Below are 57671 nucleotides of genomic sequence, written 5' to 3'. Positions count from 1 at the left end.
CTATTTTCTCCAGTAAATTCTGAGGTTCATAGTTGATCTTTGTCGCCAAAATCAATTTAGAAACGTCTTCGATATAATCTTCAGGATAATTTTCATTGATGAGAAAATTTTTCATAATCTCTACTCCCTTCTCTTCATGATCCTGAGCACATTCAATATATCCTGCATCATGAAACCACAGAGCTAATATCACTTTCTCCTGGTCTTCTTTGGAGACAGGAGTATTTTTCATTATTTCTTCGGCCTTGTTAACCGTATATGTGGTATGAATAAAATTATGATAGAAATATACAGAAGATAACTTATCTTTGAATAAGTTTTCAACATAATTTTTAGCTTTTTGTAAAATATCCATTACTGAATTTTTGTTAATGTAAATTTATGAATTTATCCTTTAAAACTCATCTAAAAATAATTTCAGTCCCATTTAGGTTCTTATTGGTATCAGGACTCTTATATTCTTGTGCTACCTATAACGTAAAAAAGGGAAAAAACTTACAGGAAATTAAAAATTCTGCTATAAATTCTGAAAACGACTTTAAAATTTTCCTGGTTGGGGATGCGGGCAACGCAGATGAGCCACAGGCGAAGCAAACATTAGATATTCTTAAGGGTAAACTGGACTCAGCCGACAAAAATTCGATGCTGATCTTTTTGGGTGATAATATCTATCCTTCAGGAATGCCTAAAAAGAAAGATAAAGAGTATCCTCTGGCTAAAGAAAAAATGGAAAATCAGCTTTCCATTACAAAAAATTTCAAGGGAAGAACCCTCGTCATTCCCGGAAATCACGATTGGTATCATGGTTTAGACGGATTAAAAGCACAGGAAGATTTTGTGAAGGATTATCTGAATGATAAAAAGGCTTTTTTACCTAAAAATGCTTGTCCTATTGATGATATAAGCCTGACCAGTGATATCAAGTTAATCGTTATCGATAGTGAGTGGGTTATAGCCAACTGGGACAAATATCCGGGAATGAATAAAAACTGCAATATCAAAACCCGGGACGATCTTTTTTATGAATTCCAGGATCTGATTACTAAAAATCAGGGAAAAAGGATTATTGTCGCTTTACACCACCCTGTTATCAGCAGTGGAACTCATGCGGGATATAATTCTGCTAGGTCTCACCTTTTTCCATTTAAAGGAAATATTCCGGCTCCCGGCATGGCAACAATTATTAACATTCTGAGAAATACCTCCGGTGCCAGCATGGAGGATATCAACAACCAGCATTATGCCGACCTTGCCAACAGGTTAAAGAGTATCGTCCAGGATAAAGAAAATGTAATCTTTGTTTCGGGACATGACCATAACCTTCAATACCACACCGACAGGAATATCAAACAGATCATCAGCGGCGGAGGCTCCAAAGTAGATCCTGCAACCATCGCTGAACAGACCGATTTTTCCTACGGAGGAAGTGGTTTCGCTGTTTTAAACATCCGCAAAGATCAAAGCTGTGATGTTGAGTACTTTTCCACTAAAAATAGCAAGGTTAAAACATTGGCCCATATCGACGTAATATCCAAACCTGAAACCTTTGTCAACAACTACCCTAATTCCTTTCCGGCTACCATCACCTCAACGGTGTATCCGGAAAACTTAACGGAAAAAAGGAAGTTCTACAGATGGTTATGGGGTGACCATTACAGAAAATATTATGGAATTCCTATTGAAGCTAAAACTGCCAATATTTCAGAATTAGACGGTGGATATATCCCTTTCAGGGAAGGAGGTGGAAACCAGTCCAACAGCCTGAGATTAAAAGCTAAAGATGGTCAGGAATTCGTCATGAGAGGCATTAAAAAAAAGTGCCGTACGTTTTCTGAATAACATGGCCTTTAAAAAAAGTACCTTCGGAGAGGAACTGTATGACACTTTTCCGGACAAATTCCTGCTTGACTTCTATACAACCAGTCATCCGTTCACTCCATTTATTGTTGGAAATCTGGCGGAAAAAGTAAATATTACGCACAGTAATCCAAGATTATTCTATATTCCAAAACAACAGGCCCTTGGAGATTACAATGAACATTACGGTGACGAAATGTACATGATCGAAGAACGCTTTTCTTCAGATCCTAAAACGCTTGAATCCCTGGACAATGCAAGAGATATTCTTTCAACCGACGATGTCCTGAAAAACCTATCCAAAAATTATAAATACTCTGTCGACAAAGAATCGTACATCAGAGCCAGAATTTTTGATATGCTTTTAGGAGATTGGGACAGACATTCCGATCAATGGAAATGGGCAGAATATAAAGACGGTGATAAAATCATCTACAAGCCGATTCCAAGAGACCGTGACCAGGCTTTCAGCAAGTATGACGGTGCTGCATTTAAACTGATCATGAACGTTCCGGCTATCCGCCATATGAAAACGTTCAAGGAAGACATTCAAAGTGTAAAACTCCTGGCTACAGAACCTTATCCTATTGATCTTGTTTTCTTAAAAGGTTCAACACAGGAAGAATGGATTGCACAGGCAAAATATATTCAGGAGCACCTTACTGATGCTGATATCAATAAAGCATTCGATCATTTGCCGAAAGAGGTTAGAGATGAAACCAGTGAGGATATTCAGAGAAAATTAAAATTAAGAAAAGAAAAACTACAGGACTATGCTGTCCAGTATTATGATGTTTTACAGGAAAAAGTTCCGTTAGCAGGAACTGTAAACCAGGATAAATTTGTAATCGTTAAAAATGCAAATTCCGTTGATGTTAAACAGTATAAACTTGACGATAAAGGTGAAAACCCTGAATTGGTATTTGAAAAAACATATTACGACAATAAAACCAAAGAGCTTTGGATCTACGGTCTTGAAGATGATGATGTTTACGACGTGTCAGGAAACGGCAAACCTAAAATGAATATCAGATTGGTGGGAGGAGATAATCACGATGTATATAATGTTTCCAACGGAAGAAAGATCAGCATCTATGATTTTAAATCCCAAAAGAATACCTATAACGCAGGTTCAGCGGCCAAACATATTTCCGATGATTATGATGTCAACACCTATAATTACAAGCATCCAAAGTATAACTTCTTTGCCGGCTATCCCAATGCAGATTACAACCCGGATGACGGATTGATTATCGGTGTTTTAGCCAATTATACAGTAAACAACTTCGTTCGTGATCCATTTACACAGAAACATAGTTTAAAAGCCAATTTTTACACCAATACAGCAGGTTTCAGCCTTGCTTACAAAGGTATCTTTAAGAAAGCAATTTCAGGATGGGATTTCAATCTTGATGCAGCCTATACTACTCCCCGTTTTTCCGAAAACTTCTTTGGATTATCCAATGAAAGTGAATATGACCGTGAGGATACTAAAGCAAAGTACAACAGGGCCAGGATCTCAAAATTTAATTTTGCCCCTTCCATTTCAAAGAAGAGCTGGCTTAATTTAAGCCATCAGTTTCAGCTTACCTTTGAAGACAATAAGGTACAGAGAAAGGGTGACCGCTTTGTGGATCAATCTCCTGATGTAAATCCTGGTGTTTTCAAAAGTCAGCAATTCGGAGGAGCCAATTATACCTTTAGTTTCAAAAACCTAGATAATAACGCTTTTCCTACCTTAGGCCTGGAATTTGTCGCGATCGTAAACTGGAAAACCAATCTCTCGGACTTCGACAGAAACTTTTTATTTGTAAACGGATCATTAAATATTCATCACAGGATCGATAAAAAAGCAAATTTTGTTTTTTCGAATTCCAATAATGTAATGTGGATCAACAACAATAATTTTGAGTTTTATCAGGCAGCAAGTATCGGGGGTAACAATGGCTTGAGGGCATTCAGAAATGACCGGTTTTCCGGAAAATCGTACTTTACTAACAACTCCGAGATCCGTTGGGACTTTGGAAGGATCAAAAACAATATTATTCCGGCTAATCTGGGTATATTGGTTGGATATGATCTGGGACGGGTTTGGAATGATAACGAGAATTCCAGAAAATGGCATCAGGCTGCAGGAGTTGGTTTATGGTTAAGCCTTGTCGAAATGTTTTCCGCAAGATTAAACTATTTCTATGGATCTGACGGGGGAAGAATTTCTGCAGGCGTAGGAATGAATTTCTAAAACGGCACTATCCATTTTTATTGTTAAAAATTTTACATTTTTCAATACAAAAAAGCTTTAGAATACGTTATTAAAATAATAAAAAGTCGCACAGAAATTTCTGCGCGACTTTTTTATATTATATTCGAAAGATCAATTTAAAAGGAAGTGCTGATTCACACGTCCGCTTAACTGAAAATTATCTCTAAGGTTTTAATGTAAAAAGATAAACATTACCTCCATCCTTCTTATCCTTTTCATCAGCAATTAAAAGATTTTTATCATCCACAAAAGTAACCGCTTCTTTCTGCGAATTATGGTGTAATGAAATTTTTTGAACTTTAATTTTCGAAAAGTCATCAGGAGTAAAGCCTGTAACGATACGCACATTTTTATGATTCAGCAATACGATCTGATCCCCTTTACTATTGATTGACGCTGCTGTGATAGCTGCATCGGCATACTTTCCATCCAGCTTGAATTTACCCATTAGCTTTGCTTCAAAATCACCTGCTTTATTGGGTACACGGAAAATCAGAAAACTCCCGTCAAAACCTTTGCTTCTGTTTTTAGTAAAAAGATAAAAATTTCCGTTCATCTCAACAAAAGCTTCACAGTCATATAAAAGGTTTGACTTTTTAGGCGGAAACTCTGTTTGTCCTTCATAATGAAAGCTGGTCTTCTGGGTAACTTTTGTCGTTGTCTGAGAGGCATCTTTTAAATCAATTTTCAAAATAGAAAGATTGCGTCTGTCATTATCATTGTTCCCGAAATCACCAATATAGATATTTCCGTCACGGTCGCTGGTAATTTCTTCCCAATCATTATTTTCAGCATTCTCCACCAACACATCCGAAACAAATGCTCCCTTTGTGTCCAGTCCGTACACCCGGTTTTTATTTCCCTGGTCTTCTATAGCCCATATTGTCTTTTTATCCGGAGACAAGGTAATACCGGAAACTTCTTTTAATTTTTTAGGTAATGAAAACTCTACTTTTAAAGTATCTTCTTTAGTTTGTTCTGAATTTTTAGGATTACATCCCATTAATAAAAGAGAGGTTACCATACAAAAGATATACATTTTCATTAATTTTTATTTAATATTTTAACTTCATCCCAAAGCAAATCCATCTCTTCCAGGGACATTTCTCCTAAATTCAGATTTCTTTCCGACGCCATCTCTTCCATCTTCTGAAATCTTGAGATAAATTTTAAATTAGTTTTCTCCAGGGCAGAATCAGGATTAATTCCGGTGATCCGTGCGTAATTAATCAGGGAGAAAAATACATCTCCCAGTTCCTGCTCTTTTTTCTCAAGATCCGTTTCAGCATGAAATTCTTCAAGTTCCTCATCTACTTTCTTCCATGCATCCTCCGCATCATGAAATTCAAATCCAATTCCTTTCACTTTATCCTGAACCCGGTAAGCTTTTACCATACTAGGAAGACTTTTGGGTACCCCTCCTAAAATGGATTTATTCCCTTCTTTCAGTTTTAGTTTTTCCCAATTCTGCTTTACTTCTTCTTCATCTTTCACCTCTGTATCTCCATAAATGTGGGGATGACGGAAAATAAGCTTTTCATTAAGGGAATTGATGACATCTGCAATATCAAAACTTTCTTTTTCAGAACCTATTTTAGCATAGAAAACCAAGTGAAGCAATACATCTCCCAATTCTTTTTTGATCTCCTGCAGGTCTTCCTGTAAGATAGCATCAGAGAGTTCATAGGTTTCTTCAAGTGTAAGATGACGCAGAGATTGTAAGGTCTGCTTCTGATCCCACGGGCACTTTTCACGAAGGTCGTCCATAATGTCCAATAATCTTCCGAAAGCGTCTAATTTTTCTTGTCTGGTATTCATAGGTCAATTGGGAATTCAATCTTATACAAATGTAAGGGTTATTTTAACTTGGGTACAAAACTTCGTGGGGAAAGTTAGATGTTAGATGTTAGATGTTAGATGTTAGATGTTAGATGTTAGATGTTAGATGTTAGATGTTAGATGTTAGATGTTAGATGCAAAATTAAGGAGAAGCCTTTGAATAGATTTTTTTTGGCTTTAAAAATTTTATCCGGTACTTTTTTTTTATTAAAAAAGCCTTGTTAAGAAAATTCTCAACAAGGCTTTATTTTAAATCAGGGCAAAGGGATTATCCCATTTTTCTGTGTGTACTTTTAGTAGCAGCTTTTGCTCCTGTTGAAGCTTTTGCTTTTGGAGTAGCAGGTTTTTCTGCTTTTGGAGCTGCTTTTTTAGGGGCTGCTTTCTCAGTAACAGCAACTTCATCCTGTGCCGGGTCTAAAGTTTCAGGCTCAGCTTTAACAAAGCTTTCAGGTGTAATATATCCTGCCTTGTGAAGGATATTATACCACTGTGCTAGTTTTTTGATGTCAGAAGCATATACTCTCTCCGTATCATAATTAGGAAGAGAAGCTGCCATAAATTCTTTCAACTCAGCGTCAGAAGATTTATGAGAAATTGTTTCTTTGTAATCCTGGTTTTTAGCAATATTTTCAAAAACCTCAAACAAAGGAACCTCCTTATCAAATGTAAACATAGCAATGTTATCCAACAAGCTCACCTGGCTTGAGTTTCCTATACTTACTTTCTTCTTTGTAGATACATCTTCAATAATAAATCCGTTTCTTAATTGAGAAACTAATTTAAAAAGTCCTGGCTTTCCAGAGATTGAAATTATTTTTTCTAACAACATAATTTTATTTTTTTAATTTTTAGTAATCAGTAGAAACCTTTTACTGTCTATTATTTTTTGTTTATAATTAAATACACCTGTTACTTCGGAAATCTCATTTTGTAGTTGATGCTTACATCCCCCTGAGATATTTTTGTTAATTTACCTTTTACCAGCTTTTTCTTTAAGGCACTAAGGTGATCGGTAAATAATGTCCCTTCAATATGATCATATTCATGTTGAATTACGCGGGCTCTAATATCGGAAAAAGTTTCTGTATGCTTCACAAAATTTTCGTCATAATATTCGATCAGGATTGTGCTCTTTCTTTTTACATCTTCTCTCACATCCGGAATCGAAAGGCAGCCTTCGTTAAACTTCCACTCTTCCCCGGATTCTTCCAGAATTTTAGCGTTGATGAAAACTTTTTTGAAGCTTTTCAATTCTTCTTTGATATCTTCATAATCCTCATCATCAGCCAAAGGAGTTACATCTATTACGAATAAACGAATATCTAGGCCAATCTGCGGAGCTGCAAGGCCAATTCCGTTCGCACTATTCATAGTTTCGAACATATTATCAATCAGTTCTTGTAAATCGGGATAATTTTTGTCTATATCTTTGCCTACTTTTCTTAAAATAGGATCCCCAAAGGCTCTTATTGGTAGAATCATCTTGTTCTTTGTTCTAAAAAATTCTGCAATATGATGGTTGCACTTATTTTATCTATTAAACCCTTTTCCTCTCTCTTTTTTTTACTTTTCCCACTCTGGGAAATAAAAAATGATGCCATTTTGGAAGTAAACCTTTCATCAAAACGGTAAACGGAAATAGTTGGAAATTCTTTTTTAAATTCATCAATGAATTGTAAAATATCTGTTTCCACCTCGGATACGTTTCCTTTTAAATCTATCGGAAGTCCTATTACCACATCATCTACCTTATTTTCGCTGAAATATTTTTTCAGAAAAGGCAGTATATGTTTTGTTTCTACAGTATCAAGGCTGCTCGCTATAATCTGCATGTCATCCGTTGTTGCAATGCCACAACGGGCCTTTCCATAGTCTATTGCAAGGATTTGTCCCATAGGTTTGCAAATTTAGTAAATTTTAATGATTTTATTCACAACGTAGTTTTTTTTTATAAATCATGTTTCATTCCATATTTTTTTTTTATAATTTTAATCTTCCAAAAAACGAAATTATGAAGAAACTCATTCTTGTGAGACATGCAAAGAGCGACTGGCCGGAAGAAACTGAAGATTTTGACAGACCTTTGGCAGACAAGGGTTTGGAGGACGCAATGAACATGTCCAGATTCTTAAAAAACAATAGCATTTCTATAGATTATTTAGTGTCGAGCCCAGCGGTTCGTGCATTGAATACCTGTAAGATTTTCAATCAGACATACCAGTTGAATTATATGACTGATGAAAAGCTATACAACCCTTCAGAAAGGAATTTTGAATCTGTAATTTACAACCTGGATGACCATCATAATTCGGTAGCATTTTTTTCACACAACAACGGAATTTCCAATTTTGCCAACTCTATATCAGAGGATATTTTTCATTTTCCTACCTGCGGAGTTGCCGGTTTTGAAATAAACTGTGATTCATGGTCGGAATTTGATGGAGCAACGAAAAAGCTTTTATTTTTTTACGAACCTGGAAAAATCTAAAATTATTTTAAAAATTTATTGTTTTATTTTTTTTACAATCTCCTTTCTTATGCATAATGCATGAGAAAATTTTTATAAATATCATATCTCCAGTTCCGCTTTTATACATAACAGTTTCTAATATATGGGCAAATATCATGTTGCCCTTTTTGTCATTGTATTCAGAATAAAATATTTTTGTTTTATTAATATTTATTCTAAATAAAAATAATAATGCAAAAACAATTCTATTTCTTACTGTTGATCCTGTTGCTTACAGGGAACACAATTTACGCACAGGTTTCGGCCAGTTCATTTATTACCAATCTGAATACACCCAACCCCATGATCATTGAAGACAATGAAATGTATATCGGCATTTATGCCTTGGATAAAGTGGTAAAGATAAACCTCGATAATCCTGGCGCCACGCCAGTGGATGTGGTTACAGGAGTAAACAGACCTTATGGTCTGGCATTAAAAGATAAATATCTATATATCTCTGAATTTGGAGGAAATAAAATTTCAAGGATCAATCTCAGTATTTCCAATCCGGTGCCTGAAGTTATCCTGACGAATGTAAACAGTCCTCTAGGGCTTGAATTCGTTGGAAATGACCTGTATATGGCTCTTGAGGGAGATAATAAGATTGCCAAAATAGATGTAAGCCAACCGATCCCACAATTAGTGGATATTACATCCGCAGCATCTCCATTTGAATTGGAAATAATCGGAGATGAAATTTTCTACACTGAACGGTTTGAAGGAAGAGTTTCAAAATTTAAACTTAATAGTTCTACTTCCCCAATAACAATAGCTCAGGGATTAAGTTATCCCTCCGGTTTAACCTCTCATGGAAATCAATTATATATTTCTGAAGCAGGAGCCTCTAAAATTTCCCAATTAAATTTCACCCTGGCTAATCCAATAGTTTCCGATGGTATTGTCTCCAGTGAATTCAGCTACCCATCAGGATTAGCCGTAAAAAATAACACGATTTTTATTACGGATTTCTTCGGAGGCTCATTATTAAAAGCTGATCTGGGTGCTTTGTCTGTTTCTGAACAACAGTACAAAAATAAAACACAGATTTATCCCAATCCTGCTAAGGATTTCATAACAGTTATGAACCCTCCATCAAAAGAATATAAAATATATGACATGGTAGGGAAACTTATATTGTCCGGAAAACTCGAAAGAAATAATATCGATATAAGTCAACTGATAAAGGGAGCCTATACCATTCAGACCGGAGATCTGATTAAAAAATTCATTAAAGAATAGTTTATATTAATAATCCGGGCTCTAACAAATATTAGAGCCCGGATTATTATTGTATTTATATTACAGAATTCTTTTTAAATCCAGATCATCAAAATCAAAACTGAAGTCCGTCACATCGGAAATAGCTTTTAGCCTTGCGGATTCAGCCTTCCCGCTTTCATCATAATTAAAGATAATATGCGCATCTGCATCATAACTTCTATCATCCCATTTGATAATGAAAGAATTGTTGGAATAAGGAAGCAATTCTCCCTTTAATCTCGGAGAATTTTCACATGTGATTCTGTAAGCATTTCCCTGCTGGGTAATTTCTACATCCCCAAACCAGATATCATTATATTTTCCAACAAACTGTTCTGCTTTTGGCTGTAGGTTTTTATTCTTTTTAAATGTTTCGGATTTTTCAAAAGCTTCCTTCTTTTGTTTATCGTATTCAGCATTCATTTTAGCCATTCTGTCCCCGTATGTTTTGAGCCAATTCCGGTCTGCAATTCCCAGATAAGAATCCTTTAAAGTATTGGTCACGGTATTAAAAGCTGCTCCGGACTGCTGATTGGTTAAAACGACAATCCCTAATTTCATATCCGGAATCAATGTAAACTGGGTTACGGTGCCGATCAGCCCTCCTGTGTGCTGAATTTGTTTATGTCCTTTAACATCACTCAGGAACCATCCCATTCCATATCCGTAAAAGCTTGTATCATAAGGATTTTTAGGGGCTACCCCACTAGGTATCTGCAGACTCCATAACTGTTGTACCTGTTTATCAGAAACCAGTTTCTTTCCATCTTTCGTTGTGAAATTATTTAATAAGAACTGGGCCCAGGTCGTCATATCTTTGATATTACTCATAATCCCTCCGGCTGCATTTCCTGTTTCATTCCAGTCGTGGGGAACAGCAATTGCTTTTCCATCTACCGGAGCATGGGCATCAATTTTATTGGTTACCCCTTTTGCCCTGTTATAGCTTCCAAAACTGGAGTTCATACCGACAGGTTTCATAATTCTTTGCTCAATAAAATCTGCCCAGCTTAAGCCGGAAATCCTGTGAATAACCTCCCCTGCAACAATGAACATGATATTATTATAATCTAACGTTGTTCTGAAAGGATTTTCAGGTTTCAGATATCTTACATTATGGACGATATCATTTACCGTAAGACTTCCTCCTTCCGGAAAAAACATCAGATCTCCCTGTCCTAATCCCAATCCTGCCCTGTGAGTTACCAGATCCTTTATGGTTACATTTTGAGAAACGTACGGATCATACATCTGGAATTCAGGAAGGTATTTTGAAACCTTATCATCCCATTTCAGTTTTCCTTCGTCTGCCAGAATTGCCAGTGCCGTACAGGTAAATCCCTTAGAATTTGAAGCAATTCCTACAAGAGTATTTTCGTCCATGGGTTGTTTTGAAGCCAAAGAACGAACTCCGAATCCTTTCGAATAGATCAATTGTCCATCTTTAATCACTCCAACGGACATTCCCGGAACATCAAAGGTTTTTAAGGTATTTTGAATGAGCTCATCCAGTTTTTTTTCTTCAACCTGTGCATTCATCAAGCCGACTGTCAAAAGAAAAATGAAAAAGGAAATTTTCTGTTTCATTATTTTTTAAATTTTCTCAAAGTTAATCAATTCGACATTTATTAAGTAAATTTGAACTTTATTTTAAACACGAAGAATATCCCTGAAAGAAAATGTAAGATAATGACTAAAATCCTTCTTCTTTCCGACTCTCATTCCTATATTGATGACAGGATCTTGGAATATGCCAAAGACGCTGATGAAATCTGGCACTGTGGTGATTTCGGTAGTCTTGAAGTGATCGAACAACTTGAGAAAATCGGTCCACTAAAAGGCGTTTACGGAAACATTGATAATGCAAAAATCCGGTCCGAATTTCCGGAGGTAAACAGGTTTTTCTGTGAGAATCTGGAAGTTCTTATGATCCATATCGGAGGTTATCCCGGAAAATATACCGCAATAGCTAAAAAAAGAAATTGGAGAAAAAGCTCCTAAGCTATTTATTTCAGGACATTCTCATATTCTGAAAGCGATGTTTGATGCAAAAAATAATTTACTTCACCTTAATCCGGGGGCATGCGGAAAACAGGGGTGGCACAAAGTGAGAACAATGATGCGTTTTGTGGTCGATGGTGAAGAAGTAAAAGATCTGGAAATTATTGAATTAGGTCCAAAATAGAAATACATATGAAGATTGGAGATCAGGTTTCTGTGGTAGATGAAGATTTAAGCGGGGTTGTAACTTCCGTAAAAGGAAATATTGTTGTTCTTAAAGATGAATATGGTTTTACCCATCAGTATCCAAAGGAAAAGCTGGTTCCGAAAAATGCTTCCATATATGATAATATAAAAGTGGTAAAAAAAGGCTGAACCCAAAAAAATCACTTCAAAGAAACATCAGAAAAATCATATGGTTCTCGACCTGCATTTTCATAATCTCGTTAAAAACCCAAATGATTATGACGGATTCGAGAGACTTTTCCTCCAAAAGGAAAAATTAATCGATACATTGAGCTTCTGCCGGAAAAATCATCTTAAACGGTTGGAAATTGTTCATGGCATTGGAGACGGTGTTCTGCAAAGGATGGTTTTAGATGTTTTAGAAAGCCAGACCGATCTGGATTTTTACAATAAGGAAATACTTCATCATCAATCAGGTGCGGTAATGGTAGAATTTCACTAAATTTGCAGCAATAGAAATATGAACGTACTTAATTTACTTTTTACAAAAGACGGATTAATCTACCAAATTGCGAGGAATAAAAGCATTTTGGAAGAGAAATCTTATTTCGTTAATGAAGAGTCTCCTAAAAATTTTATCGCTGAGAAACTGGATGAAGTTTTAATAAAGCAAAGGTTCGATGAGATTTCTGTCATTTCAGCCTTGAACCATTTTACCCTTATGCCTGAAGGATTTTCAGAACATGAGGCAGGATATGATCTTATTGCATTCAATGCTCCTGTGGATAAGGACAATGAAGAGCTGATGCTGTCCCTTAATAAAAAGTTCAGGATTCAGTTCTATTATACTTTTCCTAAAAACTTTTATAAAAAGATAAAGGAGCTGGCCGTTCCCGTTCACTTTAATTTTTCAGGAGAAAAATTCCTGAATTCAATCAGCCATAAAAACAATAAAGAAATCCACATTAACCTTTATCATAACCAATGTGAATTTTTTGCCCTGGATAATAAAAAACTGATCTTATACAATAATCTGGATGTCAATTCTGAGGTTGATTTTCTTTATTTTGTAATGTTCACATTAAGTAAAATAGGATTTGGAATCAATGAAACCAATTTCTATGCTTATGGAGAAACCACTGAAAATGAAACATTCATTTCTGAATTACAAAAATTCGTAAAGAACCTGAAAATTGTATATGATAACGTTCCTAATAAGAATTTTATACTTAATTAGGTCACAGGTTGCAGACGCCAGGTCTTACCTTACATTGCATCCATTACCAACAATCTAACATCTAAACAACATGTACAGAATAATTTCCGGCCGATGGAAAGCCAAAAAAATTGCCGCCCCAAAAAACTTTGATGTAAGGCCAACTACTGACTTTGCAAAGGAAGCTCTGTTCAGTATTCTGGAAAATAAATATGATATGCAATCGATCTCTGTTCTTGATCTTTTTGCAGGAATAGGCTCTATTTCATTAGAATTTGCCTCCAGAGGCTGTCAGGATGTAACTTCTGTAGAGATGAACCCCAAACATACAAGCTTCATTAATTCTACGGCATCCGAACTGGACATGTCGTTACAGGTTAATGTGCAAAGAGGGGACGTGGTGGACTGGCTCAAGAAATTCAGAAATAAAAAATCTTTTGAAATTGTTTTTGCCGATGCTCCTTTTGAAACTGAAGAGAAGAAATACTATGAAATCATCTCTTTGGTATTAAACAATAAATACCTAAAAGAAAACGGAGTTCTTATTATAGAGCATCAGAGTCGCTTAAAATTTGAACACCCGAATCTTATAGATACCAGAAAATATGGAAACGTAAGTTTCAGCTTTTTTGAACCAACTCAATCAGATACAGAAAACCAGGAACTCTAATTCCTGGTTATTTTTTTGGAATTGGCGATCGCTTCGTCTCCCCATCTTGTAATTTCATTCAAAACAGGAAGAAGCGTCTTTCCAAAATCAGTTAAGGCATACTCCACTACTAATGGTGGTTTTTCCGTATAAACCTTTCTACTGATAATACCGTCTTCCTCCAATTGTTTTAATTGAAGGCTTAATGTTCTTTCCGTAATGGTAGGAATATCTTTCCTGATCTCATTATATCTTTTTGCACCCTCAATAAGATGGTATAAAATCACTGCCTTCCATTTCCCACCAATAAATTTCATGGTGATACTTGTACAACACGGGTACGTTTTATTATCTATTGTATACATTTTACTACTATCCTTTTTGACCGTTCTTGCAAATTTATTAAACTTAAATTAGTTTTGCAACTATAAAAAATATAGTACAAAATTATGAATTTTTTAAACAAAATGAAAACCAGGTATACTGTGAAAAAGTATAATCCACAAGGTAAAGTAAGCGAAGAACAAATTCTTGAATTAAAGGAAATCCTCAACCTGAGCCCTTCTTCTATCAACAGCCAGCCATGGAATTTTATTTTTGTAAATAATCAGAAAATAAAAGAACAATTGGCTGAAGCTTCTTATTTTAATAAGGAGAAAGTATTGGACAGCAGTCAACTCATTGTCTTCCAGGTTCTGAAAAACGTTGAAGATTTTGAAAAGCAAATTCAGGAAAATTTACCTGAAGGATCGATTAATTACTATAAAACGATGGTAAAACCTAAAGGTGACATTGCAATACGGGCCTGGTTAGCCCATCAGGTATATCTCTCTCTTGGTGTATTGCTTGCTGCATGCGCCGAAATGGGAATAGATTCCACTCCTATGGAAGGAATTGAAACGGACAAGTACGATAATATCCTGAAGAATGATCTTTATGAAACTCTATTTGCTGTCACTATCGGAGAAAGATCCGGAACGGACACTAATCAACCGACAATCACCTCTAAGAAAAGACTGAAATCAGAAAAAATAATAGTAGAACTATAACTTTTTAAATGTTGATTAAAATAAAAGCTGCTACATTCCTTGTAACAGCTTTTTATATTATAATACTTTCAATTCCAGGTCTATACTTTTACCAAAGAACTTTTTGGATATCTTTTCGAAATTCTTCGTCAGATCCGAAAGATAAAAGTGATAATTTGGCTTGGCATTAAGATCGTTTAAAAGATTGTATTTATCCAGAATAATTTTCAAATGGCTTGCCACGATATTCGGGGAATCGATAACACGAACACGGTTTCCGTAATATTGTTTGATCTCATCAATTAATAAAGGATAATGAGTGCATCCTAATATCAATGTTTCAATATTTTTTAGCTTGTTATTGCTTAAATAATTGTAAATGATCGCATGTGTAATCGGATGGTTTTTAAATCCTTCCTCAATGGCAGGAACCAGCAACGGAGTTGCCAGCTCATCCACTTTGATCCATTTATTATGCTTTCTTATACTTTTTTTGTACAGCCCTGAATTCACAGTTGCTTTTGTAGCAATCACGCCAACATTGGTGTGGATCTCATAAGATACCTTCTCTGCAACCGGATTAATAACATCAATAACAGGAACTCTTCCGGCAACTGTCTGCATCACTTCATTAAGAGCATTTGCTGTTGCTGTATTACAGGCGATAACAATTGCTTTACAATTCTGCTCCAATAAAAAATTTGTGATTTTGGTAGAGTATTCTATAATAGCTTCACGAGACTTTTCTCCGTAAGGAAGGTGCTTGGTATCACCAAAGTAAATAAGATCTTCATGAGGAAGAAGCCTTTTAATTTCTTTAGCAACGGTTAAACCTCCTACACCACTATCAAAAATTCCGATAGGTTGTTTAGCCGAAAGATGCGAATAGTCTTGTTTCTTAGTTTTCAAAAGAGTTGAAATTTTATACAAAAATAATGAATTTCACCAGTATTACATCAAACTTTTACAATCAAATCAGGAACAGATCTGAAGCAATTCCATCCGCCATAAACCAGTGCTTTTCCGGTATTTTCAAATGATTATTTTCAATAACAAGTATGCCGTCAGCTATCTTTTCTTTAATCTCCTGATCAAATTTCTCAACTATTTCAGGAGAAAACTTATTCTTCAGTTTATCCAGGTCCACTCCCCATATCGTCCGTAATCCGATCATGATCATCTCATTAAACTGGTCTTCCTGCGATAGAATTTCAGTTTCTTTAGCCAAAGAATTTGAATTCAGCTTCTTTACATAAAGCTGATTATTTGCGACATTCCAACTTCTCACGTCAGCTCCGTTATATGAATGGGCTGAGGGTCCTAGTCCCAAATATTCTTTATACTTCCAATAAGACGAGTTGTGCCTTGAATAAAATCCTGGTTTAGCAAAATTAGATACCTCATAATGATCAAAACCATTATCTTTTAAAAAGTCTGACAAATAATAAAACTCTCTATTTTGCTCTTCTTCTTTTGGTGTAGCCACTTTCCCTTTCAAAATCCAGTCGTTCAATGCCGTCTTAGGCTCTACGGTCAGTGCATAAGAAGAGATATGAGGAACATCCAGGGCAATTGTTTTATTCAGATTTTCTTTCCAGATTTCCAAATTAGAAGTGGGAGATCCATAGATCAGATCAATACTCAGGTTTTCAAAACCGAAATCCTGTGCTCTCTTAATAGAATCCTCTGCCTGTGAAGCATTATGAGCACGGTTCATCAACCTAAGGTCATCATCAAAAAAGCTTTGCGTTCCGATTGACAATCGGTTAACCGGTGATTTTGAGAGATCTCTCAGGAAGGTCTTATCCAGATCATCCGGATTGGCTTCCAAAGTAATTTCTACATCCTTTTCAAAACTATAATACTTCAATACCTCATCAACAATTGAATTGATCTCATCTCCTGATAGGATTGAAGGTGTTCCGCCACCAAAGTACAACGACTGTAGTGTTGTATTATGTAATTCATCTTTCCTTAAAAAAAGTTCTTTCTTAATAGCAGAAAGCACCTCATCTTTAGACTGTAAAGATGTTGAAAAATGAAAATTACAATAACTACACTTTTGTTTACAAAAAGGAATGTGAATATAAATCATAAAAAAAGCTCTGAAAAATTCAGAGCTCAAATTTATTTAAATTAAATTGATTAATATCTATATCCTCTATGATTAATAAAGTTATCGAAGTTATAACCTAATCCGATCATAAAGCTGTTTCCTCCATAAGTCTGAATATCAGACAAACCTAAATTATAAGTTGCTCCGATCATAAACTTATTGAATCTTACTTTTACTAGTGGTGAAATACTTAATTGCTGGTTATCAAATCTGTTCTGAACTGATCTGTAACTTACCCCAAAAGAGAATGAATTGATATCATTAAAGAATGTGGCCATCAAGTTATAATCAATTGTTCTTGTAGAATTCGTATTCAAATTGATTAATGCAGATGGTGTAACGTACATATTATCTGCGAAATGCCAGTCATATCCTAAGTTTAAGAAGAACTTGATAGGAGAAGGCTCACGACCATTCACAATAGATTCGTCATTCGTCAAAGCAATATCATTAACCGATACTCCGGCAAAGATATTTCTAAAAGTCGCGGCTAAACCAAAGTTGGCATATGCCATGAAAATATTACTCTCCGTACCCTGCAATAAAGGATCATACCCATCTTCAGTATTGATTTTAGTATAATCAAAATTCATATTGTAAAAACTAACACTGGTACCGAATGAGAACTGATCTTTTCTCTCTCCTTCACTACTAAGCGGAATAAAATAAGAAGCACCCGCTGTAATACCTCCTGCTGAAATAGGACCATTACTATCTCTAAAAACAGATATCCCTGCACCAACTCTATCAAAAATGTTAGCATTGATCCCTACTGACTGCACATTAGGAGACTCATTAAATTTTGAAAATTGCTGTTGATAATTGAGGTTGAGCTGAACATAATCTGTTTTACCGTATTGTGCCGGGTTGAACAGGAACTCACCATCCAAAAGATATTGTTGATAATATGGTAGTGTTTCTTGTGCTTTGTATGCATTTGACAAAAGAGCCAAACACACTATAGCATATAGTTTTCTCATAACAAATCTTGATTTCAATTCAACAAATATAAAAAAAATCTCAATATATTTTTAGTTTTCCAAATAATTTCTCCATTTTTTTACAGCATCCGCCATATCTTGAGGCATTGGGCTTTCAAAATACAATTCCTGTTTAGTGGTAGGATGTATAAAACCTAAGGTATGGGCATGAAGTGCATGTCTTGGCAGGATTTCGAAAACATTTTTAATAAAATGCTTATATTTAGGTAAATTCACTCCTCTTAAAGGCGTATGACCTTCATATCTTTCATCATTGAAAAGGGTATGGCCAATATGTTTAAAATGAGCCCTGATCTGATGGGTTCTTCCCGTTTCCAGTTTACATTCTACCCAGGTCATATATCTGAATCTTTCCAAAACCTTATAATGCGTAACCGCATGCTTCCCGTGGCTTCCATCCTCGTAAACCGACATCTGCATCCTGTTCTTAGGGTGACGCCCTATATGCCCCCGAATAGTACCTTCATCATCCTGTACATTCCCCCATACAAAAGCCCAATATAATCTTTTCGTCTTTCTGTCAAAAAATTGTTTGGCAAGGAAGCTTAATGCATATTCATTCTTGGCGATAACCAGTAGACCCGAGGTATCTTTATCAATCCTGTGAACAAGGCCTACTCTATCCAGATCAGATTTCTCACCATTTTTGGCAAAATGAAATGCAAGAGCATTTACCAAAGTACCATCCCAGTTTCCAAATCCAGGATGCACAACCATTCCGGGTTCTTTATCTACAACAACAAGATCATCATCCTCATAAACAATATTAATCGGAATATCCTGAGGGATAATTACATTTTCTCTTGGAGGATGGGCCAGTAGAACAGAAATCTGATCTCCCGGCTTTACACGGTAATTCTGTTTTACAGGAGTTCCGTTTACGACAACGTTACCTGCTCTGCACGTTTGCGAAATTTTATTTCTTGAAGAATTCTGCCTGAAAATCAGTAAAAACTTATCTATTCTTAAAGGCTCCTGGTTTTTATCGACAGTAATATTGAAATGCTCATACAGTCCTTTATTTTCCTCATCAATATCAATATTGTTGGAATCCAATAATTCTTCATCAAAAAAATCCTCGTTATCTTCTGTCATGATTTTTATTTTTTACACAAAAGGCCTCAACATGATAAGTTGAAGCCTGTATTTTTAATAATAAATGGTAACTACTCTACTACAACTTTCTTAGCCTTTGGCTTTTGAGCTGGCTGTTGTGTACCATTTGTTGCTGTTTTATTATTTCCAGCATTATTATTTCCCGCAGGAGTATTGGTTGTTGTACTCTTAGGTTTACTTTCGGTTGTTGTTTTCGGCTTCGTATCAGCAGTCGCAGGTTTTGAAACCGGAGTTTTAGAAACTTCCGTTTTAGCAGGTTCAATTTTTTTTATGAACCACTGGTGGTACAGGAACTGGTTCGTAAACAGGCTGCTGATGAACAGGAACTTCTTCATATTGTATAGGTGGCAACGAAGTATCTACCTTCATACGGTATACGGAGTTCAGCTCTTCTATTTTAGAACGCAATTCTGCCGGAGTCTTTTTACTTGCCCAGAGGTCCATCTGCATTCCCTGATCTCTTACATCTCCTGCAGCAGGATCCTGATAATAGATAATATCAGATTCATCTTTACCTCCATCTTCATGTTCTACCAGTCCTACTTCAAACATACTTCTTGTAATTAATGCTCTGGCCTCTTTTACCGTTAAGCCAACTACATTAGGAATAGATATATTTCTCATGGGTCCTGAACCAACTACTACATCTATCGTTGAGAACCTAGGAATCAGCGATCCTGGTTTCATAGGGTTTCCTTTAAATAAAATTCTAAGTACTGCATCTTTCTGGATGCTAGGCTCGAAGATAGTATCTCCCACTTTCAGACCTACCTGATCTATCCTTTGGAAAGCCAGACCTGAATATTTGTTAATAACATCAGGAATTGCAACCGGAGCCCAGCTTCTCGGGTTTACGATCAGATAAATAGCTCTTCCATCCTTTACATGGGAACCAGGAGTAGGAGACATCTTTAAAACCTGGAAAGGTTTGTATTTTGGATCATAAGCAGCACTATCTACTTCATAGCCCAGACCGGCATCATCTAATATTTTTACCGCCTCATGAACGGATTTGTTTACAACATTGGGAACCGGAATTTCCTGACCATGATTCGTATGGTATTCTAACCAACGAAATGTAAGCCATACCAACCCTATAAAAACACCGATGGCTATTAACAAATTCAGTAAAACTTTCCAGTTGAAAAGTGATTTAAGCATACTTAAAAATACTTTAATTATAATGGCAAATATAGCTAATAATTTTAGAATGTACTTTTTATTTATCACATTTCATATTTGGTTTCAAAATTTCGGATTTTCACCTGTTGCATTACATAAAATGATTAAATTTGCCTTAATTGATACTATTTGGTTATGAGCAAAAAAAGTGTTGCCGTAGTTATGGGCGGATATTCTGATGAATACGTAGTTTCCCTGAAAAGCGGTCAATTAATTTATGATTCGTTGGACAGGAATCTGTATGATGTATATAAAGTAGTTGTTTTAAAGGATAAGTGGTATTTTCTGGATCAGAACGAAAAGGAATATCCGATCAATAAAGGAGACTTCTCTGTAACATTGGAAAATAATGAGCAATTGAAGTTTGATGTATGCTTTAATATCATTCACGGAACACCTGGTGAGAACGGCATACTTCAGGCCTACTGGGATGCTATAGGGCAAACTTATACGGGTTGTGATTTTTATCAGAGTGCCTTAACTTTTAATAAAAAGGACACTTTAGCAGTTCTGTCCAAATATGGTATCCCATCAGCAAAAAGTATTTATCTGAGAAAGGGTGAAAATATTAATGTTGATGAAATAGTAGACTATCTTGGTCTTCCCCTATTTGTAAAGCCTAACCAATCCGGTTCATCATTAGGAATTACTAAAGTAAAAGAAAAGTCCGAATTACTTCCGGCGACAGAAGTTGCATTTAAGGAAGATCATGAAATTTTAATAGAAAGCTTCCTGGATGGAATGGAAGTATCTGTAGGGGTAATTGATTTTAAAGGAGAGACAATTGTTTTGGGGATTACGGAAATTGTTCCTACCAATGAATTCTTCGATTATGAAGCCAAGTACGAAGGTGCTTCAGAAGAAATAACCCCTGCAAGAATTGACGAAGAAACAACAAAAAGAGTTGAAGAAATTTCAAAAAAGGCCTATGACTCTTTAGGAATGAGTGGTTTTTCACGCAGTGAATATATATTGATGGACGGCATTCCTTATATGCTCGAAATGAATACAAACCCGGGATTTTCTCCGGCAAGTATTCTTCCACAGCAGGCAAAACATTACGGTATATCCATAATGGATCTTTGTGGAAATGAAGTTGAAAAAGCATTAGCGAAAAAACCAAACTAATTATGAAAATTGCTGTTTTTCCGGGATCATTCGATCCTATTACTCTAGGTCACTATGACATTATAGAAAGAGCCGCTCCCCTTTTTGATAAATTAATTATTGCCATCGGACAGAATTCCCAAAAGAAATACATGTTCCCGCTTGAAAAAAGAATGGAATTTATCCAGAATTCTGTTGCAGAATTTCCCAACGTAGAGGTTGACTATTTTGAAGGCCTTACTGTTGATTATTGTTTTGAAAAAAATGCACAATACATAATCCGCGGATTAAGAAATCCTGCAGACTTTGAATTTGAAAAAGCAATTGCCCATACCAACAGAACTTTGGCCCATAAGAAGCTTGAAACTGTATTTTTATTAACTTCATCAGGAAAATCTTTTATCAGCAGCAGCATTGTAAGGGAAATCATCAACCACAACGGAGAGTATGAACTTCTGGTTCCTGAAGCGGTAAGAGTAGAGAAGACAAAAAAATAAATAACGGTTGATCAGTGATAAATGGTAAAGGATTTGCTTATGGAAGAACCATCAATCTATTATCAGATATCATTCAAAATATATGCACGAACAGTTCAATTTTGCCATAGAAGTATTGGGGACAATTTCCTTCTCGATGTCGGGAAGCTTTGCTGCTATGCAAAAACGACTTGATCCTTTTGGAGTTCTCATTATAGCTTTCGTAACTTCAGTGGGAGGAGGAACTGTTAGGGATCTGCTTCTGGATATTCCGGTATTCTGGATGCATGATTTACTGACCTGCGCTGTTATTATTATGACGAGCATATTTACGATGGTCTTTAAATCTTTTGAAAAAAACTTTCAGGTTACCTTATTTATTTTTGATAGCCTGGGACTCGGCTTATTTACCATTATAGGTATCCAGAAAGGTTTAAATGCAGACATCCATCCTTTGATATGCATCGGACTCGGAACTATTACAGGTTGTTTCGGAGGGATTATCCGGGATATTTTACTCAACAGGATACCTCTGATCTTCAGAAAAGAAATTTATGCTACAGCCTGTATTTTTGGCGGAGCTGCTTTCTTACTGATGACAAAATATTCTAACCTTTCCTACACTTTTATCCAGATTTTTACGATCCTTCTGATAGTGGTGATCCGTACACTGGCGGTAAAATACCACTGGCAGATGCCTAAGTTCTACGGATATGACCACAATTCGGAAATGTAGATCATACAAAACAATATAAAAAGGCAGAAAGTAAACTTTCTGCCTTTATTTTTTATGGTAAGGAATCGATTATCTTATTTTCCCTCCTCTTTGTCTCATATTAGGGTTATGCATATGTTTCTGCATTGTCGGCATCTTCAACTGATCTTTCATCATTTTGATCTGATCTGTCATCATTCCTGCACTATCCAATCTTTTAGCTTCTTCCAATAATTTCTGTCCTTCCTGTTTTCTTCCTTTAGAAATGGCAGAAGCAGCAAGATTTAAAGTAGCCATTGCTCTGTCATGTTTCATATTTAAACCGTACTCAAGTGCTTTCCTCATTAAAGGCTCAACTTTGGTAGGATGTTCCTGAGCCAGAGTTAATCCCTGCAGATAATGGAAATAACCATATTGAGATTTATGAAGCTGTGTCTGATAGTTCCTGATATGGTCTAAATAAGTTACAGCTTTTTCCATATTCTGTTTTCTCAATTGCCAGAAAGCCAAAAGGATATATTCATTTTTAAAGAAAAGAAAGATCGGCAAAGCTGAAAGAAGAAAGATTACAATTCCCCAACCTAAATTTCTTGTGAAAATCATCATGGCAAGTCCACCCAATATAAGAAGAGCTGCGATTACAATTTTTATGTATTTATTCATTATTCAATTTTAGAAGTGCAAAGATAAAAAATTTAGAGGTTAGAAGCTAGAACTTAGCCGTCAGAATTCTACTCCTGTTTACTTTTAATCCTCTCAAACGTTTGAAAACAGAAATCATACGGGTTCTTTTCATCCTTTTCATGGCAAATTTCATTTGTTTTTGCCCAGATTTTACCATCTATTTTTGGAAAAAAGGTATCCGCTTCAAGATCTGCTTTTACTAAAGTTACTTCAAGCTTGTCCACAACATCCATCGTCTGTTCATATATGTTTCCTCCGCCTATTATAAAGATCTCCTCATCAATTTTCTTGGCAAATTTTACAGCCTCCTTGATACTGCCCACGATCAGGATTCCTTCTTCAAACCAATCTTTTTTTCTTGAAATAACAATATTGGTACGGTTAGGAAGTGGCTTCCCGATGCTTTCATAGGTTTTTCTTCCCATGATTACCGGATGTCCGGAAGTTATATCTTTAAAATGTTTTAGATCTTTCGGAAGATGCCAGAGTAACTGATTATTAAAACCAATTTCATTTTTCTCCCCCATTGCTACCACAATTGTTGTCATTCAAATAATTTTCCACAAAATTAGCACATAATTTGTATATTTGATTAGCACAAAAAATTTAAAAAAATAAACTATGAAAAATAAAGGCTGTTTGAGCGCCGGAACTATTGGCATTGCTCTCCTTATCATTGTTGCCGTAATCTTCTTCTGGGGAAAAAGCGGATATAATAATTTCGTAACAAAAGAACAGAATGTTGACAGCAAATGGTCTAATGTAGAGACTGTTTATCAGAAAAGAGCCAACCTGATTCCTAACCTCGAAAGAACGGTAAAATCATATTCTAAATTTGAACAGGAAACTTTAACCAAAGTAATAGAAGCCCGTTCGAAAGCGACCTCTATAAATATTGATCCTACCAATATGACAGAAGCTGACCTTGCGAAGTTTCAGGCTGCACAGGGAGAATTATCAGGAGCTTTAAGCAGATTAATGGCTGTGGTAGAATCATATCCTAATTTAAAGGCTGATCAGCAGTACATCAATTTCCAAAGAGAATACACCGCAATTGAAAACAGTATCAGATCTGAAACGGTTTATTTCAATGATGCTGCGAAAGATTATAACACTACGATAAAAACTTTCCCAAATAATATTTTGGCGAATTTTACAAACTTTAAAGAAAAACCTTATTTCAAAGCAGAAGCCGGAGCTAATAAAGCACCAGAAGTTTTCTCTGAATAATGAGCAATTTCCTGACAAATCAACAAATAGCTTCCCTGGTGGAAGCTATTCAGTCTGCGGAAGAGAATTCTACAGGTGAGATCAGAGTGCATATAGATTCCCATACGGAAACCCAGCATGCCCAAACAGCGCTGGAAGTTTTTAAAAAGCTTGGTATGCACAAAACCACGCATAGAAATGCAGTACTTTTCCATGTTAATTTTGAACAAAAATACCTTACCATTATTGGTGATACGGGAATTCATGAAAAAGTACATCAGTATTTCTGGGACCACCTGCATGACTATATAACTTCTGAATTTGCCAAGGGAAATTATTACAAAGCTTTGAAGAGTGCCATTCTTGAGACTGGTATTGAATTAAAAAAATATTTTCCTGTAGAAGGAGAAAATCCCAATGAACTCCCCAATGAAATTACGTTCTCTTAAATCAGTATTTTCATTTCTATTGATCTGCTTTTACACTTTTGTATCAGCACAATATACCATTCCTAAAAAACCAGCTGTTTTATATCCTGTATATGATGAAGCTAACCTGCTTTCACAACAGGAAAAAGATGATCTTAATAATAAGCTGATCAAATTCGCAGATTCGACATCTACAGAAATTGAGGTGATTATTATTCCAAGTACAAAAGGAGAAGATGTCAATTTTCTGGCAACAATGTTTGGTGAAAAATGGGGAATCGGAAAGAAAGGGGTAGATAATGGAATTGTTTTTCTTATAGCAACTCAGGACAGGACGATGTCTATACAGCAGGGAAGAGCAGTAGAACAATATCTTACCGCCTCAGTTTCCGGACAAATACTGGATTATATTGTAACTCCTAACTTCAGGCAAGGATTGTGGTATGAAGGGATAAACCGCGGTACTTCAGCCATTATGGAAGCTGTTCAGGGGAAATTTAAGCCTGTAAATGAACCGGCAACAGGGGAAGGAAATGGAAAGGCATTGAGAGTTCTTATCATTGCTTTCGTCATATTTATTATTCTGGCTATTCTCTTCGGAAACCGAGGAGGTGGTGGCGGAAATAATGATGATGACGATGTAATCCTGAACAGAAGAGGACGCAGAAATTACCCTGGTGGGTTCTTCCCTTTCCCGGGCAGCTTCGGCGGTGGAGGCTTTGGTGGCGGAAGTTCCGGAGGAGGTGGATTTGGCGGCTTCGGAGGAGGTGGAAGTTTTGGCGGAGGAGGTGCATCCGGAGGGTGGTAACATACACATTAACAAAATATAAAATCAGCCATATAATGACTGATTTTTTTTTTATTTAAAACACTAAAATAAGAACATTTTATTGCTTTATTTTAATAAAAAATTTAAGTTTTTGTATTAATAAATTAACAAAACCTCTTAAAAACTATCGTTTTTCTATTAATTTTTTAATATATTTACTGAAAACAGGATTATGAAAAAGACATTGGTGGTTTTTGCACATCCTTATCTGGAACATTCAAACTCGAATGTAGAGCTTATCAATTTCTATGTTCGTCATCAGCATTTCACGCTTCGTGATCTTTATGAAGATTATCCGGATTTTCACATTGCTGCCTTTAGAGAAAGAAAACGACTGAAAAATTATGACCGTTTTATTTTTCAGTTTCCGATTATCTGGTTTGGAATGCCTCCTTTGTTGAGATTATGGATTGATGAGGTTTTTGATCGAGACTGGCTTAAAGAAGGGGAATATAATCCCCTTGAAGGCAAAGAGGTATACATTCTGGTCACAACAGGAGGGAAAGAACGGTCTTTTACCAAAACAGGAACATATCAATACACGATTGACGAGCTGATCAGTGGATTAATTGTTTCTTTAAATGTTTTTAAAGCCAATATCAAAAATATTAAAATCGTTTATGAAGCCAATAAGCTTACTAAAAAGGAAATTATTCTTCATAAAAAAGAGTTTATGGAACTATTGAATCAATGAAATAATATATGGAATCTTCTTTAGCAATTAACACGTTACTTTTTCTGGGTGTAGCCATTATTATGGTTCCACTTGCCAGGAAATTTGGGTTAAGCTCCGTCATTGGATATATTGCAGGAGGAATCATTATTGGTCCTTACGTACTTAAGCTCACAGGCAAGAATGTCAATGACATCATGCATGCGAGTGAGTTTGGCGTAATCATGCTTTTATTTTTAGTAGGATTAGAACTGGAACCCAGGAAGTTCTGGGAAATGCGGAAAAAGATTATAGGATTGGGATTAACCCAAATGGTTCTCACCATCTCCCTGCTCATTCTGGTTTTCATCAGTGTTGGATGGAGAGCAGACCAGGCTACTGCTGTAGCAATGTGTTTCGCTTTGTCATCTACCGCTATTGTATTGCAGACCTTACAGGAAAAGAACAACCTCAAAACTACAGCAGGAGAAGCCTCTTTCTCCACTTTATTATTTCAGGATATTGCTGTAATTCCCATTCTTGCCATACTGCCTGTAATAGCACATTATAAACCAAGAAACCATAACAATGAAATACAGGTGATTATTCAGAAACTTCCTGAGTGGCTACAGGCTGCAACGGTACTTTTTGGAGTAGCAATCCTTATTCTGTTGGGAAGGTATGTATTTGTTCCTTTCTTAAGATATGTTTCGAAATCCGGAATGACCGAATTGTTAACAGCCTCTTCCCTATTTCTTGTTATTGGAGTTGCCGAACTTATGGTTGCCATTGGTCTGTCTCCGGCATTGGGTGCTTTCCTTGCAGGTGTCATGCTTGCAAACAGTGAATTCAGACATGAACTGGAAGCACAGATCGACCCTTTTAAAGGTTTATTGCTCGCGGTTTTCTTTGTCAGTGTAGGATCAACGATGAATTTCAATATCATCCAGGATGATCCTTTATTTATATTCAGTACTGTTTTTGCAGTTTTGATCGTAAAGTTTATAGTTCTCTATGCTATCGGAAAATTCTTTAAAATAGACACCCCTCAAAGTCTGTTTTATGCGTTTGCCCTTTCCCAGGTCGGAGAGTTTGCTTTTGTCCTTATAAATTACGCATCTGATCTTTACCTACTCGGTCCTGAATTAAATGACCAACTTATGGCAGTAACAGCCATTACAATGTGTATTACTCCTTTTCTTCTGATTGTAAATGACAAATTTTTCACACCTAAATTTATCAAAGAAGAACCGGATACTGATCACGATTTTAATATTCTGGGGAGCGATGTTGCACAAAAGAAAATTATTATTGTTGGGTTCGGCCACTTTGGAAGTACGGTAGGACGGCTTTTAAAAGCCAATAAGATTTCAGCGACTGTTTTGGACAGAGATTCTGATCGGGTAAAATTGTTGCGTAGCTATGGTTTTAAGGTCTATTATGGTGATGCAACCCGTATTCCGATTTTACGTGCAGCAGGAATTGAAGATGCCGAGATACTGGTCCTTTGTCTTGATGATCCTAATGATAATATGTTTATTGCTGATCTTGTCCGTGAGCATTATCCCGATGTGAAAATTTTTGTAAGAGCTAAAAACAGAATTGATGCATACAGCTATCTCAATAAAGGTGTTGATAAAATTTACAGAGAAACATTGGGCACAGCTGTAGACATGGCTATAGACGTTCTTCATGAAACAGGCATGAGAAAATATGCTGCCAGACGTCTCGGAAAGAGATTTATGGCCATAGATAAAGCATCTATCAGAAGGCTGGCAAAAATAAAAGAAGAAGATGAACTGCTCCTGTTTACGACAAAAGAACTCCTCCAAAGAGAGGAGGAGCTATTGGCATTTGATAATCTTAGTTTCGATAATAAAGATTGGGAAGGTGCCTCATCCGTTGAAGAAGAAGAGGATACTGAAGATTAATACCTAGTGTATATTAACGCTTCCTCCACTACTCTCTTCTTTATTTACAGAAGTTACATTTCCTTTTTTGTGAACATCGATACTTCCGCCTGAAGATGCATTAGCATCTATTTTGGATGTAGCGCTTATCTCTACGCTTGCTCCGCTGGAAGCTTCTGCTTTTACATTTTCTGCAAGAACCTGCTCTGCAGATACGCTACTTCCTGAAGAGGATGTAATATTTGCATTTTTAGATTTCCCCGTTAATGAGATGCTTGCAGCTGAAGAAGCATCAATTTCTAAGTCAACAGCCCAGATTTTTCCTTCAAAACTACTGCTGCTACCCGCTGAAATTTCAAAATTATTCGCTTCCAGATCTCCGGTAACACTTCCCGCGCTGGAAATTTCTATATCCGTTTTCTCCTGGGTAAATTTATCTTTAACTGTGATTTTTCCGGCAGAATTTGCGTCAAGCTTGGTAAAATCCTTGGCATAAATTTTAGCGGTAACATTATTTTGATTCATCACTCTGATTCCCGGTTTATAATGGATATGAAGTTTCCCACCCGTATTATCTACAAGGATTTCATCAATAAGATTCTCTGGTGCAGAGATCACTACTCTTTCAGTTTCAGATTTTATAATCTCAGCATCAATAGCCTGAGAAACCTCAATTTCATCGAACTCGCCTTTAAATTCTTTCTCTCTGATAGGGCCGCTTCCTTTGTCCACTACCTTTGAAACCCAATCACTTTTTTCCTTGTTTTTCCTGTCATATTTTTCATTACATGCAGACACTGCTATTAAAGTTGAAAAAATAAAAAGAGTCGTCGTTTTCATATGTATTAATTTTTTAATTTAAGTTTTAGTATTCTTTTATATTAATAACAACTAAAGTATAAAAAATATTACAACTGTTTAGTTAATTACATTCCTAAAACTGATCAAAGGTAAAATCTTATATTTTTGATTTAAATTCTGCGACCATGTTATTTTCAGGAAAGACTTTACCGGAAAGCGGCTATTATAGTTTAGTTTTTAATATCTTTATGCTTCAATAATAAGTAATTTTATGAAAAATATTTCATCGGTATTATTAATTTCTGCCTTGGCATTTAACTACTCTTGTACTACAATGAAAAAAACCGATACTCAACAGGAAGTTCCTGTACCAGATTCTTCTCTTTCTTCAAATCCATTTATGAAAAAAAGTAAGCTTCAGTACGAAGCTCCGGAATTTGATAAGATTAAGAATGAAGATTTTAAACCTGCTTTTGATTTTGGATTAAAACAGCATGATGCTGAAATTGTTAAAATTGCAAACAATCCGGCAACGCCTACTTTTGAAAATACAATTGTCGCTTTGGAGAAAAGCGGGGAGGTATTAAAAAGAGCCCTGATTGTATTTTCGAATTTAACAAGCGCAAATACTAATCCCACATTACAATCACTGGATGAAGAATACGCCCCGGTTTTTGCAGCACACTCTGATAAAATGTATCTTAATGACAATCTTTACAAAAGAATACAATCTATTAAAGAGGATGGTTTAGATTCTGAAAGTAAGAGATTATTACAATATTATAAGCAGAATTTTGAGATCGCTGGTGCTAATCTTTCTGCGGCGGATAAAGAAAAATTAAAACAGGTAAACCAGGAACTGGCCTCGCTTTCCACTCAATACTCCAATAAATTACTGGAAGCAAGAAAGCAGGGAGGTGTTTTCTTCTCGGACGCAAAGGAACTTGATGGCCTTTCTGCTGATGAAATTGAAGCAGCAGCAGCGGATGCAAAAACAGCAGGACAACCCGGCAAGTATTTATTAGCATTACAAAATACAACACAACAGCCGCTATTACAGAATCTTAAAAACAGAGCTACCCGTGAAAAACTATTCAAGGCTTCATGGTTTAGAGCTGAAAAAGGAGATGCCAATGACACAAGGGAAACTATCGAAAAACTAGCTAAACTAAGACTTAAAAAAGCCCAGATCCTTGGTAAAAAAAAGCTTTGCAGAATGGAAACTCCAGGATCAGATGGCTAAAACGCCGGAAGCAGCTACTAAACTGATGAATCAGATTGCAACTCCAGCAGTAGAAACTGCAAGACGTGAAGCAAAAGATATCCAGGACCTTATCGATCAGCAAAAAGGAGGCTTTAAAGTAGAGCCTTGGGATTGGAATTTCTATGCAGAACAGGTAAGAAAAGCAAAATTTGATCTGGATGAAAATCAAATCAAACCTTATTTTGAAGTAACCACAGTTTTAGAAAAAGGAGTTTTTTATGCTGCCGAAAAGTTCTATGGGCTTACGTTCAAAAAAAGAACTGACCTTCCAACCTATCATCCTGATGTGGTAACATATGAGGTTTTTGACCACGACGGAAAATCAATTGCTATTTATTATCTTGATTTTTACACAAGAGATTCTAAAAACGGAGGTGCATGGATGAGTAACTTTGTTGAACAATCTTACCTTTTAGGAACAAAACCTGTGATTGTAAATTGCTACAATTACCAGAAACCGGCACCCGGTAAACCTTCATTGATCAGTTATGATGATGTTTCTACCATGTTCCATGAATTCGGACATTCAATACACGGAATGTTTGCAAGCCAGAAGTATCCTTCTCTTTCCGGGACTAATGTCCCTAGAGATTTTGTAGAATTCCCTTCACAGATTAATGAACATTGGGCTCTGGATCCTGTTATTCTGAAAAACTATGCCCTTCATTATGAAACTAAGCAACCTATCCCACAAGCATTGGTTGATAAGATCAAAAAAGCGGGAACTTTTAATCAGGGGTACATGACTACCGAATTGGTTTCGGCAGCAGAACTGGATATGGATTGGCACACAGTAACAAATGAAAGTCAGCTTATTCCTGTTCTGGAGTTTGAAAAACAATCCCTTGCCAAGCATGGATTTAATCTGGCTACTGTTCCACCGAGATATCATACACCTTATTTTGCGCACATCTGGGGCGGTGGATATTCAGCGGGATATTATGCTTATTTATGGTCTGAAACATTAGATAATGATGCCTGGGAATGGATCAAAAATAATGGCGGCTTAACAAGAGAAAATGGAGACCGTTTCAGGAAATACATTCTTTCTGTAGGAAACTCTGTAGACCTGAACCAGGCATTCAGAGATTTTACAGGACATGATCCGGATATAAAACCTTTATTGAGAAACAGAGGGTTTATTAAATAATAATTGAAAAGCATTCATTAATTTGAATGCTTTTTATTTGTAAAATACATAATGTGAAATTTGTGGTATTATGATAAAAAATCATGATTTTTGTATTTTAAAAAATTGAAAAATGAATTGTCCATGTTGTTCGGGTAAATTATACGCTGAATGTTGCAAACCCTATCACACCGGAGAGAAGCATGCTCCAACTGCCGAAGCATTAATGCGCTCCAGATTTTCGGCTTTTGCAATCCCAAATGGTGAATATCTTATGGAAACTACTCTACCCGGAAAACGTAAATACCACAATAAAAAAGATCTGCAGGAATGGGGAGAGATTAATGAATGGGTACAACTTGAAATTATCCGGACACCTGCTTTGAACCATGTGGAATTTAAAGCCCACTACATTGATCAGGATGGAAATCCACAAGTTCATCATGAATTTTCTGTTTTCCAGAAAATGCACGATCGATGGTACTATGTTTCCGGAGAATTTTTAGATTAAAATACTTAGCTGAACTGATTATAAAAAAAAATGTCCGAAAAATCGGACATTTTTATTTTTTAGTGAACATCTGTTCCGTCGATCCCATGAGAATGGCCATGTGATAACTCTTCTTCCGTAGCTGGACGTGTATTTAAAATTTCCACTTGAAAATCTAATACTTTTCCAGCCATAGGGTGGTTAAGATCTGCAATTACAACATCTGGAGTAACTTCTACTACCAATGCCTGAAAATTATTCCCTTGATTATCGGACAAAGGTAAAATAGCTCCTACAGGAGGTACACCGGATTCTTTAAACATGTCAATCGGTAATTGTGCAATGGCATCCGGTTGTCTTTCACCATAAGCTTCTTCAGGAAGAATAGTAAAGGATACTTTATCACCAGCTTTCAAACCAAGGATATTTTGTTCAAATTTTGGAATCATCATTCCTACACCATGTAAAAATGTAAGTGGGTTTTCTGCTGTTGTTTCTTCTACAAGAATTTTACTTCCGTCTTCTTCGATAGTGTGAAGTATATAACTTACAGCTACAACATGATTGTTTTCGATTGTCATATTTTTATCTTTTTTTCGTGAGTCCTTTCACGATTAACAGCACAAATATACTACTTTTGATTTACAGAAAAAGTACTGAGAAAATCTTCAATCCATATTGAGTTTTTCTAGTTTTTATTCCTTGTCTGATCCTTTTTTTTCTGCCTCAATACAAAGAGATACAGACTTTCAACTTTAGCCCTTGCCCAGTCCGTTTTTCTTAAAAACTTCAGAGAAGAGCTGATACTCGGATTATCCGTAAAACATTTGATGTTAATTTGTTCTCCAAGCTTCTCAAATCCGTTATAATATTCCACAAGTTCTTCCAGAATTGTATCCAGTCTTTTTCCGTGTAGCGGGTCTTTGGATTGTTCCATCTTTTTTTTTTACAAAAGTACTAATAATACTGTGAGATTTTGAAAGAGGATTCCTGACCTACCTTTTGAATCATTAATTCGGGGACATAATTTACAATAGAAATAATTTTGTAATCAGCCCCCCTCTACTAAAAAAGCAAGATCAACCTGTTCAAATTATAGAATTCCTCTCTAAATTTCTCTTTCCCTTTTTTGTTTCTTACATTTGAGATATGAAAATTCTGCATACTGCCGACTGGCATTTAGGAAAACGTCTGGATCGGTTTTCACGTCTGGAAGAACAAGTTCAGGTAATGGATGAGATTGTTCAGATAGCTGATGCCCAAAAAGTAGATCTCATAATTGTTGCCGGAGATCTTTTTGACAATTTTAACCCAAGTGTTGAAGCAGTCGAGTTGTTTTACAAAACTTTAAAACGTTTATCATTAAATGGAAAGCGCCCGGTCGTCGCGATCTCTGGAAATCATGATTCTCCGAATTTAATTGATGCACCGGATCCACTTGCAAGAGAATGTGGAATTATTTTAATAGGTCATCCAAAGGCTAAAGTAACTCCCTTTGAATTAGAAAATTTTAAAATTTCAAATTCAGCTGAAGGATTGATTGAATTACACCTAAAAGACATAAGCTTTCCTGTTCGGATCATGCATACTCCCTATGCCAATGAGATCCGGTTAAAAGAATATTTTGGTGAAAATAAAGAGGAAGAACTTAATAAGATTTTAGCGGAAAGCTGGAAAAAGCTCGCAGAAGAATTTTGCGATGAGAATGGTGTTAATATTTTATGCGCTCATTTATACATGAATAAAAGAGGTGCAGAACTTCTGGAAGAGCCCGAAGGTGAGAAACCCATTAAAATTGGTACCGCGGACCTCATCTATTCAGATATTATTCCTGACCAGATTCAATATACAGCCTTAGGACATCTACACAGTTTTCAAAATATCGGAACAAAAGAAAAACCAGTTGTTTATTCGTCTTCACCTTTATGCTATAGTTTTAGTGAAGCAGGGCAAACAAAATATATAAATATCATCGAAGCAGAACCGGGTAAAGAGGTTTCTTATGAAAGAATCGCTTTAAAAACCGGCAAGCCATTGGTAAGAAAGGTTTTTGATTCTGTCGAAAAGACGGTTTCATGGTTGCTTGAAAATTCCGATATGCTGATCGAATTAACCCTGGAAAGCGATACTTTTTTAAAGGCGGAGGACAGAAAACGTATTTACCAATCTCATCAAGGGATCATCCACTTAATCCCTAAAGTAAAAAATCAGGATTTTAGTGAAAGCCAACCGCACGAAATTAATCTCAATCAGGATATACAAACTTTATTCAAAGATTATTTCAGGTCTAAAAATGCTGGCCAGGAAGCTAATGAAGAACTAATGAACCTGTTTAACGAAATCTTAAATTCCCAGTCATGATTCCAATTCAACTAACAATAGAAGGACTCTATTCCTATCAGGAGCGTCAGACCATTAATTTTGCCAACCTTACGGAAGCCGGGTTGTTTGGAATTTTTGGTTCGGTGGGTTCCGGAAAATCATCGATACTGGAAGCTATTTCTTTTGCTCTGTATGGAGAAACAGAACGATTGAATATGCGGGATAAGCGAGCTTACAATATGATGAATCTCAAATCCAACAGTTCTTATATAGCATTCGATTTCGTCAACCATGAAAATAAGTTATTTCGTGCAACCAGGGATTTTAAAAGAAATTCAAAAAAATTTGAAGATGTAAAACCCTCTTCAGTTACTTTTTATGAAAACAAAGGTGGAAAATGGATCCCGCTCGATCATTCTGATGCAGAAAAAGTTATCGGATTAAGCTATTCCAATTTTAAAAGAACCATCATTATCCCTCAGGGTCAGTTTAAAGAGTTCCTTGAATTAGGTGCTGCTGACAGAACCAATATGATGAAAGAGATTTTCAATCTTCAAAGGTTTGACCTGCAAAACAATGTTTCGAATTTAAATGCCAAAAACAGGTCCGAACTAGATCAGCTTCAGGGTGAATTGAAAGGATTTGAGGAAATTGATGAGGAACACATACGTTTACAAAAAGAAAATCTTAAAACAGAACAACAAAAATTCAGTGACGTAAAAAAAAGAGCACCTGCAAGTTTCTGAAAAATATCAACAGCTAAAAATTTTAAAAACAGACTTCGAAAACTTACGTCAAAAAAAAAGAAGATTTTGAAAAGATTTCAACTGAGAAAGCAAAAATTGATGAGCTGGAAAAGAAAACAGATCTTTATGATACAACCTTTCGTATTTTCGACCCTTTATTGAATGAAAAGAAGAAGCTTTCCGGTGAAATTTCTGAGAGACAAAAGGAGTTGGAAATCCGGACAAAGTCTGTTGAAGAAACGGAAAAAAGCTTTAACCTTATCAAAGAAAAGCTTGTTGCTCTTCAAGCTCAATTTGATGCTTTAGATCAATCAAAAATCCAGGAAAATGATCTTGGCCTGATCTTACAGATGCTACAATTTTCCGAAGAAATTAAGACACTTCGGGAAAGAACACAAAAGGGTGCTGAAAAAGTTTTCGAAGTTGAGGAGAAACAAAAGCTTGGACAGTCAGCAATAAATACCCTTACTAAAGAAGCTGAGAGGCTGAAGCCTCAAAAGATCGAGGCTAATGTATTAGTCAGCGTCGGAAATTGGTTTGTCCAGAACAGAAACCTGAGAGAGCTGCAACAGAAACAAAGCCAAAAACTGATGGATCAACAGGATTTGATCTCTAAGATCCTTAATGATCTGAAAGTTTACAAAATTGATACTGAAAATTTCAGAGAAGATTTCAAACTCAAAACAGAAAATTTAGAAAATAAAAGGAAAAATCTGCAGCAAAAACTGGATCACCTGAAGATTCAGAAAGAATTATCCCGTTTTGCAACAAAGCTCCATGATGGGGAGAACTGCCCTCTTTGCGGATCTCTGGAACATCCTCATATTATCGAATTTCATTATGTAGATACTGAGCTTAATGAAGTTCAGGAAGAAATTCAATTAAATGATCATGCTATTTCCAAAATCCAAAAAGAAATAGCAGAAATTGAAAAGATTCTGGATAGAAAAAAGATCTTTGAAGATCAGCTGAAGGCGGAACAGGAATCTTTCGATCTGCTTCAAAAGGAAAGTCAACTCCATGTTCAAAGATTCATATGGAACGAATTTAGTGCTGATGGTGAAACTGATTTCGAATTTAAACGGCAACAATCCTTTGCCATAGAAAAGCAAATTGAAGAAATTAACCAGAAGATCTTACACGAAAGGACAACCTTTGAAAAAGAGCAGGAAATCCTTGAAAAATATAAAAAAGCTTTAGATGAATTCAAACTAGAAGAGGCGAAGAAGGAGGAGCAGATCAGAACGAACCAATCCAATCTGAAGAGCCTGGACTGGAATGACTATCGGGATAAATCTCATTCAGAAGTTATGAAGCTTCATCAAAAATTAATTGAATCCAATCTGACAGTTGAAAAAGAATATCAAGCCTTAATCAACCGGGAAAAAGAAATCGTCCCCAAACTCGCAGAAGAAAAAGCGATTGCGAGCCAATTAAACATCCGAATTTCTGAATTAACAAAAGAAACATCCTTAAATGAAGAGGCATTACAAGTTGCTTTACAGCAACAAGACTTTGGTTTGCTTACCGACGTCCAAAATATTTTGATGATCGAAATTGATGTTCATAAAACAAGGACTCAAATCCAACAATTCCGTATTCAGTTTGAAACATTAAAAAACGGTATACAGGAGCTGGAGATCAAGCTGAAGGATTTTTCTTATGATCAGGAGATGTTTGAAGCTGCCGAGAAACAATTGAAAGACATTGAACTGCAATTAAAGGAAGCTAATGATTCTGTTGTAAAAGTAACTTCCGAAATTGAAAGACTGGAAAAAGAATATAAGAAAAAGGAGGCATTACTTAAAAACCTGAGTGAACTCCAAAAGCGGTCCGATAATCTAAAAATAATGACCAATCTGTTTAAAGGAGCCGGATTTGTTCAATATGTTTCCTCCATCTATCTTAGACAGCTTTGTGATCATGCCAATGTAAGGTTCCACAGAATGACCAGAAATCAACTAAGCTTGCAGCTTAATGACAACAATGATTTTGAAATTATTGATTATTTAAACGAGGGTAAATCGAGAAGTGTAAAAACTTTATCCGGCGGACAGGCTTTTCAGGTATCTCTGAGCCTGGCACTGGCATTGGCGGAAAGTGTACAGGCTACTACAAAAGCTGATAAAAATTTCTTTTTTATAGATGAAGGTTTTGGAACCCAGGATCTGGAATCTGTAAATATTGTTTTTGAAACACTGATGGGACTGCAAAAGGAAAACAGGATTGTTGGAATTATATCGCATGTTGAAGAGCTTAAAGAAAAAATTCCGGTATCACTTAGTATTGTTAAAGACGAGGAACGTGGAAGTTTGATAGAAATGCTTTAAAATATAGGTTTATTGAGTCCTTTTGCAGTACATTTGACTTTTGAAATATTATGGAGAAACTTCCCGTGACTTTTTATCCCAGCAAGCTTAAGCAAAGTATACTTTTGATCATTAGTTTACTGTTTGTAATTATGGGCTTTTATATTGTTACCACCAATCTTTGGATTGGGCTTGCTAATATTATCTTTTTCGGGCTTTGTGTAATTGTGAATGTCATCATGCTTATTCCTAATTCTTCTTATTTAAGGGTTGACCGAAAGGGTTTTGAGATGAGATCATTATTCAGGTCGACTTTCATCCCCTGGCATGTTATTAATGGCTTTTCCACTAAAAGAATTTTCATTAACAATATGGTAATGATTGATTTTGATTCTGAGTACATAGATATTTCCAAACTAAAATCGAGGACAGGAGCTTTTCCGGATACTTACGGAATGTCTGCCGGAAAGCTGGCAGAAATTATGAATGACTATAAAACAAATTCCGTGAATTCCTAGACTAAAAAATAAAAACTCCATTGAAAATTCAATGGAGTTTCTTTTTATAATAGCTTGACCTTCGGAAGTACTTCCTTACCAAACAATTCTATTGATTTCATCATCACGTTATGCTCCGGATCCCCAACATCCATATGTCCCACAAATCTGGTGATACCAAAAACCTCCTTCATATAAGCAATCTTATCATATACCTCATCCGAGCTTCCAATAAATAAAGCTCCTTCTTTGCTTCTCCCACCATCATATTGTGCTTTGGTATAGGGAGCCCATCCTCTCGATGCCCCTATTCTGTCCATCTGCGATTTATAAGTATGAAAATAGCCATCAATAACCTTTTGGTCATCGCTCACAAAAGTATGAGAGTGAATAGCAATCTGCATCTGGGAAACATCATGTCCTGCTTTTTGATATTCCTGCTTGTAAAATTCCACGAGATTTTTAAATTGTATCGGCATTCCTCCAATAATAGCCACAATCAATGGCATTCCTAATTTTGCTGCGCTTAGAACCGATTGCGGAGTTCCTCCCACGGCTCTCCATATAGGAAGCTTTCCTCCATTCTTTGCCCTTGGATATACAGTCTGATTGTGCATAGGTGCACGAAGCTCTCCGGACCACGTAACATTCTCTTCAGAATTGATTTTTAATAACAATTCCAATTTCTCATCGAAAAGTTGATCATAGTCATTAAGAGAATATCCATAAAGAGGAAAAGATTCTATAAAACTTCCTCTTCCGACAAATATTTCAGCCCTACCGTCAGAGATCAGATCCAATGTTGAAAAATCTTCATACACTTTTACAGGTTCTGATGAACTTAAAACAGTAACACCACTAGCCAATTTAATATTTTTTGTAATACTTGCCGCTGCTGCCAGAACCATTTCCGGAGATGATACTGCATAATCCGGGCGGTGATGCTCTCCCATGGCGAAAACATCAATTCCTACCTCATCCATTAGTTTTACCTGCTCAAGAATTTCTCTGATCTTTACTCCTGCATCTTTATATTTTCCTGTTGTCTGGTCAAAAGCTAAGTCGCCAAACATTCCAATTCCTAATTCCATATTGTATTTTTTAATTTACATCAAAATTACAGGAATCAAAAATCAAAAACATTGATCAATGGTAAGATCGAAAAGCAGAGAAAAAAATTAAACTGATTTTTTAAGTTTCAGAAACTGCTTTTCAAAAAGATCTTTAATTCTTCAAACCGAATTTTCTTATATTTTAATTTCTTAAGCTTTAGAATTTATATAATCAAAAAACCACTTATTACAAATAAAAGTCTACTGTAATAAGTGGTTTTTAGTATGTTAATTTGATTATTTTTTCAGGTTCTGATCAAAATAATCGGTAATCTTTTGCATCAAATGTACCCTGTCTTTTCCTATTACATTATGAGGATGACCAGGATATACAAAGTAATCAAGCTGAACCCCGTTATCTACCGCAGATTTAATAAATTTAATAGAATGCTGCCAAACTACTACATCATCTTGTGCTCCATGGATCATAAGAAGTTTACCTTTCAGATTCTGGACTTTGTCCAAGAGGTTTGCTTTTGCATATCCATCCGGATTTTCCTGCGGAGTATCCATATATCTTTCACCATACATAATTTCATACATCTTCCAATCGATAACAGGTCCACCTGCAACTCCTACTTTGAATACGTCAGGCTGACGAAGCATAAAGCTTGTAGTCATAAATCCACCAAAGCTCCATCCATGTATCCCCATTCTTTCCGTATCTACATAAGGTAGCGACTTCAGATAATTAACTCCTTTCATCTGATCATTCATTTCAGTAGTTCCCAGATTTCTGAACACGGCCTGCTCAAATTTTAATCCCCGGTTTGAAGATCCCCTTCCATCCATAGTAAAAATAATATATCCGTTTTGTGCCATATATTCATACCAAAGATTTCCTGAAGCCGGGAAAGAATTGGTAATCAGCTGTAGGTGAGGACCATTATATAAATAAACAATCACCGGATATTTTTTATTAGGATCAAAGTTCGTCGGAAGAATAATCTTTCCGTATAAAGGAGTTCCGTCATCCGCTTTCAAATTCACATTTTTGATTTCAGGGCGCTGATAGTTCTTTAATGTATTTTCAGAGGTGAAAACATTATTGTATTTTAAAGTTGCTGTATTAATGATATTACCGACTCTGGGTGTATTGGCATTGGTATAGACATCAAATAAATAGTTTCCATCACTGCTCAGGACTCCTGTATGCATTCCTTCCGCATCATCCAGTCTCTGCATTTTAAAGTTTGTCCAGTTGATCTTATACAAATGTCTTTCAAGAGGGGTCTCTTTTGTTGAAACAAAAAATATTTCCTTTTTCTTTTCATTAAAGCCCAATATATCCGTAACCAACCAATCTCCTTTTGTAATCTGGGCGATCAACCCTTTTTCCAAGTTGAAATGAAATAAATGATTGTATCCTGTTCGTTGACTTTGCCAGATAAAATCAGTGTTGGATTTAGGAAAAAACACAAGCGGATGCTGAGGTTCCACATATTTATCATTTGTTTCTTCAAATAATGTTTTTACAAGATTTCCGCTTTCGGCATCATACTGATTCATTTTCATATGATTCTGTCCCCGGTTCAGCACAGCCACAAAAATATATTTAGAATCCGGGCTCCAGGTAACCGCTGTTAAGTACTGATCTTTTTCTCCGTCAATTTTTAAAAAAGTTGTAGACTGATTTTTGATATTATAAACACCAAGACTTACCTGATGAGAGGTATTCCCAGCCATAGGATATTTTATATTATGATTCACCGCAGGAGTTACAGACCAATCGATAACGGGATAATCTGCAACCATGGTCTGATCCATTCTGTAAAAAGCTACAGATTCTGAATTAGGGGCTGGAAAAATTCCTGTATCAATACCAAATTCATTTCTGTGAACGGCCTGACCGTTAATGATATTTTCATCAGCATCATTGGTTACGGCAACAGATTTTCCGTTTCTGTTAATATAAAGATTATTCTTTACGGTGTAAGCCATGGTCTGATTATCCCCAAAAACCTTTACATTGGCAGCATTTTCATTTAGTGCCGAAGTCTTTTTTACCTTCCAGTCGTTTCCGGATTTTTCCACCCAGAACATTTGGTCATTGGCATTAAAATATGCATTGGTATTATTGATAAACTTAATCTGTGGAACCGCATTCAGCTTATTTGAAGAGAATTGTTTGTTTAGCTGATTCAATGAAATAAGGGTATCCTGCTTATTGTTTTTTAAATCCGTAATTAAATACCCACCTTTTACGGCCTGAATATATGATTTGCCATCTTCAGACCATGAAAATTGAGAAATATTTTTAACTGCCAGATTTGTTCTTAGCCCATTTACAGCCTCCGCCATTGTAAATTTTTGGGTCTGAGCATATAAAGAACCGCCCAAAACCACCATCAGTAAAGTAAACTTATGTAATTTCATTATATAAAATTGAATCCATCAAAAATAAGAAATAAAAGTCAGCCGTTAAGAAAATGTTAAATTAAAAACATTCATAAAATGATATAATCATATTAAGTGAATAATTTCTTACCTTAATATGGAAATTAATGAAGGAGTAATACGATTATGAATAAGAATAGAAAAAAAGTTCTGTAAGTTCAATTCACAAGCACGATATCGGATTTGTTTTTTGTGAAAAATATCTTGATCGCATTTTTAATACTAAATGGTAATCAAAAGGGATAACAATAGCCCCGATAGTAATGATTACCCCGCAGCAAGGGTATGGAACAGAATTGGAGCGAGGAGTAAAAATGGATAGCGGGAAACAGCTCCAAAAGAAACTTCATTTCTTATCCTATATCAATGGTTTCTACTTAAGCCTTCATGTACATTTGCAATATAAATAACAAATAAAAAATACAACACAATGGCAACAAAATGGAATTTAGACCCGGCACACAGTGAAATTACTTTCAAAGTAAAACACATGATGATTTCCAGTATTAAAGGAAGCTTCACTAATTTCAATGCAGAAATCGAAGCTGATGATGATACGTTTTCTAATGCTAAAACCAGTGCAACGATTCAAACCAATTCTGTTTCAACACACAATGTAGACAGAGATAACCATTTAAAGTCTGAAGAATTTTTCAATGCTGAGCAAAACCCTACCATTACGTTTGAGTCTCAGGCATTGAATGGAGATATAACCGGAAATCTTACGATCAATGGAATCACAAAGCCTGTAACTTTGGACGTAGATTTTGGGGGTATCAATAAAGACCCATGGGGTAATACAAAAGCTGGTTTTTCTTTTGAAGGAAAAATCAACAGAAAAGACTTCGGATTAAACTGGAATGCAGCGCTTGAAGCAGGAGGTGTAATGGTAAGCGATGAGGTAAAAGTAGCTGGTGAACTACAGTTTGTAAAGCAAGCATAATTGTATCATAATACTTATAATCAGGTTCAGGGATTTCTAAAAACCTTGAACCTTTTTCTTTTTTAAAAACCCTATTATGAACCTCAACGATTTACAAAACATCAGTGACCATTTCAATAACACAGAGAGAATGCCCGTATTATTTCTGGGTCATGGTTCACCCATGAATGCAATTGAAGAAAATCAGTTTGTTCAGGGGTTCAGAAAATCAGCTAGTGAAATTCCAACTCCCAATGCTATTCTATGTATTTCTGCTCACTGGTATACTCAAGGTACATATGTAACGGCTATGGATATGCCAAGAACCATTCATGATTTTGGAGGTTTTCCGAAAGCACTGTTTGATGTGGAATATCCAGCTCCCGGAAGCCCTGAATTGGCAAAAGAAACTATTGAACTTTTAGCTCCTTCGGTGGTCGTAGAAGATCACAATTGGGGATTAGATCACGGTGCATGGTCTGTAATTAAGCATATGTACCCTGATGCAAACATCCCGGTTATTCAATTGAGTATCGACTACACTCAACCTCCGCAATATCATTTTGATCTCGCAAAACGGTTGAATAAACTACGGGAAAAAGGCATCCTGATTATCGGAAGCGGAAATATAGTTCACAATCTGAGATTGATCGACTGGCAGAACATCAATACGGTGGGTGCGGGCTGGGACTGGGCGATTGAAGCCAGGGAAAAAACCAACAACTGGCTCCTAGATGGTAATTTTCAAAACATAATTGACTATCAGAAACAAGGTACTTTTTTACAATATGCTGTCCCAACACCAGATCATTATTTACCTCTGATCTATACTTTAGGATTAAAAGATTCTTCTGAAGAACTTCGCCTATTCAATGACGAGCTGATAGGTGGGTCACTAAGTATGACAAGTGTAAGAGTGGGATAAATTATAGTATTTTTAACTTTAAATCAGTCTGGTTTTAAGTCTATACTTTCAAAAATAAAAAAAGGAAATATCCGAAGATATTTCCTTTTTTTATTATCCTGTATGAGTTATTGAACCGCGTTGAGAACATTGATATTCCCATAACCATAACTGGAATCCGGATTTGGATAGTAAGTAGCAGACTGCCTCATTTTTGTAAGTACCTGCTCTCTCGTCCATGATGGATTTTTCGACCAGACTAAAGCTGCAATACCGGCAGTTGCCGCAGTTGCAACAGAAGATCCTCCTACATAGTCAGACTGTCCGTTATAATAGCTCAATACCGGAACATTACTTCCTGAAGATCTTTCCATCTGAAATGTAAAATCAATTTGACTTCCGGAGTGGCAAACATCACATTTTTTATTGGAAGTATTTTCCTTTACTCCTGTTATTGCTTGGGTCTCCGGCATCCAGGCAGGGAATATCACCCCCACAAAATTGGTAAAGCTTGTTGACGTCCCCCCTGCACAGAAAATAAGTTTTCCCTTAGAGTAGGCATATTTTACACCATCCTCAATTTTTCCCACAGAAAATATATGTCCCATCGACATTGAGATAATCTTTACGTTATTGTTATTGCCCAGCTCAGTAAAAGCAGTTTTAACAGCAGTTTGTTCACTTGAGGTTTCCAACACAACATTTTCTGCTGCCCTGTATGCGATAAGATTGGCATTATAAGCTACCCCTACAGGTAATCCGGCATTATTTCTTGGCGCAGTCATTACAGAAGCCATTTTTGTTCCGTGACCACACTGATCTGCTGAACCATCTGAGTTATAAACTCCGAATTTACTGATGGTTCTTCCTGAAGATGCTCCGTTATTAAAACTATTTCCCAACAAGGTTTGCTCAGGGGAAACTCCGGTATCAATCAAACCAATAGTTATACCTGCGCCGGTACTGTAATTCCAGGCATTCGGAATACTGTGTTTTGTAAAAGCCCATGGAATTTTTGCACTTGGGGTTGTGCTTGTATAATCAGCTGTGTTGAGTGTTGTTGAAGAAAAGCCACATCCTGAAGAACCGCTCCCTGAAGATTTTGCATTTGTATTATATGCTGCTTCATATTCAAAATAATGATAATCTGCAGGCTCCAGATATCTGATAGTTTTCATCTTTCTGAGTTCAGTAAGTGTTTCCTGCTTCTCAATTACAACATCCATCTGATTAAGATACTGATCAGAAAGAAGAAGAAATCCTCTTTCATCTTTTCCTTCATGCTTTTTGATGACAGATAAGAGCTCTTTCTCTATTTCACTGCTGTTAGGAGATTTACTTCTATCGAAATCATCTTTGGAAGAACCAAATCCAATGGACACCATCCTGTTTCCACGGAAGACGGCGCTCCAGAGGAAGTGATCTGAAGTCTGGCTCCAATTGAAGGAACCTTTACTTTTAATGGATTGATTGATTTCCGCGTTAATTTGTTTTGCTGTCAGAGGATCTTTCTGATAAGCTTCAAGACCGGAAGTTTCATTTTGGATACTTTCTCTGTTACATGATACGATAAAGAAAAATAAGACTAAAAGGTAAAATACATTTTTTCTCATATGTTATACTTTTGATTGGTATCACCAATATAACACTTTATCGTGAATTGTAATTCCCTGAATATTAATTTACTATTTCCCGAATATTAATTTTCTCAAATCATCCTGTAATAAAGTAAAACCAGGATTTACATACCCTTGTTTTCTATATCTCTTTTTCATAACAGACACTATTTTCAATCCCAATGTATTGTCCGTAATTTGGTATTCTTTTATAACCCATTTTTTCATATAAAGCAATCGCTTCGGGCTGCATAATTCCGGTTTCTAAAACACATCTGCTAAAACCGGACTCTTTAGCCCAGCTTTCTAATTCAGTTAATGCTTTTCCGGCTAGTCCCTTTCCTCTTTGCATCGGGCTCGTATACATTCTTTTGATTTCAACCGTATCTTCAGAAAAGATCTTAAAGGCACCACAAGAAACTGCAATATTGTCTACATACACTACAATACAGTTTTTAAGGAGATCAATTCCATTGAATTGATGGTAGAAAGCATGATCCTTACCGTCGCGGATAGCAAGATCTTCATCCAGGAATTTCACAAGATTCTGGAAATCGATATTAGAGGAATCTACTCTTTTTATAATCATTGTTTTTTCAGCAAATATAAGAGATAACGAATTGAAAAAATAAAAAAGGCTTCCATTCAGAAAGCCTTTTTTAATATCCTGAAGATGCCAGAATAGATTTTAGATATCCTTATTCAGCATCTATTTTCTTCATGAGTTCAGCGGATGTTTCTTCTCCCATTTTTCTTCCGGCTTCCATACTTTCCTTTAGAATCAATGGCATAACCTCCAATACTTTTTTTCCTAGTGGCGTATTGTAGAATTTCATCAGCTCATCAATTTCCGTTTCGGTGTAATACTTATTGTAAATCGGCACATAAATTTCTGCAAACTTTTCGGGACTCATTTCCTTTGAAAACTCTTCCCAAAATTTTCGGGGTACCCCCGGATATGCCTGTTGATATTTTCCTATATTTTCACTTACTGCTTGGGAAGCCAGTTTATCACCTCCCGTAAGAGCAATGAGTTCTTTAATTTTCGCCTCTTTTATTTGAGCAAAGGTATTTACTCCTAAAAACAAAATACTTACGGCAATTATTCTCTTCATCCTCACTACTAATTCACAATGAATTTTCTATCATTGATTAATTCTGCAATAGCCAGCATATCTTTACCGATTAATCTGTCATCTTCCAGTTTTGCTACTTTGGAACGAAGAATACTGAAATTCTCTTCAATAATTTTTGAGCATTTAGCCGGTCTTCTGAATTCTAGCCCCTGAGCCGCAAACATCAATTCAACAGATAAGATATTGACCAGATTACCAAGAACCTGATTGAATTTTCTCCCGGAAATACTTCCCATAGAAACATGGTCTTCCTGTCCTAAGCTTGTTGGAATAGAATCTGCTGATGCAGGAAAGCAAAGTGTTTTATTTTCTGTAACCAAAGCAGCAGAAGTGTATTGAGGAATCATAAATCCTGAATTCAGTCCTGAGCTTTCTGTCAATAATCTTGGAAGGCCATATTTCCCTTCCAGGAGTAAATAACTTCTTCTGTCAGAAATATTTCCTAATTCAGCTGCAGCTAAAGTTGCATAATCCAATGGTAAAGCCATAAGTTGACCATGGAAGTTTCCTCCTGAAATGGATTCCTCAGCGCTCAATACAATCGGATTATCCGTTACAGAATTCAATTCGGTTTCTGCCATCATTTTCAGGTGTTCAAAAGCATTTCTGCTTGCCCCGTGTACCTGAGGAACACATCGCATAGAATAAGGATCCTGTACTCTTTCACAATCCTCATGTGCTTTCATATTTTCAGAGTTCTTAAGGAATTTCAGCATTCTTGCTGCTACTTTTTTACTTCCTTCAAAAGGTCTGATCTCGTGAAGTTCTTTTTTAAAAGGGCTTTCAGAGCCTCTGTAAGCTTCAAGACTCATGGCAGCAGTCATATCTGCAAGATCCAATAAGTATTCAAACTTCTCCAATCCTTTGATTGCGTGAGCCAGGATAAATTGGGTACCGTTAATAAGCCCCAACCCTTCTTTAGGTCCTAAAGCTAAAGGATCCAGATTATGTTTTTCTAAAATTTCAGAAGTTTCATAGATGGCATCACCTTCCCAAACTTGTCCAAGACCCAACAATGGTAAAACAAGATGAGCTAAAGGAGCAAGATCTCCGGATGCTCCCACCGAACCTTGCTCAGGGACAACAGGAATAATATCTTTTTCCAACATCAGGATCAATCTTTCAATCACCTCTAAAGAAACACCGGAAAATCCTTTTGATAATGCATGAACTTTTGCAATCATCATAATCTTTGAAAATTCTTTATCAATAGGTTTTCCAACTCCAACAGCGTGGGAAATGATTAAATTATATTGTAACTGAGCTGTTTCATCAGCTGAAATTTTCGTATCACAAAGAGGACCGAATCCCGTATTAATCCCATAAACACATCGATCAGATTCAACAATTTTTTGAACATTTTTCTGGGATTTTAAAATTTGTTCTTTTGCTGCTTTATTAAGTTTTGCTTTATTGGGTTTTTTACAGATTTCCAATACATCATGGAAAGTGAAAATATCTACACCGTATATCATTTCTAAAAAATTTCTTTAAAATTACACATTTAGCGACTATTGTAAAAGCTAAATTTCACAGCGTTAATTTTTTCGGCAGAAAGTAATTTAATTTGCTATTTTTACGTCCGTTAAAAAATAACCAATGAAATCTAAAACTCTACTATTTGCATTATGCCTTATGGGCACAGCTTCCTTTGCACAGGACAAAGTGAAATACTCCAAAGAACAAATTAAAAAGATGGAAACTTACCTTTTCAACGAAGGTTTTAATACACCATCTCCCAGAAAAACGTCTACTATTATTTTAAAAGATGGAAGCTCTCATAAAGGTTTTTGCAGTAAAATAGAAACCAAAAAAGGACAGATCTATGAAGTTTCTATTAAAGACAGTATTTCAAAAAAGAATGAAGTCTTCAATGCTGAGCAGATCAGCGAAATGTATGTCTATCCTAGCAACGTCGAAAAAATAGCAAAAGTTGCTAAATACATGGGAAATATCCGGAATTTCGGAACTAAAAAATTAACTAAAAACACAACCGGCGAACGAATTCACTTTGTCAATCAAACAGTATCACTGAAAAATAAAAAAGAGGATAAAGAATTTCTGATGCAATTGATCAATCCTGATTTTAGTGAAATCATCTCCGTGTACTATGATCCCAGAGCCAAAGAAACGGGAGGTTTTTCAATTGGAGGTTCTCCTCAGCTCGGAGGCGGTGTAATCAAATCCTATTATATTAAAAAGGGAGATAAAGTACTTTGGCTGCATAAGGATGACTTTGAAGACAATTATGATTTTCTTTTTGGTGACAATGCAGAATTCATGAAAAAATATCCTAAGAAATCTGCTGAATGGGATTATTTCAGCTTTTTGGTCAATGAGTATACTGAAATGAGCAACGGATAAAATATCTTACATAATACTTCAAAAGCTGTAGAAAATTCTACAGCTTTTTTGTTCTTTTAAATCCCGGATGGATTCCGTAATTTTGTTATATGAATCCTTCTTTAGAATTACAACTCAAAACTTTACCTTCTGAGCCTGGCGTTTATCGTTATTACGATAAAAATGAACAGTTATTGTATGTAGGCAAGGCTAAAAACCTAAAGAAAAGGGTTCTTTCCTATTTCAATAAAAATTTATCGGGGTACAGGATAAAAATAATGGTCGGAAAAATCCAGCGATTGGAAACCACTATTGTGAATAGCGAGTATGATGCGCTTCTATTAGAAAACAACCTGATCAAGGAGCATAAACCTTTTTACAATGTAATGCTCAAGGATGATAAAACATATCCTTGGATTTGCATTAAAAATGAAGCCTTTCCCAGGATTTTCCTTACGAGGAACATCATTAAGGATGGTTCGGAATATTACGGTCCTTATGCTAAAGTTCGCCCTGCAAAAATACTACTGGACACTATAAAACATATTTATAAGCTCAGGACTTGTAATCTGAATCTTGCTCCCAGTAAAATTGAAGATGGCAAATATAAGGTCTGCCTCGAATATCACATCAAGAACTGTGAAGGTCCTTGTGAAGGGTTGGAAAGCAAAGAAGAATATGATGAAAAGATTGACTCCATCCGTGGTATTATAAAAGGAGATTTCCGAAAAGCTAAAGATTACCTTATTAACCAGATGATGAAGCATGCTGCTAATCTGCAGTTTGAAGATGCACAGATCATCAAGGAAAGGCTGGATATTTTGGAAGATTATCAGGCAAAAAATACCGTTGTCAATCCCAATATTGACGATGTGGATGTTTTCGGAATGACCAGCGACGAAACGGCTGCCTATGTCAATTTCTTTAAGATCAGAAATGGAAATATAATCCAGAGTTTTACAACAGAAATCAAAAAGATCCTTGAAGAAACAGATGAGGATATTTTGGAAGAAGCTCTTATTGAAATTCGTCAGAAGTTTGGTTCCGACTCTAAAGAAGTTTTGCTTCCCTTTCATTTATCCGTTGAAATCCCTAATGTAAAACTTATTGTTCCTAAAGTTGGTGATAAAAAAAGGATCGTTGAACTTTCCGAGAAAAATGCTAAAGAATACCGTTTGGAAAAACTAAAACAGGTTCAGATTGTAGATCCTGAAAGACATTCCAACCGTATAATGGCTGAGATGCAAAAGCTACTGCGAATGCCTGTAGAGCCAAGACATATAGAGGGTTTTGATAATTCGAATATCCAAGGTACCAATCCTGTTTCAGCGTGTGTTGTTTTTAAAGATGGTAAACCCAGTAAGGCAGATTACCGCATCTTTCATCCGAAGACCGTAGAGGGTCCAAATGATTTTGCCACTATGGAAGAAGTGATCTATCGTCGTTACAAAAGAATGGTAGACGAAGGAGAGAGTCTTCCCCAACTTATTCTGATTGACGGTGGAAAAGGCCAGCTATCATCAGCTGTAAAAAGTTTAAAGCTGTTAGGTCTTTACGGAAAGATTACTATTATCGGAATCGCTAAAAGACTGGAAGAAATCTTCTTTCCCGAAGATCCTATCCCATTATATCTGGATAAAAAATCCGAAACTCTTAAAATCCTCCAAAGGGTTCGTGATGAAGCTCACCGTTTTGGTGTAAAGCATCATAGGACCAGAAGGAAAAACTCTACCATCAAATCTGAATTGGAAGAAATTCCCGGTGTAGGAGAAAAAACAATTGAACTATTACTATCCAGATTAAAATCAGTAAAAAGGATCAAAGAATCCAACCTGGAAATATTAGAGGAAATATTGGGTAAAAGTAAAGCCAAGGTTATTTGGGAGTATTTTAACGACTAACAAATTTTAAAAATAAAAGCGCTCTTTTGTAATGTAACAAAAGAGCGCTTTTATTTTTGATCAGAAGGTATTTATACACCTCCCATTACGTACATATTTTCCATAGTTGGCACATCACTTCCACCCGCTTTTTCAAGGGTGATAGCAAATGCCTGCGCTTTCGGTATGTTAGAAAGAGCAATTTTACTATCTTTTTCTTCCGTATACATTCCTGCACTTATGGGTTTACCGTCTGCAATAGCCCATAATTGATATTGCATTCCTTCCGGAGCTTTAGGCAAAGCCTCTGCGTTCAGATAGACCTCTTTGGTCTTTTTGTCCCAAAATACCATTGCCTTGGAATCTGCATGTTTTTCCACTCCTTTTAGCATAACCATTTGCATATCAGGGCTGGATATCATCGTCCATTTTTCATTCATCTTTTGCAGAGCCGCATCTTTAGATTGTTTTTCAGTTTCCAATTTTGCGATCTCTTTTTTGTTTTCAGACTGATTATTCATCCAAAACAAATTTCCGGTAAGGCTTACTAAAAATAAGACCGAAGCTGCGATTGCATAAGTTTTCCAGATGTTATTTTTTGTATTTGCAATTTCTTTCGATCCATTTGTTAAATCTCTGACAGGCTGCGTTGGCTGCGCTACAGGTATGATTTTTTCAAAAGTTTGTTCTTTTTGAATCTTTTCCCAAACCTTAGATTTTAACTCATTAGGTGGGGCAACAGCCTGAGCAGTTGCCAGATCCTCTAGTACTTTTTGTGCTTCATCAAAAGCAGCTTTTACTTCAGCATTATTTTTCATCACACACTCCAAAATGCCTGCCTCCTCGGGAGAAGCAAGTCCTAGAATATAAGATTCTATAATTCCGGATGATATGTATTCCTTAGTGTTCAATTTATTGATAATCTTTTAACAAATCCTTTAATTTTATTAATGCATTCCGCATCTTCGTTTTTACCGTACCCAGGGGTATTTTCAATTTATCAGATATTTCATTCTGTGTGTATCCCTGATAATAAGCCAGATCAATAAGTTCCTGTTTATCAGTTTCCAAACTTTCAAGCACATTATTAAAGCCAATAAAATCAGAGGTATTGTTTGTGGTAGAAAGTTCAGCACTGTTATATACGAAATCCGGAATTGGTTGGTTTTTTAATTCGTTTTGAAAACTTTTAGATTTTAGATAATCGATCGCTGTATTTCTTGCAATATTGATCATCCACGTATAGAATCTTCCTTTACTGTTGTCATACTGTTGGATAGAATTCCAGATTTTAACAAAAACATCCTGAATAATTTCTTCAGTATATTCTTTTGATTGTACGATTCGAAGTACTACACCATATAGTGCACCGGAATAATGGTCATACAAATAATGAAAACCAGCTTCGTTTTTATCCTTCAATAAAACGATAAGTTCTTCCTCCGAATAGTTTGTTTTAATAGCGAATATTTTTCGATTCAAATGTAATAAAATAAAACATATAATAACAAAAATCTAAAAGTTCTTTTACATCGTATATGAAATTAACAAATTACAAGAATATGAAAGGTATATTAAAATCAATTCCTACAGATCCATATTTTTTCATTAGTTCTGTTTGTTTGGATTTTTATTTACGACTAAAAAAATAAAAATCTTTAAATCTAAAACAAGATGAATGTCGTAAATGATCATAACAAGAAATCAAATACTATTTAATTAAAAAAAATCAAAGAAATGAACACAAGATCAAAAATCGCAGTATTCGGAATGGTTGTATTATCATTCGCATTTAGCGGAACGGTAACTGCACAAACGATGAAAGAAAAAACAGTAATGGTAGGTGGAGCCGCTATGTATCCATCCAAAAATATCATTGAAAACGCAGTTAATTCCAAGGATCACAAAACACTGGTAGCAGCAGTAAAAGCTGCCGGATTAGTGGAAACCCTACAAGGAGCTGGTCCATTTACTGTACTGGCGCCTACAGATGCGGCATTTGCTAAACTTCCAAAAGGAACAGTTGAAAACCTGGTTAAGCCGGAGAATAAAGAAATGCTTACTAAAATTCTGACATATCATGTACTTGCCGGAAAGTTTAATGCTAAGGAAATTTGGGCCGCTGTAAAAGCAGGAAATGGGAAAAGTATGATGAAAACGGTGGAAGGAGAAGATGTTACTTTCTGGACAAAAGGCAAAGACCTTTATGTAAAAGATGCGAAAGGGAACAGTGCAAAAATTACCATAGCAGATGTTAATCAGTCTAATGGCGTTATACATGTAATAGATACGGTTCTGATGCCTTAATTCTTAGTTTTTTTTTATGGTTTAATAAATAACCCCTTACCTATTGTTATTTTGGTAAGGGGTTACTTATTGTATTTAGTTTCCTAAAAACCTCTGAAGTTTTTACATTTTCTTATTTACCTGCATAAACATCTTTAGAATAACTACCATTTCCGGTAGGAATTTCTATTACAATGTTTCCATTTTCATAATAACCGATAGTATTATCTCCATTTGCAAGCTTCACTCTGAACACCTCTTTTTTTGTTGTTTCCTTAAAAGTCGCATAAGGAACAGAGCTATCCGATTTCACAAGTATAAACTGACTATTATCAATCTGAATTTTCTGTAGGGTTACTGCTCCGTTACTATATTTGTTTACAGAAGTTCCTGTTGATGAAGCTGTATTAGTGTTATCCTGAATTGAAGCAACCTGCACCTGCTCGTTGGTCTTCGTTTCAGCCGGAGCAGCTATTATCGTTGGATAAGAAACAGGAATAGAAACAAAAGTTTGTTTTAATGCATCCTGAAATCCCTCTTTATAATCTTTAATATTTGATGCTCCTTTACCGGTCAGTAATACTTTATCATGACAGTCTTTAAACTGAACGATCACTTTATTTCTTAAGAATCCGCTATCATCAATGACATCGGCATTTACAATATTACAAGGATTTTCTTTAGCTTCAGCAGGCCATTGCTCCCGGCTTCCCTGAAGAACAACATATTTTTTACCTTTTAAAGCTTTCGCCAAAGTAATATCCAGATCGAAACTTTCTTTAAAAGTGCTGAATTTTTCAGGTATAGAAATATACTTATAATCAGATACTTTTTGTCCGAAAGCAAGTATCGAACAAACTGTCAATATAGCAAATAATCCCTTTTTCATATTTTATTTTTTAATCATTTCTAAATGTTCCCATATCTAATTTAAGTGAAAAGAAGTTGGAATAAAAATTCGATCCTCCGATTCCTGAATTAGTAATAGCATAGTCAAGAGTAAGTCCTCGGTATCTGATTCCCAAACCTGCACTCGGCTGAAAAGAAACCTTTCTTTTCAGATCTTCAATATCCGTGATAGACTGAAAACGATTCACTCCCAAACGTACAAAAATCATTTTCTGATATCCCAATTCCGCTCCTGCATATGGTGTTATACTGGCAAAATCTGTGGAAATTAAAGCTGCTGTTTTAGCGAAATCCACATTGATTCCAGCTTCAGGTAAAACATAAACGCTGCTGTTGATTTCAAACATTTTACTTGCTCCTACATTAAGTTTAGGCATAGTAAGCTCCATTTTATCTTTTGGAGCAGGGTTAAACTCTTCTCCGTTCACAACTGTTGATAACTCCTTCTGATTGATGCTCCAAAAGTTAACGGTGGTAGTAGCATCACGAAGCATTCCCCCAAATTTCCATCCATTATCAGCTTTATAAATTGCTCCGACATCAAAACCAAATCCATATCCGCTCGCAAATTTCCCTACATTCCTGTAAACAATCTTGGCATTAACACCCACATCCAATTTTGTGTTACCGCCAGGATGAAATGCATAGGACAGAATAGCAGCATAATCTGACTGCGAAAACTTGGTGATTTTGTCATAGTCAATATTTCCCTCAGAATCGATCATTTGAGTCGTATTCAGGATATTATCTACCCCTAATCTCACTACTGAGACTCCGAAAACTCCCTCTTCCATCACTTTAGCATAGGCAAGATAATCATATTTTGCTATAGATTCAAAGTATTCGGCGTGCATCGCAGCTCCTTGCCAGTCTCTTTCGATAGACATAAGACCTGCAGGATTCCACATGGGAGAATAAACGTCATCCTGATTGGAAATAACTGCTCCACCCATCGCCAGGCCTCTTGCTCCTGCCCCTATATTTAAAAATTCATTGGAATATTTTCTAATGATCTGAGATTGAAAAAATCCAAATGCTAAAGAAAATAGGAATAGTAGATATTTTTTCATCATATAAATTTGATGCTTAATTAGTTTTTTTTTGTTTTCTGGCTTTTATCAGCCCATTAGCTATAATTGCTAATATCATCACCAATGATGCTATATAAAATATAGGGCTCATATGCTCCGATTCGCCAAAGATAAAAAAAGCTAGTATAATTCCGTAAACTGGCTCTAAATTAACTGTTAAAATAAGTGTAAAAGGAGAAATATACTTCATCAGATTCACTGATTCCAACATTGGAAAAGCGGTAAAAACACTTGCTAACAAGCATATTAACGCCAAATCCCTGTAGTTTATTTCGTTCATTTGAAAAATTTGCCCTGAAAATAAATAAAATATCAATAAAACTGACCATCCACAGAATATTTCATAAAAAATAATATTCCCTGAACTTGTTTTCCCAAACATCTTACCATTGAAAACGGAAAATATCGTCCCAAAAATAGCACACAAGACACCAAAAAGTATCCCTTCTTTATATTGAAACTCTGTTTTAAAAATCAGCAGGATGCAAGCCACGATAACAATTCCCATGATAACTTCCGAAATATCTATTTTTCTTTTAAAAATAATAGGCTCTAATATTGACGCAAAAAGAGTAGATAATGATAAACAGCTTAATGCAATAGAAACATTCGAAACTTTAATGGAATAAAAAAAAACAAAACCAATGAGCCGCCATTGCAGTACCAATCGCCGCCAATTGGAAAAATATTTTCTTTGAGACTTTTATACTCTCTTTTTTATAAATTCTTATGTAAGCATACAGGAATATCGCGGCAAATAGCATTCTGTAGAAAACCAGAATCTGAGCATTGGCATGAATCAGTTTCCCCAAGATTGCAGTGAATCCCCATAAAAAAATTATTAAATGCAATCTGAAAAGTGCTAATTTATGCATAACCTACCTTTAAATTTTTAAAATGCAAATTTACAAATAGCATTTCCAATTCCTTTCATAAAAAATAGATTTGAATAAGAAAAACAGATATTATTATAATAAACTCCCATTTTCATTTACTAAACTTTCATGAAGAGCCATATTTAATGATGAGGAGATCAAAAAATTCTTAATATATCTAACCGCAAAATACAGATACAAAAAACCCCGAAAATTTGGACAACTTTCGGGGCTTTCAAATAATAAACTATTAAAAAAATAAACTAGGAACAGAGTAATTAAAGAGCAATAATACTCCTCAATACTCTTACGTAAAGTTAGAAAAAATATCAATTAATTAAAAATAATTTCTTGTTAAATATTTCACAATTTTCTGTAAACCAAACTATTAAACACGTGTTTTAATAAAATTTATATTCTCTTTAAAAATAGTATCTTTAGGCGTAAAAAATTATAATTTTATGGATATCGAATTCAACAAACGAGAAGATCAAAACAGATTAAAATTATCCGAAATAAATCGTTTACTTGCCGAAATAAAAAAAAGGAGGTGGAGAGAAAAAACTTCAAAAGTTACGTGAAGAAGGAAAAATGACTGCAAGAGAAAGAATTGATTATCTTCTCGATAAAGATTCAGATTCCATAGAAGTGGGAGCATTTGCAGGTTATGAGATGTATGAGGAACATGGAGGCTGCCCCGGAGGAGGTGTAGTAGTTGTCATTGGTTATGTTTCGGGTAGACAATGCCTTGTTGTAGCGAATGACGCTTCTGTAAAAGCAGGTGCCTGGTTTCCAATTACCGGAAAGAAAAATCTCAGAGCGCAGGAAATTGCTATGGAGAATAAACTTCCCATTATTTACCTTGTAGATTCAGCAGGTGTTTATTTGCCTATGCAAGATGAGATATTTCCTGATAAAGAACATTTTGGAAGAATTTTCAGAAACAATGCCAAAATGAGTTCTATGGGAATTATACAGATTTCTGCTGTTATGGGTAGCTGTGTGGCCGGAGGTGCTTATCTACCCATTATGAGTGATGAGGCAATGATCGTTGATAAAACAGGCTCTATCTTCCTCGCAGGAAGCTACCTTGTAAAGGCTGCCATTGGTGAAAGTATCGATAATGAAACTCTGGGCGGAGCAACTACGCACTGTTCTATTTCAGGAGTTACAGATTATAAAGCAAAAGATGATAAAGATGCTTTAGACAGGATTAAGAATATCATGAAATCTATTGGAAGTACTGAAAAAGCAGGTTTTGACAGAATTGAAAGTTTTCCACCGAAAGAGAATCCTGAAAACATTTTTGGGATAATGCCAGCTTCAAGAGCTGAGCAATATGATACATTAGATATTATTAAATGTATGGTAGATAATTCCGAATTTGAAGAATATAAGCCGGATTACGGAAAAACTATTATTTGTGCTACGGCAAGAATAGATGGCTGGTCCGTAGGAATTGTTGCGAATCAAAGAAAATTAGTAAAGAGTGGTAAAGGAGAAATGCAGTTTGGAGGAGTTATTTATTCCGACTCTGCAGATAAGGCAACGAGATTTATCGCTAATTGTAATCAGAGAAAAATTCCTTTGATCTTTTTACAGGATGTTACAGGATTTATGGTAGGATCCAAATCAGAACATGGAGGGATTATTAAAGACGGGGCAAAAATGGTAAACGCAGTAGCCAACTCTGTAGTTCCTAAATTTACTGTGATTACCGGAAACTCATATGGAGCAGGAAATTATGCAATGTGTGGAAAAGCATATGATCCGCGACTCATTGTTGCATGGCCATGGGCTGATCTTGCCGTAATGGGGGGGAGCTCAGGCTGCAAAAGTTTTAGCTCAAATCCAGGAATCAACATTAAAAAAACAAGGAAAAGAAATCAGTGAAGAAGAGCATAATGAAATTTTAGATAGCATATCCAAAAGATATCAAAAACAAACCGAATCTACCTATGCTGCGGCCAGATTATGGACTGATGCCATCATTAATCCTACAGATACCAGAAAATGGATCTCTATGGGTATTGAAGCTGCTAATCACTCTCCTATAACAGAGAAATTTAATTTGGGAGTAATACAAGTTTAATGATGGTACAATTTTCAATATATATTTATTGCCCTATTTGAAAAAGTAGGGCTTTTTTGTATTTATTAGCCAGCTATCGTTCATAACTGATAATTGATAAATAATGATTGATGGATGATCTTTTATCATTTATCATCCATCACTGATCCTTTATCTTTTATTACTATGGTTTGGTAGGTATAGATATGTATAGTTATAAAACAAAAAAGTCTCATACAAATTCATGTATGAGACTTTTAATAAAAACTGGCGGCGACCTACTCTCCCGCTTGTCGCAGTACCATCGGCGCTGGTGGGCTTAACTTCTGTGTTCG

General features: G+C 35.8%; 55 protein-coding genes, 1 rRNA gene and 5 pseudogenes (1 of these 61 running past the window's edge). 30 read left to right on the top strand and 31 right to left on the bottom strand.

Annotation, left to right across the window (positions count from 1 at the left end; all coding sequences use genetic code 11):
- Positions 1-355 carry the 5' portion of a Pycsar system effector family protein gene (locus ACJ5H0_RS17890; protein WP_172283648.1) on the bottom strand. 824 nt of this gene lie to the left of the window's left edge, so the window shows 355 of its 1179 coding nt (coding positions 1-355); the start codon lies at positions 353-355; its stop codon lies off the left edge, out of view.
- A gap of 26 nt (positions 356-381) precedes the next feature.
- Here ACJ5H0_RS17890 and ACJ5H0_RS17885 point away from each other — a divergent pair, with 26 nt between their 5' ends.
- A complete protein-coding gene (locus ACJ5H0_RS17885) occupies positions 382-1839 on the top strand; it encodes a metallophosphoesterase (RefSeq protein WP_411251080.1) in 1458 nt (485 codons plus the stop codon).
- Between the two features lies 1 nt (position 1840).
- Entirely contained in the window at positions 1841-4099 is a 2259-nt protein-coding gene (locus ACJ5H0_RS17880) for a BamA/TamA family outer membrane protein (RefSeq protein ID WP_411251077.1), read from the top strand.
- Positions 4100-4283: 184 nt separating this feature from the next.
- Here the strand turns inward: ACJ5H0_RS17880 and ACJ5H0_RS17875 are convergent, their stop codons facing one another.
- The 5 genes from ACJ5H0_RS17875 to ruvX form a co-directional block, all read right to left on the bottom strand.
- Positions 4284-5165, bottom strand: coding sequence for an SdiA-regulated domain-containing protein (locus ACJ5H0_RS17875; RefSeq protein WP_411251074.1), 882 nt, complete (start codon positions 5163-5165; stop codon positions 4284-4286).
- Complete coding sequence (mazG, locus tag ACJ5H0_RS17870) at positions 5165-5938, bottom strand: nucleoside triphosphate pyrophosphohydrolase (protein WP_172283644.1); 774 nt, start codon at positions 5936-5938, stop codon at positions 5165-5167. The genes ACJ5H0_RS17875 and mazG overlap by 1 nt, the downstream gene beginning before the upstream one ends.
- 289 nt (positions 5939-6227) lie before the next feature.
- A complete protein-coding gene (locus ACJ5H0_RS17865; RefSeq protein ID WP_172283642.1) occupies positions 6228-6788 on the bottom strand; it encodes a DUF5606 family protein in 561 nt (186 codons plus the stop codon).
- 80 nt (positions 6789-6868) lie between these two features.
- The gene (gene def / locus ACJ5H0_RS17860; RefSeq protein WP_172283640.1) at positions 6869-7441 is read right to left on the bottom strand and encodes a peptide deformylase; all 573 of its coding nucleotides are present in this window, start codon (positions 7439-7441) and stop codon (positions 6869-6871) included.
- A complete protein-coding gene (gene ruvX, locus ACJ5H0_RS17855) occupies positions 7438-7854 on the bottom strand; it encodes a Holliday junction resolvase RuvX (RefSeq protein WP_172283638.1) in 417 nt (138 codons plus the stop codon). The genes def and ruvX overlap by 4 nt, the downstream gene beginning before the upstream one ends.
- A 116-nt stretch (positions 7855-7970) precedes the next feature.
- On the opposite strand from ruvX, the gene ACJ5H0_RS17850 reads away from it, so the two are divergent.
- Positions 7971-8447, top strand: a complete 477-nt coding sequence (locus ACJ5H0_RS17850; RefSeq protein ID WP_273650691.1) for a SixA phosphatase family protein — start codon at positions 7971-7973, stop codon at positions 8445-8447.
- 213 nt (positions 8448-8660) lie between these two features.
- Positions 8661-9710, top strand: coding sequence for a T9SS type A sorting domain-containing protein (locus tag ACJ5H0_RS17845; protein WP_411251068.1), 1050 nt, complete (start codon positions 8661-8663; stop codon positions 9708-9710).
- A 60-nt stretch (positions 9711-9770) separates the two neighbouring features.
- Here the strand turns inward: ACJ5H0_RS17845 and ACJ5H0_RS17840 are convergent, their stop codons facing one another.
- Positions 9771-11318 (bottom strand): serine hydrolase, encoded by a 1548-nt coding sequence (locus ACJ5H0_RS17840; RefSeq protein ID WP_411251066.1) that lies wholly within the window; start codon positions 11316-11318, stop codon positions 9771-9773.
- A 102-nt stretch (positions 11319-11420) separates the two neighbouring features.
- On the opposite strand from ACJ5H0_RS17840, the pseudogene ACJ5H0_RS17835 reads away from it, so the two are divergent.
- The 5 genes and pseudogenes from ACJ5H0_RS17835 to rsmD all read left to right on the top strand — a co-directional run bounded on the left by ACJ5H0_RS17835 (position 11421) and on the right by rsmD (position 13804).
- A pseudogene (locus ACJ5H0_RS17835) lies at positions 11421-11916 on the top strand (metallophosphoesterase family protein).
- Between the two features lie 8 nt (positions 11917-11924).
- Positions 11925-12107 carry a hypothetical protein gene (locus tag ACJ5H0_RS17830; RefSeq protein ID WP_411251063.1) on the top strand — a complete coding sequence of 61 codons (183 nt, stop codon included), beginning with the start codon at positions 11925-11927 and terminating at the stop codon, positions 12105-12107.
- 40 nt (positions 12108-12147) lie between these two features.
- Complete coding sequence (locus ACJ5H0_RS17825; protein ID WP_411251061.1) at positions 12148-12420, top strand: Smr/MutS family protein; 273 nt, start codon at positions 12148-12150, stop codon at positions 12418-12420.
- 18 nt (positions 12421-12438) lie between these two features.
- On the top strand, positions 12439-13155 hold the full coding sequence (locus ACJ5H0_RS17820; protein ID WP_273650686.1) for a DUF3822 family protein: 717 nt from the start codon (positions 12439-12441) through the stop codon (positions 13153-13155).
- Between the two features lie 70 nt (positions 13156-13225).
- Complete coding sequence (gene rsmD, locus ACJ5H0_RS17815) at positions 13226-13804, top strand: 16S rRNA (guanine(966)-N(2))-methyltransferase RsmD (RefSeq protein ID WP_273650685.1); 579 nt, start codon at positions 13226-13228, stop codon at positions 13802-13804.
- Here rsmD and ACJ5H0_RS17810 read toward each other — a convergent pair.
- Positions 13801-14148: a winged helix-turn-helix transcriptional regulator gene (locus tag ACJ5H0_RS17810; RefSeq protein WP_172283622.1), complete on the bottom strand. Its 348-nt coding sequence runs from the start codon at positions 14146-14148 to the stop codon at positions 13801-13803. The genes rsmD and ACJ5H0_RS17810 overlap by 4 nt on opposite strands.
- An 84-nt stretch (positions 14149-14232) precedes the next feature.
- On the opposite strand from ACJ5H0_RS17810, the gene ACJ5H0_RS17805 reads away from it, so the two are divergent.
- Positions 14233-14832, top strand: a complete 600-nt coding sequence (locus tag ACJ5H0_RS17805) for a nitroreductase family protein (RefSeq protein ID WP_306614562.1) — start codon at positions 14233-14235, stop codon at positions 14830-14832.
- A gap of 57 nt (positions 14833-14889) precedes the next feature.
- On the opposite strand, the gene murI is transcribed toward ACJ5H0_RS17805, so the two are convergent.
- The 6 genes from murI to ACJ5H0_RS17775 form a co-directional block, all read right to left on the bottom strand.
- Positions 14890-15720 (bottom strand): glutamate racemase, encoded by an 831-nt coding sequence (gene murI, locus ACJ5H0_RS17800; protein ID WP_411251056.1) that lies wholly within the window; start codon positions 15718-15720, stop codon positions 14890-14892.
- A 61-nt stretch (positions 15721-15781) separates the two neighbouring features.
- Positions 15782-16906, bottom strand: coding sequence for a radical SAM family heme chaperone HemW (hemW, locus tag ACJ5H0_RS17795; RefSeq protein WP_411251053.1), 1125 nt, complete (start codon positions 16904-16906; stop codon positions 15782-15784).
- A 50-nt stretch (positions 16907-16956) separates the two neighbouring features.
- Entirely contained in the window at positions 16957-17907 is a 951-nt protein-coding gene (locus ACJ5H0_RS17790) for a PorP/SprF family type IX secretion system membrane protein (RefSeq protein ID WP_172283607.1), read from the bottom strand.
- A gap of 51 nt (positions 17908-17958) precedes the next feature.
- Positions 17959-19023 (bottom strand): RluA family pseudouridine synthase, encoded by a 1065-nt coding sequence (locus tag ACJ5H0_RS17785; protein ID WP_172283605.1) that lies wholly within the window; start codon positions 19021-19023, stop codon positions 17959-17961.
- 71 nt (positions 19024-19094) lie between these two features.
- Entirely contained in the window at positions 19095-19379 is a 285-nt protein-coding gene (locus tag ACJ5H0_RS17780; protein ID WP_411251049.1) for a hypothetical protein, read from the bottom strand.
- Positions 19303-20205, bottom strand: a complete 903-nt coding sequence (locus ACJ5H0_RS17775) for a PASTA domain-containing protein (protein ID WP_411251046.1) — start codon at positions 20203-20205, stop codon at positions 19303-19305. Before ACJ5H0_RS17775 ends, ACJ5H0_RS17780 begins: the two co-directional genes overlap by 77 nt.
- A gap of 156 nt (positions 20206-20361) precedes the next feature.
- Between ACJ5H0_RS17775 and ACJ5H0_RS17770 the strand changes: the two genes are divergently transcribed.
- The 3 genes from ACJ5H0_RS17770 (at position 20362) to ACJ5H0_RS17760 (ending at position 22545) form a co-directional block, all read left to right on the top strand.
- On the top strand, positions 20362-21354 hold the full coding sequence (locus ACJ5H0_RS17770) for a D-alanine--D-alanine ligase (RefSeq protein WP_172283601.1): 993 nt from the start codon (positions 20362-20364) through the stop codon (positions 21352-21354).
- A 2-nt stretch (positions 21355-21356) separates the two neighbouring features.
- The gene (gene coaD / locus ACJ5H0_RS17765; protein ID WP_172283599.1) at positions 21357-21830 is read left to right on the top strand and encodes a pantetheine-phosphate adenylyltransferase; all 474 of its coding nucleotides are present in this window, start codon (positions 21357-21359) and stop codon (positions 21828-21830) included.
- 82 nt (positions 21831-21912) lie between these two features.
- On the top strand, positions 21913-22545 hold the full coding sequence (locus ACJ5H0_RS17760; RefSeq protein ID WP_172283597.1) for a trimeric intracellular cation channel family protein: 633 nt from the start codon (positions 21913-21915) through the stop codon (positions 22543-22545).
- Between the two features lie 69 nt (positions 22546-22614).
- Here ACJ5H0_RS17760 and ACJ5H0_RS17755 read toward each other — a convergent pair whose 3' ends face one another.
- On the bottom strand, positions 22615-23187 hold the full coding sequence (locus ACJ5H0_RS17755) for a tetratricopeptide repeat protein (protein WP_172283595.1): 573 nt from the start codon (positions 23185-23187) through the stop codon (positions 22615-22617).
- 68 nt (positions 23188-23255) lie between these two features.
- The gene (locus ACJ5H0_RS17750; protein ID WP_345990683.1) at positions 23256-23756 is read right to left on the bottom strand and encodes a dihydrofolate reductase; all 501 of its coding nucleotides are present in this window, start codon (positions 23754-23756) and stop codon (positions 23256-23258) included.
- A gap of 73 nt (positions 23757-23829) precedes the next feature.
- Here ACJ5H0_RS17750 and ACJ5H0_RS17745 point away from each other — a divergent pair, with 73 nt between their 5' ends.
- From ACJ5H0_RS17745 to ACJ5H0_RS17725, 5 genes are all read left to right on the top strand, one after another.
- Positions 23830-24438, top strand: coding sequence for a LemA family protein (locus ACJ5H0_RS17745; protein ID WP_172283591.1), 609 nt, complete (start codon positions 23830-23832; stop codon positions 24436-24438).
- A complete protein-coding gene (locus ACJ5H0_RS17740; protein ID WP_194304275.1) occupies positions 24438-24866 on the top strand; it encodes a TPM domain-containing protein in 429 nt (142 codons plus the stop codon). The genes ACJ5H0_RS17745 and ACJ5H0_RS17740 overlap by 1 nt, the downstream gene beginning before the upstream one ends.
- Positions 24847-25653, top strand: a complete 807-nt coding sequence (locus ACJ5H0_RS17735) for a TPM domain-containing protein (protein WP_306614570.1) — start codon at positions 24847-24849, stop codon at positions 25651-25653. The genes ACJ5H0_RS17740 and ACJ5H0_RS17735 overlap by 20 nt, the downstream gene beginning before the upstream one ends.
- Positions 25654-25846: 193 nt before the next feature.
- Positions 25847-26368: an NAD(P)H-dependent oxidoreductase gene (locus ACJ5H0_RS17730; RefSeq protein WP_172283587.1), complete on the top strand. Its 522-nt coding sequence runs from the start codon at positions 25847-25849 to the stop codon at positions 26366-26368.
- Between the two features lie 8 nt (positions 26369-26376).
- Entirely contained in the window at positions 26377-28257 is a 1881-nt protein-coding gene (locus ACJ5H0_RS17725; RefSeq protein ID WP_411251038.1) for a monovalent cation:proton antiporter-2 (CPA2) family protein, read from the top strand.
- A gap of 3 nt (positions 28258-28260) precedes the next feature.
- Here the strand turns inward: ACJ5H0_RS17725 and ACJ5H0_RS17720 are convergent, their stop codons facing one another.
- The gene (locus ACJ5H0_RS17720; RefSeq protein WP_306614573.1) at positions 28261-29076 is read right to left on the bottom strand and encodes a head GIN domain-containing protein; all 816 of its coding nucleotides are present in this window, start codon (positions 29074-29076) and stop codon (positions 28261-28263) included.
- A gap of 232 nt (positions 29077-29308) precedes the next feature.
- Between ACJ5H0_RS17720 and ACJ5H0_RS17715 the strand changes: the two are divergent.
- Both ACJ5H0_RS17715 and ACJ5H0_RS17710 read left to right on the top strand, forming a co-directional pair.
- Positions 29309-31451: pseudogene (locus ACJ5H0_RS17715) on the top strand (M3 family metallopeptidase).
- 112 nt (positions 31452-31563) lie between these two features.
- On the top strand, positions 31564-31941 hold the full coding sequence (locus tag ACJ5H0_RS17710; RefSeq protein ID WP_273650674.1) for a YchJ family protein: 378 nt from the start codon (positions 31564-31566) through the stop codon (positions 31939-31941).
- Between the two features lie 59 nt (positions 31942-32000).
- Here the strand turns inward: ACJ5H0_RS17710 and ACJ5H0_RS17705 are convergent, their stop codons facing one another.
- Positions 32001-32501 (bottom strand): FKBP-type peptidyl-prolyl cis-trans isomerase, encoded by a 501-nt coding sequence (locus ACJ5H0_RS17705; RefSeq protein ID WP_172283566.1) that lies wholly within the window; start codon positions 32499-32501, stop codon positions 32001-32003.
- 107 nt (positions 32502-32608) lie between these two features.
- Positions 32609-32857 carry a VF530 family protein gene (locus ACJ5H0_RS17700; RefSeq protein WP_306614578.1) on the bottom strand — a complete coding sequence of 83 codons (249 nt, stop codon included), beginning with the start codon at positions 32855-32857 and terminating at the stop codon, positions 32609-32611.
- Between the two features lie 212 nt (positions 32858-33069).
- Here ACJ5H0_RS17700 and ACJ5H0_RS17695 point away from each other — a divergent pair, with 212 nt between their 5' ends.
- The 4 genes and pseudogenes from ACJ5H0_RS17695 (at position 33070) to ACJ5H0_RS17680 (ending at position 37815) form a co-directional block, all read left to right on the top strand.
- Positions 33070-34281, top strand: a complete 1212-nt coding sequence (locus tag ACJ5H0_RS17695) for a metallophosphoesterase family protein (protein ID WP_411251033.1) — start codon at positions 33070-33072, stop codon at positions 34279-34281.
- Complete coding sequence (locus ACJ5H0_RS17690; protein ID WP_411251032.1) at positions 34278-34988, top strand: AAA family ATPase; 711 nt, start codon at positions 34278-34280, stop codon at positions 34986-34988. Before ACJ5H0_RS17695 ends, ACJ5H0_RS17690 begins: the two co-directional genes overlap by 4 nt.
- Positions 34989-36523: 1535 nt before the next feature.
- Positions 36524-37318 (top strand): annotated as a pseudogene (locus tag ACJ5H0_RS23170) (SbcC/MukB-like Walker B domain-containing protein); the annotation flags it as partial.
- Between the two features lie 50 nt (positions 37319-37368).
- Complete coding sequence (locus ACJ5H0_RS17680) at positions 37369-37815, top strand: STM3941 family protein (RefSeq protein ID WP_172283556.1); 447 nt, start codon at positions 37369-37371, stop codon at positions 37813-37815.
- 44 nt (positions 37816-37859) lie between these two features.
- Here ACJ5H0_RS17680 and ACJ5H0_RS17675 read toward each other — a convergent pair whose 3' ends face one another.
- Both ACJ5H0_RS17675 and ACJ5H0_RS17670 read right to left on the bottom strand, forming a co-directional pair.
- A complete protein-coding gene (locus ACJ5H0_RS17675) occupies positions 37860-38885 on the bottom strand; it encodes an LLM class flavin-dependent oxidoreductase (protein ID WP_411251026.1) in 1026 nt (341 codons plus the stop codon).
- 258 nt (positions 38886-39143) lie between these two features.
- Positions 39144-41282 (bottom strand): S9 family peptidase, encoded by a 2139-nt coding sequence (locus ACJ5H0_RS17670; RefSeq protein ID WP_411251023.1) that lies wholly within the window; start codon positions 41280-41282, stop codon positions 39144-39146.
- A 451-nt stretch (positions 41283-41733) separates the two neighbouring features.
- On the opposite strand from ACJ5H0_RS17670, the gene ACJ5H0_RS17665 reads away from it, so the two are divergent.
- Both ACJ5H0_RS17665 and ygiD read left to right on the top strand, forming a co-directional pair.
- Positions 41734-42246, top strand: a complete 513-nt coding sequence (locus ACJ5H0_RS17665) for a YceI family protein (protein ID WP_172283548.1) — start codon at positions 41734-41736, stop codon at positions 42244-42246.
- A 76-nt stretch (positions 42247-42322) separates the two neighbouring features.
- Positions 42323-43150 (top strand): 4,5-DOPA-extradiol-dioxygenase, encoded by an 828-nt coding sequence (ygiD, locus tag ACJ5H0_RS17660; RefSeq protein ID WP_273650667.1) that lies wholly within the window; start codon positions 42323-42325, stop codon positions 43148-43150.
- A gap of 107 nt (positions 43151-43257) precedes the next feature.
- Here ygiD and ACJ5H0_RS17655 read toward each other — a convergent pair whose 3' ends face one another.
- The 4 genes from ACJ5H0_RS17655 to hutH all read right to left on the bottom strand — a co-directional run bounded on the left by ACJ5H0_RS17655 (position 43258) and on the right by hutH (position 47356).
- Positions 43258-44742, bottom strand: a complete 1485-nt coding sequence (locus tag ACJ5H0_RS17655) for a S8 family peptidase (protein ID WP_411251019.1) — start codon at positions 44740-44742, stop codon at positions 43258-43260.
- Between the two features lie 145 nt (positions 44743-44887).
- Positions 44888-45334 (bottom strand): GNAT family N-acetyltransferase, encoded by a 447-nt coding sequence (locus tag ACJ5H0_RS17650; protein WP_411251016.1) that lies wholly within the window; start codon positions 45332-45334, stop codon positions 44888-44890.
- A gap of 109 nt (positions 45335-45443) precedes the next feature.
- A complete protein-coding gene (locus ACJ5H0_RS17645; RefSeq protein WP_411251013.1) occupies positions 45444-45860 on the bottom strand; it encodes a DUF2059 domain-containing protein in 417 nt (138 codons plus the stop codon).
- 8 nt (positions 45861-45868) lie between these two features.
- Complete coding sequence (gene hutH / locus ACJ5H0_RS17640) at positions 45869-47356, bottom strand: histidine ammonia-lyase (RefSeq protein WP_273650665.1); 1488 nt, start codon at positions 47354-47356, stop codon at positions 45869-45871.
- Between the two features lie 124 nt (positions 47357-47480).
- Between hutH and ACJ5H0_RS17635 the strand changes: the two genes are divergently transcribed.
- Positions 47481-48245 carry a hypothetical protein gene (locus ACJ5H0_RS17635; protein WP_172283538.1) on the top strand — a complete coding sequence of 255 codons (765 nt, stop codon included), beginning with the start codon at positions 47481-47483 and terminating at the stop codon, positions 48243-48245.
- Positions 48246-48334: 89 nt separating this feature from the next.
- The gene (gene uvrC / locus ACJ5H0_RS17630; RefSeq protein WP_411251010.1) at positions 48335-50125 is read left to right on the top strand and encodes an excinuclease ABC subunit UvrC; all 1791 of its coding nucleotides are present in this window, start codon (positions 48335-48337) and stop codon (positions 50123-50125) included.
- A 71-nt stretch (positions 50126-50196) separates the two neighbouring features.
- On the opposite strand, the gene ACJ5H0_RS17625 is transcribed toward uvrC, so the two are convergent.
- Together ACJ5H0_RS17625 and ACJ5H0_RS17620 are read right to left on the bottom strand one after the other, a co-directional pair.
- Positions 50197-51015 carry an anti-sigma factor gene (locus tag ACJ5H0_RS17625; protein ID WP_411251008.1) on the bottom strand — a complete coding sequence of 273 codons (819 nt, stop codon included), beginning with the start codon at positions 51013-51015 and terminating at the stop codon, positions 50197-50199.
- A gap of 1 nt (position 51016) precedes the next feature.
- Positions 51017-51586: an RNA polymerase sigma factor gene (locus ACJ5H0_RS17620; protein ID WP_273650661.1), complete on the bottom strand. Its 570-nt coding sequence runs from the start codon at positions 51584-51586 to the stop codon at positions 51017-51019.
- 255 nt (positions 51587-51841) lie between these two features.
- On the opposite strand from ACJ5H0_RS17620, the gene ACJ5H0_RS17615 reads away from it, so the two are divergent.
- Complete coding sequence (locus ACJ5H0_RS17615; RefSeq protein WP_172283532.1) at positions 51842-52411, top strand: fasciclin domain-containing protein; 570 nt, start codon at positions 51842-51844, stop codon at positions 52409-52411.
- A gap of 112 nt (positions 52412-52523) precedes the next feature.
- On the opposite strand, the gene ACJ5H0_RS17610 is transcribed toward ACJ5H0_RS17615, so the two are convergent.
- The 3 genes and pseudogenes from ACJ5H0_RS17610 to ACJ5H0_RS17600 form a co-directional block, all read right to left on the bottom strand.
- A complete protein-coding gene (locus tag ACJ5H0_RS17610; protein WP_411251005.1) occupies positions 52524-53279 on the bottom strand; it encodes a hypothetical protein in 756 nt (251 codons plus the stop codon).
- 10 nt (positions 53280-53289) lie between these two features.
- On the bottom strand, positions 53290-54372 hold the full coding sequence (locus tag ACJ5H0_RS17605) for a putative type IX sorting system protein PorV2 (RefSeq protein WP_172283528.1): 1083 nt from the start codon (positions 54370-54372) through the stop codon (positions 53290-53292).
- 13 nt (positions 54373-54385) lie between these two features.
- Positions 54386-55265: pseudogene (locus ACJ5H0_RS17600) on the bottom strand (DMT family transporter).
- Between the two features lie 461 nt (positions 55266-55726).
- Here ACJ5H0_RS17600 and ACJ5H0_RS17595 point away from each other — a divergent pair.
- Positions 55727-57357, top strand: a pseudogene (locus ACJ5H0_RS17595) (acyl-CoA carboxylase subunit beta).
- A gap of 244 nt (positions 57358-57601) precedes the next feature.
- On the opposite strand, the gene rrf reads toward ACJ5H0_RS17595, so the two are convergent.
- Positions 57602-57671, bottom strand: a 5S ribosomal RNA gene (gene rrf / locus ACJ5H0_RS23165); the annotation flags it as partial.

This window comes from Chryseobacterium proteolyticum (assembly GCF_046591535.1).
Lineage (GTDB): Bacteria > Bacteroidota > Bacteroidia > Flavobacteriales > Weeksellaceae > Chryseobacterium > Chryseobacterium proteolyticum.
This window is presented reverse-complemented; position numbering and strand designations above follow the sequence as displayed.

Bases quoted from the DNA above. Each gene is read 5' to 3' on its own strand.
- ACJ5H0_RS17885 (WP_411251080.1), top strand. From the start codon at position 382: ATGAATTTATCCTTTAAAACTCATCTAAAAATAATTTCAGTCCCATTT.
- ACJ5H0_RS17880 (WP_411251077.1), top strand. From the start codon at position 1,841: ATGGCCTTTAAAAAAAGTACCTTCGGAGAGGAACTGTATGACACTTTT.
- ACJ5H0_RS17875 (WP_411251074.1), bottom strand. From the start codon at position 5,165: ATGAAAATGTATATCTTTTGTATGGTAACCTCTCTTTTATTAATGGGA.
- mazG (WP_172283644.1), bottom strand. From the start codon at position 5,938: ATGAATACCAGACAAGAAAAATTAGACGCTTTCGGAAGATTATTGGAC.
- ACJ5H0_RS17865 (WP_172283642.1), bottom strand. From the start codon at position 6,788: ATGTTGTTAGAAAAAATAATTTCAATCTCTGGAAAGCCAGGACTTTTT.
- def (WP_172283640.1), bottom strand. From the start codon at position 7,441: ATGATTCTACCAATAAGAGCCTTTGGGGATCCTATTTTAAGAAAAGTA.
- ruvX (WP_172283638.1), bottom strand. From the start codon at position 7,854: ATGGGACAAATCCTTGCAATAGACTATGGAAAGGCCCGTTGTGGCATT.
- ACJ5H0_RS17850 (WP_273650691.1), top strand. From the start codon at position 7,971: ATGAAGAAACTCATTCTTGTGAGACATGCAAAGAGCGACTGGCCGGAA.
- ACJ5H0_RS17845 (WP_411251068.1), top strand. From the start codon at position 8,661: ATGCAAAAACAATTCTATTTCTTACTGTTGATCCTGTTGCTTACAGGG.
- ACJ5H0_RS17840 (WP_411251066.1), bottom strand. From the start codon at position 11,318: ATGAAACAGAAAATTTCCTTTTTCATTTTTCTTTTGACAGTCGGCTTG.
- ACJ5H0_RS17830 (WP_411251063.1), top strand. From the start codon at position 11,925: ATGAAGATTGGAGATCAGGTTTCTGTGGTAGATGAAGATTTAAGCGGG.
- ACJ5H0_RS17825 (WP_411251061.1), top strand. From the start codon at position 12,148: ATGGTTCTCGACCTGCATTTTCATAATCTCGTTAAAAACCCAAATGAT.
- ACJ5H0_RS17820 (WP_273650686.1), top strand. From the start codon at position 12,439: ATGAACGTACTTAATTTACTTTTTACAAAAGACGGATTAATCTACCAA.
- rsmD (WP_273650685.1), top strand. From the start codon at position 13,226: ATGTACAGAATAATTTCCGGCCGATGGAAAGCCAAAAAAATTGCCGCC.
- ACJ5H0_RS17810 (WP_172283622.1), bottom strand. From the start codon at position 14,148: ATGTATACAATAGATAATAAAACGTACCCGTGTTGTACAAGTATCACC.
- ACJ5H0_RS17805 (WP_306614562.1), top strand. From the start codon at position 14,233: ATGAATTTTTTAAACAAAATGAAAACCAGGTATACTGTGAAAAAGTAT.
- hemW (WP_411251053.1), bottom strand. From the start codon at position 16,906: ATGATTTATATTCACATTCCTTTTTGTAAACAAAAGTGTAGTTATTGT.
- ACJ5H0_RS17790 (WP_172283607.1), bottom strand. From the start codon at position 17,907: ATGAGAAAACTATATGCTATAGTGTGTTTGGCTCTTTTGTCAAATGCA.
- ACJ5H0_RS17785 (WP_172283605.1), bottom strand. From the start codon at position 19,023: ATGACAGAAGATAACGAGGATTTTTTTGATGAAGAATTATTGGATTCC.
- ACJ5H0_RS17780 (WP_411251049.1), bottom strand. From the start codon at position 19,379: ATGAAGAAGTTCCTGTTCATCAGCAGCCTGTTTACGAACCAGTTCCTG.
- ACJ5H0_RS17775 (WP_411251046.1), bottom strand. From the start codon at position 20,205: ATGCTTAAATCACTTTTCAACTGGAAAGTTTTACTGAATTTGTTAATA.
- ACJ5H0_RS17770 (WP_172283601.1), top strand. From the start codon at position 20,362: ATGAGCAAAAAAAGTGTTGCCGTAGTTATGGGCGGATATTCTGATGAA.
- coaD (WP_172283599.1), top strand. From the start codon at position 21,357: ATGAAAATTGCTGTTTTTCCGGGATCATTCGATCCTATTACTCTAGGT.
- ACJ5H0_RS17760 (WP_172283597.1), top strand. From the start codon at position 21,913: ATGCACGAACAGTTCAATTTTGCCATAGAAGTATTGGGGACAATTTCC.
- ACJ5H0_RS17755 (WP_172283595.1), bottom strand. From the start codon at position 23,187: ATGAATAAATACATAAAAATTGTAATCGCAGCTCTTCTTATATTGGGT.
- ACJ5H0_RS17750 (WP_345990683.1), bottom strand. From the start codon at position 23,756: ATGACAACAATTGTGGTAGCAATGGGGGAGAAAAATGAAATTGGTTTT.
- ACJ5H0_RS17745 (WP_172283591.1), top strand. From the start codon at position 23,830: ATGAAAAATAAAGGCTGTTTGAGCGCCGGAACTATTGGCATTGCTCTC.
- ACJ5H0_RS17740 (WP_194304275.1), top strand. From the start codon at position 24,438: ATGAGCAATTTCCTGACAAATCAACAAATAGCTTCCCTGGTGGAAGCT.
- ACJ5H0_RS17735 (WP_306614570.1), top strand. From the start codon at position 24,847: ATGAAATTACGTTCTCTTAAATCAGTATTTTCATTTCTATTGATCTGC.
- ACJ5H0_RS17730 (WP_172283587.1), top strand. From the start codon at position 25,847: ATGAAAAAGACATTGGTGGTTTTTGCACATCCTTATCTGGAACATTCA.
- ACJ5H0_RS17725 (WP_411251038.1), top strand. From the start codon at position 26,377: ATGGAATCTTCTTTAGCAATTAACACGTTACTTTTTCTGGGTGTAGCC.
- ACJ5H0_RS17720 (WP_306614573.1), bottom strand. From the start codon at position 29,076: ATGAAAACGACGACTCTTTTTATTTTTTCAACTTTAATAGCAGTGTCT.
- ACJ5H0_RS17710 (WP_273650674.1), top strand. From the start codon at position 31,564: ATGAATTGTCCATGTTGTTCGGGTAAATTATACGCTGAATGTTGCAAA.
- ACJ5H0_RS17705 (WP_172283566.1), bottom strand. From the start codon at position 32,501: ATGACAATCGAAAACAATCATGTTGTAGCTGTAAGTTATATACTTCAC.
- ACJ5H0_RS17700 (WP_306614578.1), bottom strand. From the start codon at position 32,857: ATGGAACAATCCAAAGACCCGCTACACGGAAAAAGACTGGATACAATT.
- ACJ5H0_RS17695 (WP_411251033.1), top strand. From the start codon at position 33,070: ATGAAAATTCTGCATACTGCCGACTGGCATTTAGGAAAACGTCTGGAT.
- ACJ5H0_RS17690 (WP_411251032.1), top strand. From the start codon at position 34,278: ATGATTCCAATTCAACTAACAATAGAAGGACTCTATTCCTATCAGGAG.
- ACJ5H0_RS17680 (WP_172283556.1), top strand. From the start codon at position 37,369: ATGGAGAAACTTCCCGTGACTTTTTATCCCAGCAAGCTTAAGCAAAGT.
- ACJ5H0_RS17675 (WP_411251026.1), bottom strand. From the start codon at position 38,885: ATGGAATTAGGAATTGGAATGTTTGGCGACTTAGCTTTTGACCAGACA.
- ACJ5H0_RS17670 (WP_411251023.1), bottom strand. From the start codon at position 41,282: ATGAAATTACATAAGTTTACTTTACTGATGGTGGTTTTGGGCGGTTCT.
- ACJ5H0_RS17665 (WP_172283548.1), top strand. From the start codon at position 41,734: ATGGCAACAAAATGGAATTTAGACCCGGCACACAGTGAAATTACTTTC.
- ygiD (WP_273650667.1), top strand. From the start codon at position 42,323: ATGAACCTCAACGATTTACAAAACATCAGTGACCATTTCAATAACACA.
- ACJ5H0_RS17655 (WP_411251019.1), bottom strand. From the start codon at position 44,742: ATGAGAAAAAATGTATTTTACCTTTTAGTCTTATTTTTCTTTATCGTA.
- ACJ5H0_RS17650 (WP_411251016.1), bottom strand. From the start codon at position 45,334: ATGATTATAAAAAGAGTAGATTCCTCTAATATCGATTTCCAGAATCTT.
- ACJ5H0_RS17645 (WP_411251013.1), bottom strand. From the start codon at position 45,860: ATGAAGAGAATAATTGCCGTAAGTATTTTGTTTTTAGGAGTAAATACC.
- hutH (WP_273650665.1), bottom strand. From the start codon at position 47,356: ATGATATACGGTGTAGATATTTTCACTTTCCATGATGTATTGGAAATC.
- ACJ5H0_RS17635 (WP_172283538.1), top strand. From the start codon at position 47,481: ATGAAATCTAAAACTCTACTATTTGCATTATGCCTTATGGGCACAGCT.
- uvrC (WP_411251010.1), top strand. From the start codon at position 48,335: ATGAATCCTTCTTTAGAATTACAACTCAAAACTTTACCTTCTGAGCCT.
- ACJ5H0_RS17615 (WP_172283532.1), top strand. From the start codon at position 51,842: ATGAACACAAGATCAAAAATCGCAGTATTCGGAATGGTTGTATTATCA.
- ACJ5H0_RS17610 (WP_411251005.1), bottom strand. From the start codon at position 53,279: ATGAAAAAGGGATTATTTGCTATATTGACAGTTTGTTCGATACTTGCT.
- ACJ5H0_RS17605 (WP_172283528.1), bottom strand. From the start codon at position 54,372: ATGATGAAAAAATATCTACTATTCCTATTTTCTTTAGCATTTGGATTT.